The 40,936-nt window shown below is 37.5% G+C and carries 46 protein-coding genes and 1 pseudogene (1 of these 47 running past the window's edge); all 47 read right to left on the bottom strand.

What is annotated here, in order from left to right:
• Nucleotides 1–77 precede the first annotated feature (77 nt).
• Nucleotides 78–1,817 (bottom strand): DUF8193 domain-containing protein, encoded by a 1,740-nt coding sequence (locus LY28_RS14040; RefSeq protein ID WP_110462822.1) that lies wholly within the window; start codon nt 1,815–1,817, stop codon nt 78–80.
• 76 nt (nt 1,818–1,893) lie between these two features.
• Nucleotides 1,894–2,460, bottom strand: coding sequence for a DUF6550 family protein (locus LY28_RS14035; protein ID WP_110462821.1), 567 nt, complete (start codon nt 2,458–2,460; stop codon nt 1,894–1,896).
• Nucleotides 2,461–2,565: 105 nt separating this feature from the next.
• Nucleotides 2,566–3,117: a hypothetical protein gene (locus LY28_RS14030; protein WP_110462820.1), complete on the bottom strand. Its 552-nt coding sequence runs from the start codon at nt 3,115–3,117 to the stop codon at nt 2,566–2,568.
• Complete coding sequence (locus tag LY28_RS14025; protein WP_110462819.1) at nt 3,108–3,503, bottom strand: DUF4320 family protein; 396 nt, start codon at nt 3,501–3,503, stop codon at nt 3,108–3,110. Before LY28_RS14025 ends, LY28_RS14030 begins: the two co-directional genes overlap by 10 nt.
• Nucleotides 3,504–3,514: 11 nt before the next feature.
• Nucleotides 3,515–4,387: a secretion protein F gene (locus LY28_RS14020; protein WP_110462818.1), complete on the bottom strand. Its 873-nt coding sequence runs from the start codon at nt 4,385–4,387 to the stop codon at nt 3,515–3,517.
• Between the two features lie 6 nt (nt 4,388–4,393).
• Nucleotides 4,394–5,323: a type II secretion system F family protein gene (locus tag LY28_RS14015; protein WP_110462817.1), complete on the bottom strand. Its 930-nt coding sequence runs from the start codon at nt 5,321–5,323 to the stop codon at nt 4,394–4,396.
• Nucleotides 5,324–5,327: 4 nt separating this feature from the next.
• On the bottom strand, nt 5,328–6,746 hold the full coding sequence (locus LY28_RS14010; protein ID WP_207658103.1) for an ATPase, T2SS/T4P/T4SS family: 1,419 nt from the start codon (nt 6,744–6,746) through the stop codon (nt 5,328–5,330).
• A gap of 143 nt (nt 6,747–6,889) precedes the next feature.
• Complete coding sequence (locus LY28_RS14005) at nt 6,890–7,723, bottom strand: nucleotide-binding protein (RefSeq protein WP_110462815.1); 834 nt, start codon at nt 7,721–7,723, stop codon at nt 6,890–6,892.
• Nucleotides 7,724–7,725: 2 nt separating this feature from the next.
• Nucleotides 7,726–8,592 (bottom strand): Flp pilus assembly protein CpaB, encoded by an 867-nt coding sequence (gene cpaB / locus LY28_RS14000; protein WP_110462814.1) that lies wholly within the window; start codon nt 8,590–8,592, stop codon nt 7,726–7,728.
• The gene (locus LY28_RS13995) at nt 8,579–9,034 is read right to left on the bottom strand and encodes a prepilin peptidase (protein WP_110462813.1); all 456 of its coding nucleotides are present in this window, start codon (nt 9,032–9,034) and stop codon (nt 8,579–8,581) included. Before LY28_RS13995 ends, cpaB begins: the two co-directional genes overlap by 14 nt.
• Nucleotides 9,024–9,149: pseudogene (locus LY28_RS19565) on the bottom strand (DUF6133 family protein); the annotation flags it as partial. The gene LY28_RS13995 and the pseudogene LY28_RS19565, both read right to left, overlap by 11 nt.
• Nucleotides 9,150–9,255: 106 nt before the next feature.
• A complete protein-coding gene (locus LY28_RS13990) occupies nt 9,256–11,082 on the bottom strand; it encodes a reverse transcriptase/maturase family protein (protein ID WP_110462827.1) in 1,827 nt (608 codons plus the stop codon).
• Between the two features lie 645 nt (nt 11,083–11,727).
• Nucleotides 11,728–11,853, bottom strand: coding sequence for a hypothetical protein (locus LY28_RS19695; RefSeq protein ID WP_278303666.1), 126 nt, complete (start codon nt 11,851–11,853; stop codon nt 11,728–11,730).
• Nucleotides 11,854–11,897: 44 nt separating this feature from the next.
• Nucleotides 11,898–12,269 (bottom strand): SpoVG family protein, encoded by a 372-nt coding sequence (locus LY28_RS13985; RefSeq protein ID WP_110462812.1) that lies wholly within the window; start codon nt 12,267–12,269, stop codon nt 11,898–11,900.
• 22 nt (nt 12,270–12,291) lie between these two features.
• The gene (locus LY28_RS13980) at nt 12,292–12,852 is read right to left on the bottom strand and encodes a YodL domain-containing protein (protein ID WP_422785010.1); all 561 of its coding nucleotides are present in this window, start codon (nt 12,850–12,852) and stop codon (nt 12,292–12,294) included.
• 23 nt (nt 12,853–12,875) lie between these two features.
• A complete protein-coding gene (locus LY28_RS13975; RefSeq protein WP_110462810.1) occupies nt 12,876–13,418 on the bottom strand; it encodes a hypothetical protein in 543 nt (180 codons plus the stop codon).
• Nucleotides 13,415–14,260, bottom strand: coding sequence for a DNA adenine methylase (locus tag LY28_RS13970; protein WP_110462809.1), 846 nt, complete (start codon nt 14,258–14,260; stop codon nt 13,415–13,417). Before LY28_RS13970 ends, LY28_RS13975 begins: the two co-directional genes overlap by 4 nt.
• A 7-nt stretch (nt 14,261–14,267) precedes the next feature.
• Nucleotides 14,268–14,633: a hypothetical protein gene (locus LY28_RS13965; RefSeq protein ID WP_110462808.1), complete on the bottom strand. Its 366-nt coding sequence runs from the start codon at nt 14,631–14,633 to the stop codon at nt 14,268–14,270.
• A 197-nt stretch (nt 14,634–14,830) separates the two neighbouring features.
• Nucleotides 14,831–15,124 (bottom strand): DUF4314 domain-containing protein, encoded by a 294-nt coding sequence (locus tag LY28_RS13960; RefSeq protein WP_110462807.1) that lies wholly within the window; start codon nt 15,122–15,124, stop codon nt 14,831–14,833.
• A 99-nt stretch (nt 15,125–15,223) separates the two neighbouring features.
• The gene (locus LY28_RS13955) at nt 15,224–15,913 is read right to left on the bottom strand and encodes a hypothetical protein (RefSeq protein WP_110462806.1); all 690 of its coding nucleotides are present in this window, start codon (nt 15,911–15,913) and stop codon (nt 15,224–15,226) included.
• 106 nt (nt 15,914–16,019) lie between these two features.
• Nucleotides 16,020–16,796 (bottom strand): endonuclease/exonuclease/phosphatase family protein, encoded by a 777-nt coding sequence (locus LY28_RS13950; protein WP_110462805.1) that lies wholly within the window; start codon nt 16,794–16,796, stop codon nt 16,020–16,022.
• A 213-nt stretch (nt 16,797–17,009) separates the two neighbouring features.
• Nucleotides 17,010–18,707 (bottom strand): recombinase family protein, encoded by a 1,698-nt coding sequence (locus LY28_RS13945; RefSeq protein WP_110462804.1) that lies wholly within the window; start codon nt 18,705–18,707, stop codon nt 17,010–17,012.
• A gap of 146 nt (nt 18,708–18,853) precedes the next feature.
• Nucleotides 18,854–19,012, bottom strand: coding sequence for a hypothetical protein (locus LY28_RS19180; RefSeq protein WP_165835573.1), 159 nt, complete (start codon nt 19,010–19,012; stop codon nt 18,854–18,856).
• Nucleotides 19,013–19,581: 569 nt separating this feature from the next.
• Nucleotides 19,582–19,788 carry a hypothetical protein gene (locus LY28_RS13940; protein WP_110462803.1) on the bottom strand — a complete coding sequence of 69 codons (207 nt, stop codon included), beginning with the start codon at nt 19,786–19,788 and terminating at the stop codon, nt 19,582–19,584.
• Entirely contained in the window at nt 19,781–19,981 is a 201-nt protein-coding gene (locus LY28_RS13935) for a hypothetical protein (RefSeq protein WP_110462802.1), read from the bottom strand. The genes LY28_RS13940 and LY28_RS13935 overlap by 8 nt, the downstream gene beginning before the upstream one ends.
• Nucleotides 19,982–20,227: 246 nt before the next feature.
• Nucleotides 20,228–20,380 (bottom strand): hypothetical protein, encoded by a 153-nt coding sequence (locus LY28_RS19175; RefSeq protein ID WP_165835572.1) that lies wholly within the window; start codon nt 20,378–20,380, stop codon nt 20,228–20,230.
• Nucleotides 20,364–20,837, bottom strand: coding sequence for a hypothetical protein (locus LY28_RS13930; protein ID WP_110462801.1), 474 nt, complete (start codon nt 20,835–20,837; stop codon nt 20,364–20,366). Before LY28_RS13930 ends, LY28_RS19175 begins: the two co-directional genes overlap by 17 nt.
• A gap of 168 nt (nt 20,838–21,005) precedes the next feature.
• Complete coding sequence (locus LY28_RS13925; protein WP_110462800.1) at nt 21,006–21,512, bottom strand: hypothetical protein; 507 nt, start codon at nt 21,510–21,512, stop codon at nt 21,006–21,008.
• A 136-nt stretch (nt 21,513–21,648) separates the two neighbouring features.
• Nucleotides 21,649–22,422 carry a stalk domain-containing protein gene (locus tag LY28_RS13920; RefSeq protein ID WP_110462799.1) on the bottom strand — a complete coding sequence of 258 codons (774 nt, stop codon included), beginning with the start codon at nt 22,420–22,422 and terminating at the stop codon, nt 21,649–21,651.
• Nucleotides 22,423–22,432: 10 nt separating this feature from the next.
• Entirely contained in the window at nt 22,433–23,668 is a 1,236-nt protein-coding gene (locus LY28_RS13915) for a PDZ domain-containing protein (RefSeq protein WP_110462798.1), read from the bottom strand.
• A gap of 542 nt (nt 23,669–24,210) precedes the next feature.
• Entirely contained in the window at nt 24,211–24,597 is a 387-nt protein-coding gene (locus tag LY28_RS13910; protein WP_110462797.1) for a helix-turn-helix domain-containing protein, read from the bottom strand.
• Between the two features lie 361 nt (nt 24,598–24,958).
• Complete coding sequence (locus tag LY28_RS13905) at nt 24,959–25,738, bottom strand: recombinase family protein (protein ID WP_110462796.1); 780 nt, start codon at nt 25,736–25,738, stop codon at nt 24,959–24,961.
• 81 nt (nt 25,739–25,819) lie between these two features.
• Nucleotides 25,820–26,467: a SprT-like domain-containing protein gene (locus LY28_RS13900; RefSeq protein ID WP_110462795.1), complete on the bottom strand. Its 648-nt coding sequence runs from the start codon at nt 26,465–26,467 to the stop codon at nt 25,820–25,822.
• A 147-nt stretch (nt 26,468–26,614) separates the two neighbouring features.
• The gene (locus LY28_RS13895) at nt 26,615–27,910 is read right to left on the bottom strand and encodes a DNA adenine methylase (RefSeq protein ID WP_110462794.1); all 1,296 of its coding nucleotides are present in this window, start codon (nt 27,908–27,910) and stop codon (nt 26,615–26,617) included.
• A complete protein-coding gene (locus LY28_RS13890) occupies nt 27,900–28,604 on the bottom strand; it encodes a hypothetical protein (protein WP_110462793.1) in 705 nt (234 codons plus the stop codon). The genes LY28_RS13895 and LY28_RS13890 overlap by 11 nt, the downstream gene beginning before the upstream one ends.
• Before the next feature lie 250 nt (nt 28,605–28,854).
• Entirely contained in the window at nt 28,855–30,342 is a 1,488-nt protein-coding gene (locus LY28_RS13885; RefSeq protein WP_110462792.1) for an HsdM family class I SAM-dependent methyltransferase, read from the bottom strand.
• 71 nt (nt 30,343–30,413) lie between these two features.
• Complete coding sequence (locus LY28_RS13880; protein ID WP_110462791.1) at nt 30,414–31,292, bottom strand: hypothetical protein; 879 nt, start codon at nt 31,290–31,292, stop codon at nt 30,414–30,416.
• 185 nt (nt 31,293–31,477) lie between these two features.
• Nucleotides 31,478–31,768, bottom strand: coding sequence for a 23S rRNA methyltransferase (locus tag LY28_RS13875; protein WP_340162545.1), 291 nt, complete (start codon nt 31,766–31,768; stop codon nt 31,478–31,480).
• Nucleotides 31,769–32,028: 260 nt separating this feature from the next.
• Complete coding sequence (locus LY28_RS13870) at nt 32,029–32,289, bottom strand: hypothetical protein (protein WP_110462790.1); 261 nt, start codon at nt 32,287–32,289, stop codon at nt 32,029–32,031.
• 62 nt (nt 32,290–32,351) lie between these two features.
• Nucleotides 32,352–33,449: a hypothetical protein gene (locus LY28_RS13865; protein ID WP_110462789.1), complete on the bottom strand. Its 1,098-nt coding sequence runs from the start codon at nt 33,447–33,449 to the stop codon at nt 32,352–32,354.
• 56 nt (nt 33,450–33,505) lie between these two features.
• On the bottom strand, nt 33,506–34,267 hold the full coding sequence (locus tag LY28_RS13860) for a hypothetical protein (RefSeq protein ID WP_110462788.1): 762 nt from the start codon (nt 34,265–34,267) through the stop codon (nt 33,506–33,508).
• 84 nt (nt 34,268–34,351) lie between these two features.
• A complete protein-coding gene (locus LY28_RS13855; protein ID WP_110462787.1) occupies nt 34,352–34,855 on the bottom strand; it encodes a HEPN domain-containing protein in 504 nt (167 codons plus the stop codon).
• 69 nt (nt 34,856–34,924) lie between these two features.
• On the bottom strand, nt 34,925–35,608 hold the full coding sequence (locus tag LY28_RS13850; RefSeq protein ID WP_110462786.1) for a Shedu anti-phage system protein SduA domain-containing protein: 684 nt from the start codon (nt 35,606–35,608) through the stop codon (nt 34,925–34,927).
• Between the two features lie 54 nt (nt 35,609–35,662).
• Nucleotides 35,663–37,297 carry a DUF6119 family protein gene (locus tag LY28_RS13845; RefSeq protein WP_165835571.1) on the bottom strand — a complete coding sequence of 545 codons (1,635 nt, stop codon included), beginning with the start codon at nt 37,295–37,297 and terminating at the stop codon, nt 35,663–35,665.
• 190 nt (nt 37,298–37,487) lie between these two features.
• The gene (locus LY28_RS13840; protein ID WP_110462784.1) at nt 37,488–38,798 is read right to left on the bottom strand and encodes a hypothetical protein; all 1,311 of its coding nucleotides are present in this window, start codon (nt 38,796–38,798) and stop codon (nt 37,488–37,490) included.
• A complete protein-coding gene (locus tag LY28_RS13835; protein WP_110462783.1) occupies nt 38,791–40,446 on the bottom strand; it encodes a hypothetical protein in 1,656 nt (551 codons plus the stop codon). The genes LY28_RS13840 and LY28_RS13835 overlap by 8 nt, the downstream gene beginning before the upstream one ends.
• Nucleotides 40,447–40,670: 224 nt before the next feature.
• Nucleotides 40,671–40,936, bottom strand: partial view of a Wadjet anti-phage system protein JetD domain-containing protein gene (locus tag LY28_RS13830; protein ID WP_110462782.1) — the 3' end only. 1,000 nt of this gene lie beyond the right edge of the window; the window shows 266 of its 1,266 coding nt (coding positions 1,001–1,266); the start codon falls outside the window, past its right edge; the stop codon is at nt 40,671–40,673.

The raw sequence follows: 40,936 nt of genomic DNA, 5'->3' as shown, positions 1-40,936 counted from the left end.
TCATTCCACCCATTGGAATATCAGTTCTCCTAAACTGAACATTTTACGTTCTTTTGTTTAGCGCCTAACCTTTTCAGTTAGGAACGTATCGCACTGTGCCAGTCATCCCACAAACTGCCCCTTATCATCAGTGAGTCTGTTAAGTTCATTGACAGCATTCCAACCGGTGTCCATGAATCAAGAACCCATGTATTGACTATATAACTTCCATCGGGCATCCATATTGGTGTGAAGTGTGTTCGGTTCTTATAGGTGCTGTACGGGTTTTTTTGAAACTCGAATTTCGCTATTGAACCGCCTTGCATCTTTTCAAGCAGTCTCCAGTAAGTTTTATATTGAAACTCAGGGAAGTAGGATACTGCATTTTGTGGGTATGTGACGGCAGTACTTTGATTGCTGCTTACCGATGCAGTAACTGCTTCATTAATCCCATATCCGCTCTTCATTGTTCTGCCATTTGCAGTAGGATTCTTACTATCACAGCTGATACTCATATCCGAAGAAAATGTGGCATAATACCTGTCGAGGTTAAACTCCCACCATCCTCGATCTACCCAATTCTCTATCCATGTACTACCTGTATGTTCTTTACCTTCACTGTCAGTCCAGAAGTAACTGTTCCAAAGTCCTTCATCTACCCAATTCTCCTGCCACCAAGGTCTCCAGATACTCCAGTCTGCTCTTGTTTTTTCTGGTCTTGCAGGGATAGAAGCAGGAGAAAACGAATCATTTGTATCATCTGCGAGAGGGTTTGGAGGGTCATTCCTTGACAAATCTACAATTCTTGCAATAATAACTCCACTATCAGAGTTTCCGTTGCCTGAAACAGATACATTAATTTTCATGGTCTGAGGAACAGAAGGAGTTCTCCACTTTACCCATGCAAGCTGGCTTTCTCCATCTGGATAAAATACATTTCCTACTGAATAGAAAACGCCTCCTATGTTAAATTGTACGGTAACCGGATTATCAGGGTCAGACTTTCCTCCTCTAACTGTTACTGCTGTAATAACCTCTGTGTTTACTCTGTACGTATAGCTACTGTCATTTACCTCCGGCGGCTCTTCTGTCTCCGAAAATCTTACAATTCCAATCCCAAGAGAGGATATTATATCTTCATCAGATGCCGGAGTTGTAGTTGATCCTGACCATGCAGGATAACCGAGGTCAGAAACTTCCAGAAACATTGCAAGCGGAAGGTTCTTATTCGAGAGTGACACCATTCTTCTGCGCAATTCCCCACTGAGCTGCTGGTCATAAAGTGCAGCTTCAGTGGCTGTCATCGCCATATTAATACCCATAAAAGTCATGTAGGCAATTGGTTCCAATAGGATTTTATAGTCACCGTTGGTGAGTATTTCATAGTTAAAGCCAGTGAGATTTGAGATAGTAGTAACCATATATTCTGAACAAAAATACTTTTTAATCTCTTTGATATCCGCTTGTCTACTCTTTGTTCTAATAATTTTAGGCATAGTTTTATCTGGTATTTTATACGTATAAATAGATGTGTTTAGTGTTAATGATCTGCTATCTAAATATGTAGACTTACATACCTTTCCAAAATGAACTCTAATACTACTGGGCTTTTTATTTGTAAAGTCTATCGGAACAGTCACTGGTTTTTTATCATTTACTCTAACAACTGTTACTCGCACTCCATCATCACCAGTCCAATAATTTTCTTTAGAACTGTTTCCCATTCCTCCACCACCATTATCAATATTGCCTTGACCCTCGGCAAATGCAGCATTCGGAAACAATAATGCTGTCATTAATGTAAGAATTAAAAAAATATTACATATTAATTTCTTCATGTACAGCCTCCGTTAAAAATATAAAAAGCACAGCATTTTTCTGCTGTGCTTCAATATTTAATATTCCATTTAGTTATTAGTCCATTGTACCAACCTGCTTGTTGATGTCTCCATCAGAGCCTACTACTTCTCCCTGACTTCCCCCACCATTATCCTTAACCCATCCAAAACCCGGCACATAAATTTCCCCGTCCTTCTTCTCTCCGCCCTTCGGTTCTGTCTTGCTAATCGTATTGTCCTTTACAGTAGTCTTTGGTTTCCCAGTAACCGTAGGCTTTTCGTCTGAAGTCTTATCCGTAGATTTTGGTTTCTCTGTAGGAGCCGTTGGCTTGACAGGGTCTGGCTGGATAGTCTGCTTTGTCCCACTTGAAATAGCAGTATTTGGTGCTTGAGTTTTTGATTTTGTTGTTTCTGCCACCTTGCTATCCTGAACAACTATATCCTTTTGAGTTTTTGAAGCTTCGGCTGGTGTAACTGTAACTGTATCTGTACTTACCAGTGCTGCTGATGGCGACGAGACAGAAACCTCTTTAACCGGTTCTTTCTTAAATTGCGCTGCTATCATTATGATAAGCATTATGCTTACTATAAGTCCGCCTGCTATAATCAGTCGTTTTTTTGTTTTATCATTTATATTATTCATAAGCAATCGCCTCCTTATTTTGTTATCAATTTTCCTTCTTTAAGGCACACCCTACCACAGGAGTTCTGATATGTCTACTACATAATTTTAAAAGCTGTAAGAAAGTTAAAACTTAGGTGTGTAACCTGCACTGCTTTTAACTTTTATCTGCATGCTCGGTAGCAATTTTCCTCCAAACGATACGGGAACCTCAAGCATAATGGAACTGTCAATTATAAATCTTTGTCCTGCTTGGTCACCGCCTGCAAGAGGAGCATTTTGTATATCCACGTCCAAATCCCAAATTTTAAATTGTGTTTTACCGTCACTTGTAACTTTTAAATGGTATTCACTACTTTGATTTAATCCGAGGATTGTCTCCATTTTATCATAAATATTACCATAATCAACAGATTCCTCGAAATCCGCATCTATTGGCTGATATCCTCCTGAATATCCCTCACGCACTCCATGATAAACATCATCATAGTTATCACTGATGGTGGAAATGACAGCACTCTGCATTGCATCACGGACACCTTGCGCCACAATAATAAGTCTGAAATACTCTGATATTCCTGTGAATATCATGACAAGGCAAAGGGTAATAGCTACTGCAAGAGGAAATCCACTTCCTTTGTTATTTGCCAATACCTTTCTTGGTTTACCTACTTCCAATAAACTTCCCCCTTTCCTGCCGCATCAGCTTGCAAAGTAATAGGAAAGGAACCAAATCCTCCAAATAGTCCTATGTTAATATCATAAGTTACTGTTACTGATATTTCTTCATTCAACTGTATCTGGCCTGTCTTTGACCATCTGACGGTTGGAGTAATCCCGGTTTTTTCTCTTAGTAAAATTTCTCGTCTTGTAGTTTCTGTTCCCACTCTGCCTGCAATTTCTGCCTCTCTCACCAGTTCAGTGGCAAAGGTATCTATCTGTTGTTTAGCAATATACGCCGGGAATACTTTAACCGCGATTGCAATTATTAGCATTGCACACAGCACTAGTACAACAACATCAATATAACCTTCTCCGCGATTGCTTTGTAATATCCGTTTCAATTTGCCACCTCCTAAAACATTCCGCCCAGAGAACGAAGAATTTCAGAAACAATGACTGCCATATAAGTCAGGATGAAACACATGAGCATAATAAAGCTGAACACCCTTATCTTTGGAGGTATCTTCATGGCCTGTGCCTTCAATCTTTGAAGTTCCAGCTGTTTCATGTCATGAGCAAGCATTTGAAAATACATTGCCCCGTCATCGCCGCGAAGAACACTAAGCAATCCTCTTGTTATGTCTGAAAGCATAGGAGAATTAATCCTTGCCTCAAATCTTGTAAGAGCTGCCTCATAGCTGCTTGAACGCATATCCGCTGTTAAAACATCCAGTTCATTTGCAAAATCGTCCCCTGCATTTTTCTTAAAGTTTTCTAGAATGGCAAGCACATCTCTGCTTGCCTTCAGTTCCTGTGTTATGGTTGCTACAAATCTCGGCAGTTCTACTTCAATCTTTTCTCTTTTAGTAGATAGCTTTTCATCAGCTTTTTTAATTTGCTTAAAGTATACCAGCACAGCAAGGAATAACAAAATTGGTGCAAGCAGCGGCAAAATCATAAGGCAGGGAATGACTCCAAGCGCCACAAGACTTGATTTTACAAGAGCAAATGCAATAAATTCTTCCGGAGTTTGATTCATTCCGGCTGCATGCAGTGTATTTTTCATACGATTCTTTTTGTACTCATCAACGGGGATATATTTTGCAAGCCTTACTGCCCAACCGTTCATGAAAACATCGATGCTTTTTGCTTTTTTATTACCTTGCTTAGCAGCCGACAGCATTGCCTTGCCAGCGGCAAGGGACGGTAATTTCAAAGCATCTGCAAGAATAAAGAATATCCCAGCGGCAAACAGTGTGCCGAATAAAATGATTAATATTGTCATGTTCGGCTACCTCCTATACTCAATTGGCTGTGTCAGCCTTATTACAAATGCCGCCGAAACAAAGACTGCTGTAAAGCAGATTGCAAGAATGATCTGTCCAAGAGGTGTGTGCATCAGTGTGTGATACCAGTCCTTATTCAAGAAATACAATAGCGGTATATTACCAATTACCAAAATTTGCATTGCAATGAATTCTTTCCTTGGTTCAAAGACCATATTTTCAAGTTCTCCGTTTACCACACGCATATCCGAAAGTTTGGAAACGATGGGTGTCAGTGTGGTTTTTAGGTTTCTATCAAGCTGACAGGCAATCAAGCAATCACACCATTCACGAAACACATCATTTTCTATCTGCCCCCTCATATCCTGCAAACCTGCCGTAATATCTGGATTTATCATTTTAATCCGACAGACAAATGCTTTGAATACAGACAAAACAGGGGGATTCAGATAATTCATATTTTCTTCAACTGCAGTCAGAATGTCTTCATTTCGCAGGTATGCTGTGGTTATGATGGAAAGCGCTGTTTCAAGTTCTGCAGCAATGTCCTTTTTAAAGTGTGTCTGCGTAAGCCTTACATACCAGAATGGCACGAACATAAATCCAACTGCAAGAACAGGAAGCATAAAGAAATTGCCAAGCATGATGGCAATGGCACACCCTATTGCAAACAAAAGCAAAGATACTGCACAGAGCATAGGGAACTTTTGCTCACGACCAGTATTTTTCAAAATTGACTGTACCTCTGTTACTTCACGTCTCAAAAAAGACATTTTCTTACGCTTGGTAGTTTCATTGATTTCATCCTTGAGGCTTCGAGGCTTACTCAGAAGAGTTGTAAAAATATTATCAGTGAACTCCATCGGTGACATGGAAAACAGTATAAAAAAGCCCGTTATCATTCCAACACAGGCAATTAACAAAATAACATTCATTCGATTATCCCTCCCTTCCTTGCATATTTTTTATCATTTCAAGAGGCATTCCGTTTTCAAGCAGTCTTTTTGCTAAGCTATCAGAAATAAAGCTTTTCTGTTCATGATAACCACTGATATGAAACCTGCCTGTATCATCCATTTGGTTCTCTGTAATGACATACTGAAACAGCGTCCTGTAATTTCTGGTCCCATCAGGCAGAATTTCACACTCCATAATCTCCATCATACGTCTCTGCTTGTTTTCAAGCTGTTTGCAGAACACAATAATAGGATAGGCCTCTGTTACATATCCCATCAGCGTTTCATCAGACATATCCACGGCACGTTTACAAAGCGAAACCATTCTTCGGTAGGTTGCCTCACAGGAATTGGCATGAATGGTTGTAAGTACGGCAATACCTGTTCTAGCTGCCTCCTGTGCGGCATTTGCTTCTGCTCCACGCATTTCTCCAACCACTGCAATATCCGGATTAAAACGAAGTGCCATATCAAGGAGCATGATTTGATCTACTCTTTGCTTTTCATTTTCACTGTCACGTGTAATAGTGTGAATAACGGAATTGACCACTTTTCCATCTTCAAGCCTCGTCAAATCGAGCTCACGAGATCCGTTTTCAATGGTATATATTCTTTTATTATTCGGAATAGTTGTCAGCAGCCATCCAAGTACCGTGGTCTTGCCGGAGCTTGTTGCACCTGCCACACAAACTGAGATTCCATACCGGATAAGATTAGATAGAAATTCAAGCATCTGCTGAGTCGCTGTTCCACTGCGTACAAAATCTTCTTTTTTCATACTCTGAGGATTAACAATACGAATGGATGCTGCAATTCCCACATCTTCATCGACAAGAGGTGTCTTGAGTACCGCAATACGGATGTTCTTAGATAAATGTCCGAGTACTGCCGGACTTGCGTTATCAAGAACCATCCCGGAGACATGGAGCATTCTTCTAATTACATTGACTGCATGATCTGGAGAATCAAAATGCTCATCCAGTTTTACATTTCTGCCATCGGAATATTGCACTTCTATATCCCGCCATGAGTTGATATCAATTTCCTCAATTCCTTTTCCGAAGATATATTTTGTAATGAAACCATACTCTGCCATTTCGGTATAAAGGGCATCAATTAGTTCCTGTCCGTCCATCCCATTTACCGCAATTCTCTCATCCATAACATATTTTCCGATATATCGCTTCATCTGCTCTTTGGCATCTTCCATATCTTGATTTGTAATCAAAACGGAATAATTGTTTGAGATATATTCCTGTACATCCTTTAAGACTGTCTGAAAATCCTTTTTTTCTGATTCAGGCATAAAAAATATGGAGTGAGTACGATTGTCAGCACCCAGCTCCTTTAGATTCTTCTGATTTTTTGTGGTGTTCAGTAATTCTTCAATTCTCTTTTCCATTTCAGGAGTTTTAATTTTGCTCGTTGCGCCAGCTTCTCTTGCCAATGGAACATTTCGTTCTGTTCCAGTGTTATTTTCTTCTTCAAACAGAGCTTTTTGTTCCGTGCTCTCCTCTTGAAACACAGAATTGCTTTTCATATTTTTTAACAACCAAATACCTCCTTAGCGATTTTTTCTATTCCCTTGCGTAACTCCCTGCTGTTCTTCAAGGTCAAGTCGGCTAGTAAGTTTCCGGCAAGATACTGTTCCTCCACCTCTTCGGAATAAGGCAGTTTAAAAGAAATAGCACCTAATGCACCTGCCATATGATCAATATCATGATTGGATTTGACATTTGATGCCACCTTGTACTGTTTGTCCATATCCCATTTGCTGCTTTGCAAGAGCTGCAGCTGACTGGAAAGATAGCTGATGGATTTCAAATCACAATTGGCAAGGCGAAGCACACTGTCGCACTCCAAAAGCGAAACAGCAGAAAGAATATCATTTGCTATATAGCTGCCACAGTCAATAATGACATATGGTGCTATCTTTCTAAGGGACTCAATGAGTTCCTGTGCCTGTACTTTGGAATAGGAGGCATAGGTGTATTCATTTTCACCTTTGAGCATTCCAATCATCGTAAGGTATGACATCTTTTTATGGGTTATCATATTGTACTTTACAAGTGGCTCCGTTACATGGGCTGCAGACAGAATACTGCCAAGCGACCCATATGGCCAATTCGAGTTCTTTTCACATTCCAAATCAGATGGAGGGCAGATACAAGGCAGCATTGGTGCTGTCATATCACAAAGCACCAATACAACATTTTTCTTTTTATCTGCAAGATACTTGGCTAACTTAACCGCAGTGGTTGTTTTACCAGAGCCGGGACTTCCCCAAACAGCGAGGACGCCACTATGTAAAATATCTTCCTTTACCGTTTCTTCTTTAGTCCCACGGCAAAAGATTGTATTTTTCTTAAAGTTGAGCATCCTTAGTCCTCCTTGCCACTGATACTATTTTCGCTTGCATTGGGATTTTCAGCAGTGATCTCAGCTCCATGCTTTTCTATGTCTTTCGTTGTCAATGCTTCATCCGTTGAATTTTCAGGAATCCCTTTTTCAGAAGGATATAATTCACCCAAGATTTTTGTCTGCATATCAAGAAATTTCTTTGTATTCTCAGGTGTTTCACGATAAACAAGGGAAAGATGAGATGCACCGTCTGCCTCCAGACTTGCTAATATGTTCCCCTGTTCTGGTGTTACGAGCAGTGTGACTGTTGATGGCAGTTCTCTTTCATATTCTTTTGACTTATCTTTCTGTTCACCTGTGTTTGCATCGTAACCGCTAGAAGTAGTAACCGAGATTACTTCCACATATCTAAGTTCAGGCGGAATCACGGTTGCTCCTTGCTTTTTGTAATCCGGAGCAATAACCGAAACTATATCTCCGCTCTGTAGCTTACCCGACAGACCGTTTGCAAAACTTTTGATAGTTATTGAAATAGCCTGCTTGCTTCCATCCAAATTATATAAATACTCATTTTCAGCGGCAGGAATTTTTGATACTTTTGTGTCTAATATGTAATCTCCAACCGACATGTCAGCAAGTGCATAGCTGCCTACTACAGTATCCTTCTTCCTTATTACATTTTGAGGAAGATTATATCCTCCGACTTCCACTATCTGTACCATGTCCTTTGTTATTTCATCACCTGTGTTAATTTCTTTTGTCACACGAACAATTTCTGTCTTCTGACTGATTCCTTTATTAAATAGTGGAGTGATGCCAAAACAAATAAGGAGTGAGAGCACAATGCAACCCACTCCAACCACTGTTCTGTTTTTAAATAAACCCATGTATAATTCCTCCCAATTTCATTAAATATACTGCACAAAAGCCAAGTGCCAAGCAAGGTGCAAGAGGCATGGAACAATTCTTTACCTCTTTCTCCTTCATTTTCTTTAAAGGTGCATAAGCAATAAATATAAGCACCTGCAGGGTTAGGCCTATTATCACTCCGTAGTTTGTCACCTGCAGTCCGAGCACCAATCCGGCAGCAGCTACAAATTTTACATCACCGCCACCCAATCGGTTCGGTGCTATCCAAGTCGCAATAATAAGTAATGGAAATGCTGCTATGATGCCTAATATATGAACAGGTTTAAAGTCGAGGACTGAAACAAGAGCCACCGAAATCCATATAGGCGGTGGGATTTCTCTTTTTCTGATATCTATGCAGGCTGCACATACCATTAGACAAAAAAACAGCACCGCTTGAACGATACTGTTAACCTGCATAATTGAACATACCCTTTATTTTACTTGTAAGTGTCGGCATTACTACATCCCCGAACAATGCATACAACCCTGCAAGAAGCAATGCTCCAAGCACCACTGCAATCAATATTTTAAGTAGGCTAAGTAGCCAGCGCCTTACCATATTACTATGGCAGGTTTCCGACTACTCGCCTCCGAACCGGACGTACACCTCTCAATGTATCCGGCTCTCCATTTATCTATCAGTCTAATTTTCCAGCGTGTAAACTATCGTGACACTGCACGCACAATGCAAGTGTCTTACGTTTTCGAGCTATCATCAGCCGTTCCCAACGCTTTTTCCCCTTTAAGTCCTTAAGCTTTTTAACATGGTGAATTTCCAGCTTTACATTTGTCGCCCCGCACCATTCGCAGTGCTTGGCTCTCAACCGTGAAATCAAACTGGTGGGGTTGTTGTTGCGATATACCTTGGGAACGTAATCAACCTCTGGACTTGCAGTAGCAGTCTTAACCTTTTTAAAGCCGTCCTCGTAGAAATACAGCGTTTTTTCGCCTTGCTTGGTCTGATATTTCACGCCAAACCGCTTGTAACCGTACTTCCTACGAACACCGCTGATGTGGAGCTTGTATTTTGCTCCAAAGGTCTTGAACATGCTGAATTTCATCACATAATTAAAGTGACCGAGGACGCTCACGTTGTCAGCAATTTTATAATAATTGTAAAGTCCTCTGATTTCAGCGTTATACTGCTGCAAAATTTCAAGGTCGTCATTGCTGATGAGGTAGGTTCGGTGAACAGAAACGAAAATTTCTTTGCCATTTTGATACTTGATTTCGAGAGCTTGGTAATCCATGAGCTTTTTCTGCCACTTTTCACGGGGAACATACAGCTTCACCTTGCCATTGTGAACACGCCTTGTATGACCATTTTTATCTTCACGCAGATTATCATTATCCGCAATGAAAATATCATAGCTCAAAAAACGTGCCGCATCACGGGCATTGGTTATCAGCGTCTTTTCCTCGGACAGCTCCAGCTTCAGCGTTTCTGAAAGGAACCGCTGAATGTCTGCTTTTATTTCCTCTGCGTCCTGCTTACTGCCAATCACTCCGCACAGCCAATCATCCGCATAACGGACATAAAACAAACGGCGGTAGCCGCTGTCCTGTGGGTCAGAGTAATCGCATTTCAGCATTTCATTTCGGATAGCCTGTATGCTGTCATTGGCTGTTTTCCGTTCCTCAACTGTCAAATCTGTCCATTTGCCCTTTGTGTACTTGCTGTACCGCAGGTATTTGAGCTTGTGTTCCCAGCTTGCGTATTCTTCGGATTTTTGACGCTTTTTCCCACTTTGAAATTGCTTCATGTACAATTCCATGAACCTGTCCAGCTCGTTTAAATAGATATTCGATAGAATTGGACTGATGATGGAGCCTTGCGGAGTGCCGGAATAGGTATTGTAATACTTCCACTCCTCCACGTATCCTGCTTTCAGAAATTTCCACAGCAGAGCAATGAAATACTCGTCATGGATTTGTCTGCGCAGAACATTTATCAGTACAGCGTGGTCGATGTTGTCAAAAAATCCGCAGATGTCGCCCTCTATGAACCACTTTACCCCTGTGAATGTGCCTTGAATTTGTTGCAAAGCGGTGTGACAGCTCCGGTTTGGTCGAAAGCCATGTGACAGATTGGAAAATGTCGGCTCATAGATACTCTCTAAAATCATACGCACGACCTCCTGCACCAGTTTGTCGTCAAAAGAGGGAATACCCAGCGGGCGTTTCTTCCCATTCTTTTTTTCGATGTAAGTGCGGCGTGCGGGGTTTGGCTGATAGCTGTGATTTTTAAGGCTCTCTATCAGCGTTTGTATCCTGTCCATGCCCATACCGTCTATGGTTTTTCCGTCTGCTCCTGCAGTCATGTTTCCCTCACCGGCGTAGATATTTTGATAAGCCAGAAGGAAAAATTCCTCATTATACAGATTCCGGTACAGGCGTTCATAATGATAGCCCTCATTACACGCTTTTGTTTTCAGACTGTTTAACACATCAATTGGATTTCTCAATGCCTCACGCACCTTTCCTTTTTTTGTATTAAGAGATAAACTGCCGCCCTTCGCCATGTGCATGGCTTTCCCATGCCCGGACTATTACGGCGGCTCCGTTGCCATGCCGGATATTCAGTGTCATCTTTCTTGAGCTTTCAGGTCTTGAAATTTATCACCGCCACATAAGTGTGTGCGGCATTACGCATAGCCGTAAAATACGGCGTTCCGGTTTAGGCAATCTCCGTTTAGACGGTTAGAAACACAGCTTGTCAGATTGTCGGATAGAACGTTCGTCCTTTTCCATTTATTATGGCTGGCCGGTGCAAATATCACGGACTGCCGTGCCCGCGATTTACACGGCTCCTGCACCGCTTGACACCTAAACTATCGTGTGTCAAGGACTCGACTATGACCCCTTGGACTGTTCATAAAGCAATCAAGCCTTTATCCTCATATCTGACATTTCCCCTTGCCATTCAGTCGCAGCCTTGATAGTTAAACTGACTTATGACGTTACCAACATGCTACACTCCCTGTCCGGTTTCCCTTTCAGATAAGTTGGTTGGAGAGAATTGTGGGCATAAAACCCGGATATTTCTCAATTCCTGCTTTGCTAAAGCAGATTTTCTAACCGTCCGCAGACGTAACAACTTTGTGCAGTTGTTACGCCCTTACGGACGCACCAGCAGTATCTATATATCCGTCTCCTCTGTTGTTGCTTACCGCATTTTTCATTTTAATAACTTGTCCTGCTGCAAAAGTATTTACTCTTCTCATTAATTTTTTCATACTAATTTACCTCATTCTTTCTTCATCATATTTTATTATTCAATTTATATTGTCATTGTTTGAGCATTACCCTGCTCTGTTCCTACAGGCATTTCCTGTTTCTGTACTTGGTTCTGCCCCTGTGTAATTGCCTGCTCATAAGCCCCGATCACTGCACTGTCAAACTCTTTTCTGGCTTCCGCTGTACAAGGAAAACATATATCTTTATATTCACCGTTTCCTGCTTTATAGCTTGGCATTGATACAAATAATCCTTTAGAACCCTCCATCAGTTTTACACCTCGTATGGCAAAAGCACTGTTTATATTAACCGTTGCAGTTGCTCTTAGTGTTCCTTCCGGCCTAATGCTTTGAATTTTTACATCGTAGTGAAGACCTGTATCCTCTTTCTTCTGTTCGTTCGCTGTTTTTTCCATAATATATCGCTCCTTAATTTATTTACATGCCCATCCTCATGCCATGTTCATGCTGATCTGCAAATCCAATTTTCTGAAATCCAACCCTGTCAACATAATGAAATTCACTGCCGCTATCATCGTACAGTTCCACCACATCGGAAATTGAAAGGGAGTGTCCCTTAAATCCATTTGGGTGTTCTATATTGAATTTAGTGTAGATGGATTCCAAGTCATTTGTTTCAAGCTCTCCGTCATAAACCGTTTCATAATTTTTCATACTTGGTTCTCCTGAGAGCTTTAAGACTTCCTCATAGGATTTAAACCTCAGTTCAAAATCCGAATCAGCTTTTAACTGCCAGATACGTACATTTTTAAGAGGTTTTATTTCTTTATGTAGTTCGGAAATTTTTTCCCCTATTGAAAGTTTTTCAAACACTCCGTCTGTCCAATTTGGAATAAGTCTCTTTTCGTTAAGCCATTCTTCAAATTCCTTGCTTTGAAACATTTTGTCCACGGTCGCCTTATCTTCTTTGATATATCCTGCAGGATTACCATAGTAGACAATACAGCCGTTCTTTATTTCAATACCTCTCAATTGCATTACCTCCACTCATCAACGTACTTTCATTTCTTTGTGCTTCTGCAGGTATTAGGGCACACCTGTTTTCCATAGATGATTTCCTCCGACATCAGCCGATTGTTTAGACCTGCCATACAAACTCTCATTGCTTTTAGCATCTGTAGAATATCTTTTGGAACGTCGGATAAGTCATGTTTGTATTCTGCCTCAATGACAGTCACTTCTCCGCTGCCTTCATCTGTATATGCACATAGCTTTGCATCTTTCGGAATACCTGCATCCTCCAAAATGAATTCTGGTAGCCTGATTGATACCGCATCTTCTGTTTCTGCTGAACAGTCACAGCATTCGCAGATTCCAGGTGCATCTGCAAGAGTTATATACAGTTCTTCCACTACCTCTTTCAACCCCTTCAGCGTTTCCACAACTTCCATTGCTGTCATTTCAGATTTCATAAACACTAAACCATTTTTTATCGTTGTTGCCTCCAACTTTCCTACGTCACCAATTTTCTTTTCAGCCTCTTCTGTAATAGGAACACATAGAAAACCCTTTATATTTTGCTTTGTTTGTTTTGTCTGCTTCAATCTGTTTCCTCCTCTGACGAATCATTTTTTGAATCAAATAAGTTCATTTGCTTTGGAGCATTTTGTGCCTTTTCATGCAGGTTATAGTTTGCAATTAATATTTCAGGGAATTGGGCGCCGTTGTCATATCTTTGCTTGATGTTATTGATTCTTGTGTGGCTTTCAATAACAATTCCCGGCTTATCATAGAGGTCTCTAATAAACTCACAGTCGTTATATGACAACAGAAACTTTCCTTCAATAGAAATTAGCGTATCCCTAAGTCGGATGTGATCCTCTTTCCTGAAGCCCTCCTCTCCAACATTTTTGTAGTACTTTTCTGTATCATAGTAAGGCGGATCCAAATAAAAAAAACTGACAGGGCGGTCATATTGCCTTATCAGTTTCTCAAAATCTTTATTCTCAATAACTACCTTTGCAAGTCTGCGATGCGCCTGCTCAATGACAGGAAAATTGCTCCTCATATCATGTGGCTGACTTCCAAAACTAGTCAAACCAGAAGCATAGCTGTACCTTATCAGTTGATAAAAATATGCTGCACGCTTTACATCATCAGCAATAGTTTCTTTGTCCAACATCTCTTTGATTTTTTCAAAATCCTCACGGGAATTTAATACATACATTAATTCATTCTGCAGTTCTTCATAGCAATCTCTAACACAGCGGTACAGGTTGACAAGCAAACTGTTAAAGTCATTATATACTTCAAAATCATTGTTGGGTGGTTTGTGAAACAGTACCCAACCTCCACCGCCGAAAACTTCTATGTATCGCTCATAATATATGGGGAAAAGTGAAACAATTAATTCTCTCATGGACTTTTTCCCACCAATCCAACTCATAAAGCTGTTAATATCTGATCACCTCCTTTTCTCGCAAAATCCAAACTTTTAGCTGTATCTGACAATTTGAATTAGGAAAAAGATGCAAGGCATTGACAAGTCCATTCTTTGCTTCAGAGATTTTTTCAATTCTACTGTTTAGCTGACTAATACTTCTCATAACTTCTTTCTTATTTGCAGCATAATAATATCCGTTTTCATCACTACAGATGGGATAACCATCGCATCGAAGTTCATTAACGATGTCACGAATTTTTCTGCCGCTCATTTGAAATCTAAATTCCAAGCCTTTGCTTTGTACCGCTTTCCCTTCGCCAGTGTGATGTCTTTTCAAATATGTTAAAATTTTTTCTGTAATATCTACATGTTCCACCTCCAATCGCCTCCTTGTTTGGTGAACTTTTTTGGTGAACTTTTAAGTAACAAGAAAAGCCGGTTGTTTATTGCATATTTCAGCAATTCAACCGACCTTACTTGGTTTCAAGTATAAAAACATATGATTCCTTTGTTGTCCTCCAATGCATTGTAATTTTCTACACTAATATTCAAAATGTCCTTGCCATAATTCACCTACATACTCATCCCTCCCATTGATTGATTTTGCTCCTTCTCTTGCTCCGGACTTTCTTCCTGCGGTTTTGAAATAACTTTGAATCTATCTTCACCTGGAACTATACCAAGTGTTCTTCCGTTATCCCATTTCATATGCAGGGTACCGATGCTGTCAATACAAACAACTTCGCCCTGCATGCCACTTTCAATTGGTGCGTGGGGATCTTCCATACTGATTAATTCAATTCTTGTCCCGACTGGGTACTGCTTCTTAATTCTTTCAACTTCACTTCTTGATGGAAAACAATTCATATTCTCACTCCTCCGTTTCTTAATTCATGACATAAAAAAAAGAGCTTATTTTATTCCTGAAGATGAAAACAAACATCTCATTTATAAAATCAGCTCTTATTAGCAATTTACTTGGAACATATCTGCTCCATATTTAGAAATCAAAACAGCATTGATTATGGCTTTGAATGTATCTTCTTCAATTAAATTCTCATCTGCTATTTCATCTATCCTTATGTACTCTCTTCCCAAGATGATAGTTCGTGCTGTTTGGTACAATGCATATTCATCTGTATTGATTCCTTTCAGGTTCATTCTTTTAAAATCAAAACAATCTAAATATGTATGTCCCTTCGCCAAATCCCACAGCCTGTCATCTGCAGTAAGCAGAAACAGCACTGCAAGGTAACTTGGACTTCTATTTTCCATTGATACATTTTGTATCCGGCAGACTTTATAAAATCTGAAACGGTGAATTGGATTTATAAAAATATCCCCATCAAAGTTTCTGACTAACCGGGCAAGCCTTCTCTTGAAACGGTATGATTTGAATTCCTTATAGCAGTTTTTAACAATAGTTTCATAACAAATCATTCCTGCTTTCAATCTTTCTGCAAAACAACTACAAATATTTTTACTGCATTGACTGCCAATAAAATAATTACAATCAGAGCATCTTATATTTTCATTTTTGTTCTGTAGCTTTTTCACTATAATCACCCCACTTCTTCTTGGCATAAAATTTGGTACAAGCATCATCATCTGTTCAAGTTCCTGCAACTCTGTACCATACATAAAATATTTTGACATCGTCTGTTGACCTCGCTTTCTGTTTTTGGGTATAAAAAAAGAGACTAAGTCCAACAATCATTAAATTGCTTAAAAACTTAGGCTCTTTATTTATTTAATTTATTAATTACTTATTGTCTATATATAACAACAACGCACTATGATCTGTAAATTTTAAAGTTGAGTCATCAATAATCATTTTGCTAATTGTAATGTCACTTACGCCTAAAGCATAGTCTATACGAGTTATATTTTTATATGTAAGCTTATCTTTATCATCACATTTTCTTTCGATGCTATCCTCATTAATAATAAATGCTTTGTTATTGATAACACTTTTCCTCCATAAATCCTCTAAACCTTTATCTATTAATTCATAGAATTTTTTCTTTGAATTAGTACCTTTTTCATATACATTCATATCTCCAATAATAATTACCTTATTTGCAATGGTACTATCAAAGTAACTTAGCATATCCTCCCAATAATATTCTGAATCTGTCGGACGCTGATTCCATGATGGGATATGTACACCAACAATTTGGAGATTTGAAATGTCAATTCCAATCCAGCGTGGCCACATTTGGGATTTTGAATTGATTATTGGATTAACTATTTCATAATCTTTCAATTCTTTTGAAATCAAAGCAATTACATGACTTTGAACTTTATAATCCTTCTCACATGTATCTTTTTTAAAAGGATGTTTGGGATATTTCACTACCCATCCCCTTTTATCTAATTCTTCTAAAAACAAATTTCCAACATCTGATTTTCTAAACTCTTGTAAAATTACTATGTCTAGTGATTTATCTGAAATATAGTGTAAAATTCCTTCTGCTTTGTATCTATTCGGTGCCTCATATACTCCAAAGTTGTTGATATTTAATGATAAAATCTTCATATAAGCACCTCCAAAAATTACTATTTATCTTCCTTTCTTTCAATTTTCAGTACTCTCATCAAAAAAGTAAATCCTTTATTTCCTTGAATATCACACTCAAAATTTCTATGTCATCTATATTTTAGCCTATTTTTAAGGGGCAAAAACAAGCATTTTTTCGCTCAATTTTCGCCCCAAAATCACTCCAAAACCACTACATCTTGTGGTCAAACCCTACTTTTTCTCCTCTGAACCACATCTTGTCATCAGAATTATCGCTTCAACTGTACTTTCTGAGTCCCAACTAATTTCATTCACTTCACTACCATTAAAGAAGACTGGAAATCTAAACTTTAGGCTCTTTAGTATACGCCCATCTTCCTGTTCCCCTGGATAGATTTCAACCTTTTCCACAAAGCTATTTACAAACTCTTTCTTCTCCATATCCGTAAATTTATCATACAACTGGTCAAACAACCTTAAAATGTTATAAATACTATCAGCATTAAGTTTATTCAACCTAATATTCTGTATCCTTGCGGCGACCTCGTCCATCTCTATTTCAATTGAATCTATTTTTTCATAGAATTGGTTTAAACGGTCTTGCATATCTTCATACTTTTTATTATACAAAGAGTCCATGATATCCAAGGAATCAATTTGTTGTGCTAATTTGGTTTTTGCACCCTCTGTTTGACGTTGTAATTTTTTAAGATTTTCTAATTCCTTTTCCAATTCAGCAGTGTCAATTTTAGAATTTATTTTGCCTTTTATAGCTTTCTCAAATTTTTCATTCTGCACCAGTTTAGTAATTACCTCTGCAACAGCTTCGTCTATCTTGGCTTGACCCCACTGCTTTTTATAATCGCATTGATGGCCATTTACACGCATTCTATGTTTACAGGCATAGTAAAAGTAATCTCTGTAATAAGTCCCATCCGATTTTTTCTTTCTGTTTACATTACCATACATAGGAGCACCACATAAAGGACAACGTAAAATTCCGGAAAGTATGTTTGCGTGGTCTAAACTGTACTTCTTCTCATACTTAAAACCAGTAAACTTACGTTTTTCTTGTACTGCTTGCCACAATTCCTCTGATACGATTGCTTCATGGATTCCATTGTAAACAGGGAACTCCTTCTGCTTTACAATATGGGATTTGTTCCGTTCCCCTTGTATTTTTTCATTCTTTCTTCTGCCATATGATATCTTCCCCATGTACACAGGGTTATCTAAAACACCTTTAACAAAAGATGCTGAAAAAGCATCTAAAGTACCATTTTGTCTTTTTTTCTTTTGATACTCGGAATTATCGTTTAAATATGAAGCTATTGAATTTATCCCCTTGTTTGTAGTAGCAAATTGATTGTAGATAACTTTAATTACTTCTGATTCTTCCTCTGCTATGACCAGTTTACCATCTATTAAATCATACCCGTATGGTGCAAAGCCACCATTCCATTCTCCAACGCGTGCTTTCTCTTTACGACCAGCCATTGTCTGGACTAAAATATTTTCACGCTCTATTTCTGCAACGGCAGATAAAACAGATATCATAAGCTTACCACTGTCTTTACTGCTGTCAATACCATCCTCGGTGCAAACCAGATTTACTCCATAGTCTTGCATGAGTTGAAGAGAACTCAAAACGTCCGCGGCATTACGTCCAAACCTCGAAAGCTTGAAAACCAAGACAAAATCAATTTTGTCCTTCTGTTGTTCTATATCTGTAAGCATCCTCTGAAAATTGGGGCGTCCTGCTAAATTTTTACCTGAGCCTGCGTCAGTATATTCACCCACAATAGCTAGCGCCTGATATTCTGCATACTTCTTCAGTTTTTCCTTTTGGGCATCTAAGCTATACCCATCAGCCTGCATTTCGGTTGAGACCCTTGTGTATATGTAGCACCTCTTTTTCATCTGCTTCATCTCCCTTTGCAATAGAAATTTATCGGTAATTCAATGTCCCAACCATTATATCAGAGTACATTTGGAAAGTCTATACAAAAAAAGAGAACCCATTTAGAGTTCTCTTTTTTAAGAAATGCCTATAGTAGTTTTTACAATATTCCATATTATGTAAGTTCGCAGCTGTATTTCTCTATCATTTTTGCTATAAAATCTACACAACGCTCAAAACCTGCATCTTCTTTAATCTTGAAGTGATTTTGATGAAAGGTACTAAGAATTTCATTTTCTTCCGTTGCAGTAACGTTAACAGAGGTAGTATTCATAAGGTAAACATCCTTCCGAATTATTTACCTCAACTACAAAACTGTCGTTTTGTACGTATAACTCAATAAACCACTACTGAACCCGTTAACTGTAATTTCAGCCCAATAAAAAACTCCCATCACCGACATCAACTAGTCGATGGAGAGTAGAAGAACCCATTTTCACCAAGACTACACCTTTTATATTTTTTTGGAAAACACTCCGTTTTTATATACAATTCTTTCTAATTCAATCAAAAAATCCCTTATGCTAATCCATGAATGGAATTTCTAAAAAATTATAGAAAGAATAATTGTAACTATAAATAGACAAAAGAGAAGCCAGCAGACTATAAACCACCTATCAACCTTATTGTTGGATTCTCTCTTAAACCCATTAAAAAGGAACAGAAACTGCCCTATATATTTTTTCAACTTGTTAAAGAAAAGTAGCATTTCTTAATCACAATCCCTTCTTGCGCTTTCTGTTCCTGTCCGATCTCCAAACACAACTAGCCCAATTACTGCGGTAAATTCAATGCCCTACAGAAAATGAGGCAGGCCAACCCGGCCTGCCTCATAGATATTTCTTATCTGAAAGACTGTATTCGTCTGTTGACCGCGCGATAATATTTCAAATAAGCGTCAATAATGCTGTTCGCAAGCTCCGTATCCAAAACAAATGATGAATTAGGTGAAACACGGAATAATGCAATTTCGGTCATATGCTTTCTGTTGACAATTTTATAGAACCCATTCCCAAAAGGCACGACCTCCATAAACTCTCTTTCATTCATCCGCTGTACCCCCTTGAACCTCGTCGCTGACAATCTCGCTTATTCTGTCACACGCTTCAATAATGACGTACTTTAAATATTCCATGGAGCGGTTGTCAACGTTGTTCATGTATATATTCGTGTTGGCGTTGCGGATTATATTACTGGATTCATCTTCCAGTTGAAAGGATATATCGAACCTTGCTTTTTTCATAAAGGTGTGCCCCCCCTAAATCGTTTTTATTATTTAGTACAGGGAAAGTACATTTTTAAGCCACCTATGAACTATTCCGTTGCCATTAGGTATTTTAACCCCAGGTCACCTTACCCCCAACAGAATTCTATAATCCTCTAAAACGCTGTATGGCCTTGTGGGTGCCCCCTCTGGTACGCTGTATACCATTAACCCAAGCAAACTATCCCAAGACATAAAAATAAGCCTGAACCACTTGGAACAGGCTTATTTTATATTTACAGATTTTTTAGCTCCTCCAACAGACCTTTTAACAACTCCACCAGCTTGAACAACAGGAACAAAGTCAATATCAATATCACCGAGCAGAAGCCCAACCAGAACGCCAATAATATATTCAAAGCTACTGCACCTCCTCAATGACCTCCACGCCCTCGCAAACAGTAACCTTACCCTTACTGTCCATGTAAACCCCGCCACTGACACAACCAATTTCCAACAAGGCCTTCAGTTTGCCCTCCGTGATACTCGTCCGACCGTACCGGCTATTGACAACCTCATAAACAGTACCGTCCTTGACCTTATGAACACCCACCGCCACAAAGAACACATTGGCAACCGCCCCCGTCATTTCCATGGGCTTCAAGGTTGAAATACCCGTCTCCACCATGATATTACTGGCATGAAAACCGTCCCTGTCCAACTGTAAAGAACCTTCAGCGTCCACTATGAAGCCATAAACCCTTTCACCACTTGAAATCATGTCCTTAATCTGTTTTTCAGTCAGACCGATAAACTCCTTTGTTTCGGACACATAAACCCTGTATCCCGTGACGCGCTTACCCAGCATTACGCAGTTAATAACGAATTTCCCCATGATTGTTTCCACCTTTCAAAATGTTTTACAGATTAATCAACCTGTCAGGGGCAGATGGTAACGCTGATTCAAACGAGTTGCAAGAGATATTTTGAAGTTTTTATAAGTTATTTTTGAGCATGAAAAAGGCTTGGGCAAAACGCCCAAGCCTGGTTGTTATAAAGTGCTTTACACAACGACAGAGTCAGCAGATACCTCCCACATTATTTTTAACCCTTCCAAGTCCAATGATGAATAGTATTTCTTTTTACTAAGTGTATAAGCTGTTATCTTACATTTCATTAAATGATATTCTGTGGTATGCCATTTGAAGTTGTCATATTCCTGCTCATTGAGCTTATATTCATATTTATCATTTGGAGCTATAGGTACAGCTCCAAAATCGCAATTACAAATTACTCCATTTTTGCCCTTGTGAGTGAACTCAACAGTCGTTAACATTAAGGACAAGTTGCCCGTATTATAACAGATTACAGAATAACCAGAAGATGAATATTTATTATGTAGTTTACGGCCCTCATTTAATATGTCATTATATTCATCATTAGCAATTATCTCAAATACAATCTTAGGTTTTTTTCGTCCAAGAGCGTATCCCAATAATGCGCCAATGATTGTACTTGCCAGTGTAATGATTCCAGAAACAATTTCACCTGTATACTTGCTTATATCCATCTTATAATCACCATTCCTGAATGAAATCTTATTTATAATCCGTTTATATACTTAATATACCTGATGTTTCCCTCAAAAGCAAACGGGCAACACCTAAATAAAAGTGTTGCCCGTCCACTATTTGATTACCAGTTATTCACTCCACCAAGTATGCGTTATAAAGCGCCCCGTTAGGCTCTATGTAATAATATCCTGAATTGTTAAACTTATGAGGAGATACCGAATAATAAATCCTCAGCTTATCAATCCCCGTCACATCAATGCTCAACTCAACTGGCTTGTCACCCGACGCCAGCGATACCTTTTTTAGCTCCTTCATCGTGTCGCCATCCTGAAAGATAAAGGTTGTGCTGCCCTGACCGTCAATCGACGCTGCGTTGACTTTGAGCGTCGTGAAGTCCCCATTTAGCAGATATGTAACAGAATAACCCGTTGGAACATCCTTCAGCGTCCAGCCCAGAATGCTTTCACCGGCAAAAGCGTACAGCATGTTATCCGGTGAATACTTTTCCTGACGGTTCATAAAGCTCTGTGCGCTGATAAAATCACCCTCGCCGCTGTAGGCCTCCAGTGTAGACATGTCAACAACTTTTCCTGATGTAGAATCCTCTATTGGCTCCGTTGATAGGTAAACCGTATTGGAATCCCCGTTCCACTGCACATCCAAGCCCAACGCATCACTGATGGCGCGTACAGGCAAATAGGTTGTGCCGTCTATCACAAACGGCTCCACTGTTTTTCCTGTCGCATCCGTAAGTGACAACTGTTTCCCGTCCAGAACAACACTGATTCCACTATAAGTAAGGGTTGCTGTTTTCGTATAACCTGTTGCCGCATACGCTGTAACTGAAATTGTGACTGCCAAAAGGAGCGTGACAGACAATATAGCAAGTCCCGTTTTCTTCATCATGTCACCTCCGCTACTTCGCAAGCGTCACGTCAAAGGTCAGGTATTCCTCCACCGCGTCAGCCCCGTCCCCCTCATAGTCAGCCGGTCTGTACACATAAACTTTGACCACATCACCAGCGTTATGCGTTTTCAAAAGTGTGCTCAATTCGTCCGTTGAAGCCACTTCCGTATCATCCACCTTGTAAATAACGTCGTATAACTGCATTCCCGCTGTTTGCGCCGGCCCGTTTGGAACAAATGCTTCGACATGCACACCAGCCGGCCAGCCCTGCATCATCATTGCCAAGGCAGAAACAGTCGAACCCCCAATACCCAACGTCGCGCCGGTTGCTGTTGTGCTCTCGGAGCTACTTTCAAGCATATATCCGGTTGAGGTATCAATCTTAATGGTATTCGCTGTCCCGTCCCACGTGACCCCAAAGTCAAAAGCCTGTCCAATATCTCTTAACTTGAAGTAGTTATTCCCATTAATCGTATAGGCCGTTAAACTGACCTTGCCCCCATCCTTATAAATGGAAGATGAATTTATAATCGCTTGCTTGGCTTTCCCATCTCCAGTTGCCATTTCACCACCTGTCACTGTATAGGGTGAACCGGACACCAGATTAATGACCTTGCTTGTCCCGTCCCAAGAAACATTAAACTGCTTTCCCGTGCCGCTCAGTACCTTTGCCAAATCGCGCAGTTTAAAATAATTATTCCCGTTTATCGTATAAGCCTCAAACGATACCGATGAACCATTGACCAGCACCTTTGACGCTGTGGGTGTTGCTGTCACAGTTTCCGCTGTCGCCGGTTCATCCCTAACCACGACAACAAAGCTTGCCCCCATAGCCGCCTCTGGAGACGCAATGACTGTATAAACACCTGTGCCCTTCAAGGTGCTGCTGTTTCCTGACAGATAGTACAGCCCCTCCGCGTCCAGCTTCAGGTCGAGAGTCAATTCCTCATACAAATCACCCAACTCAACGCTGTTATCCGTGACAACCGCGTTTGGATGATAATAAATGATTTCCCGCATGAGGTCTGAGCCATAGAAGCTTATCGTTGTTGGCGATGATACAAAATACACCGTACGATATTGAAGCTCCTTGACCGAGGTTACATTACTGACCGTTACATACCCGTCCTTGCTGTCATCAACTGTGATTTTTGTTTCCTCAGTTGCCGCCAGTGCTGTCACTGACAGGGACAGAACCAGCATTGCCGCCGTGAGGAGGGAACCCACTTTTTTAAGTCCTTTCATTGTTACACTTCCTTGTTTGTTATTTCGAGTTCGACAGAGCTTGTCCCAAGAGGCCAGGTCATACACCTGACCTCCCGGGCTTCACTCCATCGAGAAATAACAAAATGCGATGCAGGACGTAACCCCTACACCGCACAAAATATGCGAAACACAACATCATAATGCTCCTTGTCAAAATGGCAAAGAAACACTATAATAGTAATGTGGTACAGTTTTCACTGTTGTGTAGGATGCTAGTACCATCCTATGCAGGTCCTGAGGTGCTACCAACACCTCAGGACTGCCGCACTTATTATTCTCGATACTGCAATTTTACCGTAAGATTTCCAAATTTGCAATAGAGTAATGGATAAATTTTAAGAGCCTATCTCTTGGCAGAGGTAGGCTCTTATTGTTATAGTCTCATATTTATTTTGTCCGAACGCATTTATATATACCCTCATGGCTGAAACAATGGATAGCGAACCCCGTTACCCACGCCAAACCCAATACACAACTAGCAAAGAAGTAACCCTCTATGTCGGTTGTATTTCTTGTGTTGCTCATTTCCCTGCACCAAGTGGAAACAACCTCATATCATGCAAAGCCCTGTAAACCGCCGACTTACTTACGCCAGTTAAACGAACAATTTCAGAAACTCTTGTAATACCGTTATCAACATGCGTTTTAATTTCTTTGTAATACGGATACTTAACGTACAAATCCCCAAGCCAATGTTTTTTATCCAAGACATAAGGTAGTGCTTCTATTTCCGCAAGAAGATTTTGCAAAATACGGGTATCGCCGTTATTGGTCAAAGCCATTTTTGCAATTTCATACTGCGTCCTTGCATGGTTATATTTATCCGTCATTATGTCCAGTTCCTTTTTCAGCTTGTTATACTCTTCTTCCGTATAAGTCCTTTGCGTCTGCAACACCGACACCCCCATTCAAACCTCCTGCGCAAATAATTTATCCGTGAACCCTTTCCCAAATTTTGAAACATCATTTTTTCTCTATAAGATTCCGATCATACGCCCAACACCAACAATTTCATATCCCAACCAACTTTTTATTTTCATTAAAAATAATTACAACCACGCCCACCCTGTAATGACCTATCAAATGTTATGATTTTTCTCAACTAGCCAACTCAAATTTTTCACTTGAATAAGCCAGTTTTTCACCCTAACCACCAATCACCCTTATTCGAACTTAAAATTTCCCTAAACGCTGATTCGCTCTCACTGAATCAACTTTTTTCATCACTGTATATTAAACCGTTATATTTCCATGCCAACTTAACCCCTTTCAAAGTATAGACCCATGCCGACCTTCCGCTTGAATCCCCGAATACCTGTAAACCCCTTTATAAAAGTCCTCTTTGTCCAAAATGCGCTTGACAAGCATTACATTAAAGTTACCGCCGTTCTTCCCTTTGTAGTCCTCCATATTCAGAACGTCGGAGATCTTCCGCAAGGTCAGCCAAGGACACATTGACCGCAATTCAAATACCCTGCGTACAGCTTCGGCCTGCCTGTCGTCAATCTCCATAACCTTGCTACCCCTCTTTGACACATAGCCATAGGGAACGCCCCCGCCGGAATACCCCCCGTCCTTGGCCTTCTGAACACGCCCACGCTTCAGCTTCAAGGCAATTTCCAACCTCTCGTAAGTGTCCAACAATTCAAACATACCGTTGATTAAAATATCATTGGGATTGTTGCTGTAAATGGTATATGTTGGTCTATCGATTGCCCTGATATCCACGTCATGTTTTTTAAGTTCCCTATGTATCAGCACCTTCACCATATCCGACCGCCACAGCCTAGAAGTGCTTAAAACCACAACGTACTTGATGTTATCATTTTTCAGTCCTGCAAGCATATCCATTAAACCGTCCCTATCAATGCTTAACTCGTCCTCGTTTGCTCTCGCTCCGGAAATGCCTTTGTCGTCATAAATTTTGACCAGTTCAAGCCCGTTATCCAAACAGTATTTTATAATTTCCTCTCTCTGCTCCTCCAGAGAATACCCCTGTTTGACCTGACCCTCCGTTGATACTCTGATATATCCACAAGCCCTTTCCATGTCCTAAAACCTCAATTCCTGAATTATTCTTTTAACCGCAATTCAAATTGAAGTTAAAACACATAGAAACCCCTATTGTTTTTACACCTTGACTAAGCTCGTCATGCAATCCCCGCAGATTAAATGAACATCTTTAGTAGCTCTAACACTGATACCACAGCCATCACACCTATATTTTCTTGTGCTTGATTTCCTTTTCCCGACGCCACCAATACCACTACCGCCATCAGTGCCATTGTCACCGCCCGGAGCAGGAGGCAGGTCAACACTAATTACCCCAGTCCTTGAATGACTTATATCCGCACACAGCCCATTTTCCTTGATGACCTCAATAAACCTGTCAGTCGGTGAAGTCTTGCTGTACCCGATATATTGAGCGTATTCAATCTTCAAATCACATTTTTCAGCTTCATCCCTAAACAGCTTATTATGATACCGCCCGCCCTTGCTGGTGTCATTGATACCGCTAACCATGCAGAACAGGTGAACCATCTCATGAAGCAGAGTAGCCAGTACGTTTTCAATGGGGCGTGCCAAATGCTCCGCCCCAATGTTGATTTCATGGTAGCTGTCCGCTGTATCCGTCCAAACCTTATGAACGGTGATATACCCAAAACTTTTTGGACTGGATTGAATTGTTATAACGGCATCAGGCAGACCGCAATCAAAATATACCTCGTTAAACACTTCAAAAGCTCTCTCAAACAGTGCACTATCAGAAGCAAGCATAATAAAACCTCCAATTATTCAGCTTGCAGTAGTAATACAAAACTGCTTCATTGGAGGTATAAGACTTGGCAGTGCACTTTCAAGAAAATGCAGATATAAAACACAACGGCACCCACCCCAAAAGGTGAGTGCCATTATTCTTTTCTGTCAGTAGTTATACCAAATGACCTCCACACGGGTATTGTCCACTTTACCGCCAACCCCAGTCGTTGTAATGAATTCTTCCCGTCTCCAGCCCGCATCCTCATTGAGGTATTTATTATAGAGTGCCAAATCATAATTGCTGACCAGTATTCTACACTTTGCCTTCTGTATACACCTTAGAAACTTTTCCTGCTCGTCATATCCGAATGACCTTGCGTATACCTCACCAAGATTTTTAGGCATTTTCTTACTGTCGTACTTTTTTTGAATGGCCTCCGACAAGCTCTTTTCAGCGTCAATATCAATATCCTTCAATAGTTTTGCTTCATGCTCCACACTGATATAGCTTGGGTCACAGTACATCATGACCCTTGGATTGTTTATCCACTCATTCATCATACGGTATTGAGGAGGCACATTTTCTATTGGCGTGTCAATGTCCACAAACAATCTACGCCTAAAAAAGTCAACAGCGTCAATTTGATGGATATATACGCCCTCCAGCCGTTCCGCACAGTCATATAATTTCATCACTTGCTTCAAATAATGGTCGGTGTCCTGAAACTTTTCTTTGCTGTAGGTTTGACCCATACCGTCACGGCTGCATTGAAAGACATAGTATGTTGCAACTGCCAAATCTATATCCGAGACAGCTTCGCCTATATCCTGCGTCCGTTCAAGATATCCCTGACTGGATTTCAGTAAATAAAGCTGAACCCAGTTTGAGAGCTGTTTTTCAAACTCTACACGGAAGTCATTATCTTTCGTTAAACTATCTTTTAGAGTGCTGATTGACTTTTGAACGGAATTACTTACGTCCCTATGATTCCGCTTGTTTTTGTTAGGTTCTTTACTTTTGACAGGGTGGGTAGCCTCATACATGATTTCATCCAACAGTGCATTGGCTGTAACAGGCTCGACAATCTTTTTTGAAGTCAACAGCTTTTTTAATTTTCCCCTTTCCTGCTCTTCCAAATCAATTTCAGCATTATCGTAAATGGCCTTCTGCTTGTCAAATTCCTCTTGGCTGTATTCCGTTTCCTCATAAAGGCGGTGGATAAACGTCCTTGCCAATTCTGCATCTGACAGCACCCGCATAAGAGCTTGCAAGGCTGAACTATAATCATTGTAGCGCTCAACTTTATGCCTAGGTTTGTTCAAAAGCACCCTGCACATACCGCCAAAGGGAGTTATAAAAATGTCGCTGTCATCATAATTCAAACGGTCGGCAATAAAATGGGCCATGCGCCCCTTGCCGCCATAATAGGGAGCAATGGAAAGGGTTGGCTTACGCTTCATTGGTATCACTCGTTTCCGTTTTCTTGCTGTCCTTTTTTGTAGGAAGTTCAATCCCTAATTTCTTCCTGTCGAATGCAATTACTCTTTCAGGCTTGCCGTTGATTCTGGCAAGTATGGCATATCTGTCCCCGACTGTATGAAGATACCCCTGCTTATCTAAGCTGGCTCGCAAGGTTTTCATTTCATAACTGCTGTACCCGCAATCATAGGCAAGGTCGTTGAACATGTTGACAGGGACATAACACAAATCATCTTTTATAAGGGTTTTATCCCCCTCAACGTACAATTTAACCTGTCCAATTAAATCCGTTATCCTGTTGTCATCTGCGCCCAAAGTGACCGATGTTTCAGATATATCCAAATAATTCTGTTCAATCGTTTTGTAGAGGTCACGATAATATGTATTCTCCAGCACAACGCCATATTTTCTAAGTTGCTTAATGTCACTATCCAAGTCCAAAATAGAGGTGACAATTGAGCCATTTTCCTTACCACGCAGATAACTGGTTATCTTCAAGCTTTCCTCAAAGGTGTCGCTGTCCTTATATCTCTCTAACTTAAAAGAAAAACGCTTTTCATTTTCCGCCCTGACGCTTTCCTCTGAAACTATAATCGTGTTACCTTCATTGAATTTCCAAATGACTTTTTTCTTAGGCTCGGATTTCTTTGTTGTTTGAGCAGACTTATTTTCCATTTTCACAACCTCCAATTGTCAAATTATTGGTTTTAGTGTAGCACACACAAATCAAAAAAGCCATTCTAAATAGAAAAGGTGTTTATCTCAACAAAGATAAACACCTTAAAAATTATTATTTAATGTTCTTGCGTTTGGTTACAGAGGTTATTCCGGTTTCACTGGTTACAAGTCGCTTAAAGCTATCTTACATAACCATATTAGCCCACTTGACAGGCCTTGTCAATGCTATAGTTGTTTTTATTTTTTATCATTCAATATTAAACAAATGATTAAAATATTCATTTATTTTATCATGTCCTTTATCAATATTGCCCGTTTCAACTATAGTTTTAACCAATGATGTTATATACTCTAAATCACTATCTACAGTAAGAATGACAGGTAATTTCTTTAAGTAATTAGACGAATTATTAGCAGTAGGGTTTATTAAGTGAATCAATTTATTAGCAATATCTGAATTCAAAAATCCTAAAAGAAAGTATAAATGCTTTTCATCCTTAGGGAAAATCCCTACAATACTTTGGTCAAAAACCCTATTGACCATAAGAGTAGCATTTATTTTAGAACTCTTAACCATAGGCAACCCTATACCCGTTCTAAAATAATACGATGAATTCTGGAATCTTGCCTTCTTATCAGTATTATAATGCTTTATTGCATCCTTACTCCAATCTATCAGCCAATCATTGCCAATACGAACATATTTTGTTGATGAGGAGCTTTTTATAATAGGTATATACTTATATGCTTCATCTGTTCCCTGTAGGCTATTACAATTAAAATCAATTAAATCAACAGGAACTACGGGATAATCCTTCGAGTTTTTTACAGAAGCATCTACAACACCCATATAACCAAGATTGTTTCCTGTATATATCCCTGTGACACATTCTGCAATATCTCCTAATTTAGTTTCACAATTAGAAATAATATCACTTAAAATATCATTACTTAAAATAAATGCATGATGTTCATTATTATAAACATCTCTCTGTGTAAGGGTTATGGTTTCTAAATCATCAATATTACTTCTTAAACCTATGCGTTCTATATCTCTATCTACTTTTAAACCCTTTATTACATTAAAGGTGTTATTTAAAGCATCATGAGTGCTGTGCGTCTTTTCTACTGTGATAATGCTTAAATTGCTATACCCAAAAGAAACACCAGGGAAGAACTTACTTGGAAAAATCAAAATTTCTTTAATTTTTGTGTTTTCTAACAGATATTTTCTAAGGGCAGTATGATTATGTAAAAATAAAAAGGTGTCAGGTATAATAAAAGATAGAACCCCTTTGTTTCTAAGTATCGAAACACACCGCAACAAAAACAATGAATATGTTTCCTTTACATAGAACCCATTATATTTCTTTTTCAACTCATCGCGTCTATCATATTCTTGCCAACCACCGTAGGGGGGATTACCCACAATTTTATCATAATGCCCATTCTCTGCATATCTGTCAAAAACTTCATCCATTAGAGTATCTGTAAGTCTTATTTTAATTTTTTCGTTGTATGAATATTTACGCTTTAAGGTTTCTACTGCTTCTATATTCAAATCGCAAGTATCAATATTTAGACTTTGACCCAACTCTAACATGGTATCTATAAAGACACCATCACCACCACAAGGCTCCAGTATCTTATCAGAGGGAGTAGGGGCAATCATACTTACCATGTATTTTGTAATGTAATTATTTTTTGTATAAAAAGAACGATAAACATTATCCATAATTTTCTCCAAATTAACAATAGGATTACTTAAGTAAAATCTTAAGTAATCCTATTGTATCGCAGAACCAATTACCATGTCAAATATTTTAATAGAGCATTACGATTTAAAAACTCTCTAAACTGTGGACTTATATCATTTACCCAATCCATATTCTCAATCATCCATTTCTTCAAGTCAAACCCTGTAAAGTGTGCTATCGCATTATACGCTTCATCAGCACAAAATACTTGCCAATATGGAGACTTTTTTAATGTCTTCAAATAATGGTTATTTTCTTCTTCCGGCTGTCGTACAAATATTAAATTTTTATGTATGTCGGGTAATGATTCATAAATACTACCCACTAATAACAATCTATTAGTATTTCCTTTTTCATTGCTACTGAAACCACTTTTATAATCTACGTCATAGAATATACCATCTTGTTCAAAATGAAGGTCTAAACCTAAATTTACATTGCCACTATCTATTAACATCCAAACTTCATTATAGTATTGCAATAACTCCTTTTTTGCTTTTTCAGGTATATCTATACTGCTTACCAAATTATTTATTTTATCTTGTAAGGCTTTCTGTATTTCTCCAAAACTTGGAGGATTATATAACCTCAACTCTTTGACAGGATAATAGAATGGGGTTTTACAAAATGGTTCCCATATCTCACCTATTCGACGAGCAAAGGCCATGTACTCATAAGGCCAAAACATATTACGATATTCTAACATGACTACATAGCAAACATAATTTATAAGTAAAATAGAATCTAACTGTTCTGCATATGGTAGACCCTTTTCTAATACTTTTTCAATGCGCTTAGAAGCATAACCCATTATTTCCTTATTTATTGCTCCAGCTTTTCCTTTATAATCTTTGCCCGTATTATTTATTACAGTAGCATATTCATCTGCCTTTTCCCTGAATTTTTCTAATAACTTTACTTTATCCACAAAAGACGCCTCCAATTGTACTATACTAAATCATTTCAGTTTAGCACAATTGTGGTGTTTTTGTCAAAATTGATTTTAGTGACTTTCTACAATATTGCTTCTATTTTGGGATATATATCTGAGTTCACACCTATTTTAGAAAATCCTATTATTATTTTTATGATTTAAAAAATAACTTAAACCCTTTATATCATCATAAAATGCTTTAATGCGTCTGTTATAGCTTGCTCCTTTTCAACTGGACAATTAGGCACTCGTGCGTCTTCTGATTTTGGCAGGTTGTAGCTTTGACCAACCTCTAAACCCAGTTTTCTTTTAACCTGCGAAATATATAGGCTTGATACTTTCAAACCGTGATTATTCTCAACATGGTCTTTGATTTCCTCATAGGTAGCCTTACTCTCAGAAGCAGTAATATCAAGCTCGTCAAGGTTTAAGTCGATTTCTATTCTGTCATCCGGATTTTTTCTGGACAAACAAACAACCGTCTCTACGTGCCTTGAGTAGACAAAAATGATGTAGGCAGAGCCTAATAGGGCCTTGGCGGAGGGATATTTTTCTCTAAAAACGGGTTACAATGCTCCGCTTTTTTGAAACCTACCCTCCGAATTTTACATCGGAAACCATCATTTGTGTCAGGCACCATGAAGTGCTGCTACAACTTTACCAGTAAGTAAAAATTGTGCGCAATAAAACTATCAAACAAGTTGTGGTTTGAGAGCTTTATTCTGAACAATTATTCAATTGTCTTGATAAAGTCTTTTTCCATAATTAATCCGGATTTAAAGTACACCGTTGCAGTTCTTTCATCCTTGATGACTATACGTTCAATCGTCTCATTCAGTACAGATTTGGTTATATCAATTTTACCAAACTCTGATTTATCATCGAATAGGCAATTCTTTAATGTAGCTTTTGTTTTCATCAAATATGCTGTTGCCTCACTAACTGTTGTTTCTAAAATTGATGTAAACAATTCCACCAGCAATTCTACCATTATTGCTTCTTTTATCGTTGGCGACTTTTTGCATTTTTTAGTTCCATTCTTTCTCTTTGCTGTTAATAATGATTATAAAATGCAATAGTGCCATCTGCAAACAACTCTACATCATCATTTGATATAGGTTCAAAAAATATAGGCGAAGTATCTTCATTTAAACTATTCTGACTGTGGGGACTTTGAATAAGTTTCAACACTCTTTCCGCTAATCCGAATATAACATTTTTCTCAAGAAAATTACTCTTTGCCACACCATCAGGCTTAAAAACCGGATAAAATAGGGAATTCGACTCAAATAGGATATAAGTATTCCCCTCATAAATTTCACTTTTGTAAGGTTCAACAATCTCTATTGTACTATCTGATAGTAATTCATTTGCTAATTTTATATATCCAAGCATCGTAAACCATGTTGAATAATGAATTCTTAACATTTTATGATAGTCTAGAGTATCTATTTCATTGTCATTACTTGGATCAGAAAAGTGAATTGCTGATTCCCACGACTTAGAACTTGATGAGAACCAAACTCCTGAAGCGTAAGAGTTTTGTACAGACACAGGAAATGTGTGCTTTTTTATAAAATTTTCAGCAGATTTACATTGTTCAAGACCATATTTAATAGTAGATTTCAATTTGAAATTAATTTTACTTGGACATGAGCCTTTTGACTCTAAAATAGCTATCTTGTTACTCTCCTTTCCACAAATTATAAAATCAGGACTTTCACCACAATAAGACACACTTGGTTTGAATGTCTTTATGTAGTTTTGAAAATCTAATACAATTGGATACTTTAAAATCTCTTGCGCAAACAAATAATTAATACCTTGAGCAAGTTCACCAATTCTACTACTCAAAGAAAAGTCTCTGTATTTTTCAATTGACTCATTTTTGATTCTTAAATTTTTTTTACTGGAATCAATTAGTATTTGAATATTGAAATAAGCACTAATCCCTTGAAACAAGTATTCAATATCATTTGGTTTTGCTGAAAGGATTGTTCGAGCCATAGCTACTGCTAATCTCAATGGTGTTAATTCTATTTTCTTAGAAACCGTGCTACTTGTATCTATTTTTAGTCTTGCTCTTGTTTTTCTAGCTGATGTACAAGTATATTCAATGATATTAATTTCCTTTTTGCCAGTTAAAAACACAATCTTACCCCCGTTTAGTTCACTTTTAATTATTCTTGAGCGCAATTTTCTTATATTTAAAATTTATTTTGCGGCAAAATCATATTTAAAGGTTCACCTATATTTATTTCATACTGTTCTACAATCTTTAGTAAACTCACACCTAATCTATTCCTCAATATTTGCAGATGATTTATAAAATCTTCACAATTCGAATTAACTGAAGTTGTATTCATAAATGTTCTACAGTCATTAATCATTAATGAAACTAAAACCTCTAAACTTGTACCACTTTCTTTAATATTACCTTTGATTTGTGTTAAAAATGTCCGTATTTCTCTTATTGATAAAATTACACATTCTTTATTTTCAGCTAATAATTCTACAAATAGTGCTCCCCTATCCTCTAAAAAAGCTACTACATGCTTAACTAAAGTAAGTTCTTCTTGATTGAGATTTCCTTTAAGTCGTAGTTTTTCTGCGCCTTCAAGATACTTTTTTATTATACCTTCATGTTTCTTCTTCCATTCCTTTAAAACTTCTTTAGGATAATCCAAACCATTATTTTTATCAACCAAAATAGAACAAGATCCGCATAACCAAATAGCATTTTTAATACTTTTTCTCTCATCCTCAGTTTGATTTATATCATATCTAGGTCCTTTAGGGCTTGCAGCACAAATATGTGATGCTACGCCATGTTTAGACGACTTCTCATCAATTTCCTCACATGGGCCTATAGTTAATCTATTGCACAAAGGATTTGAACATATGTATCCTGCGCGTTCGGCAATCGTCTCTCTTACATTTTGTGGAAATTCGTCTCTGTTACTATTCAAATATAGTCCCCCTTAGATATAAGTATTTTTGTTCTGTTGTAGAAAGCTTTTAACTCCCTACAATAGCTATGTTAAAATCATATCCTATACTCTACTTAAATCTTTTAAGTATTTATTTAGATTATTAGCCATATTCTGAATCTCTCGACAGTCTGTTTCAGAAATTATTAGCATAGAATAATGTTTATTTTTTTCATAGTAATTCGGATATCTCAAATCATTATTCAAATACTCAAAGCGAAAATTCTTGAGTATCCCATTGCATATCTGATTTTTCATTTGTTCCTGTAAAATCAAATCACCTCTGCAATAAATGCTAATTAGGAAATCTATTGATTTTTCAACTGAGTGGCCAATATTCTTAAGTTCTTTTCCAAAATACGGATTAGTAGAATCTATTATATTACATATCTTCTCTTTCACTGATTTTTCCATGGATTGAATATATAAGTAACTCGCTTCATTATACATTCTATTATTAAAAAGAATTGAAGCTGCTTGATAGTTTTTTAATGCGATTTCATTATAACAAGTTGCTACATCAATGCTTCTTTCCATATTCCTTTTGCTTCCTATATTCTTTTGCATTTTACCTCCTTTAAATCAATGACCTTTTCTTAGTAAAAATTACATTTGTATTAACAAATGACATAATATTTATTTGTTAAAATAGTGCCCATGAACTTTATCAACCCTTCTTAAAAATGACTCCCATGAATAAACATGTAGCCAATATTTATCCCGCTCAAACTGAGTCCTCTCACTGCTATCAGTATATTCATCTTTAGATTTCCCCCCAATTACAACAGTTTCAATTTTAATGTCTTTATTAGGGTCAACTTCTAAATACCCTTTAGGCCCTAAAAGGGTATTCGGCTTATACTTCTCATCAATTACTTGTTGTCTAATTTTGTGTATATAATTTCTAAACGTTTCATAATTACTATCTATGTATCTTAGATGATTACTAATTTGCTTCACTGCATCATGAATATGTGCATTCATTCCTTTATAATGGCTTGCTTTAACTGTAAAAAAATCTGCTCCCTTTACCTCAATTAAATACACTAACATTCTTGAACGAGAAGTTAATACAACAAAATCTACAATATCATCTCCAATAGGTAATTCAGTCAAGCAAATATACTCATCTTGTGGGGATTGAAAGTAATCAGATAAAAACGACAAATCTTGTTTTATAACTTTTTGGATTTCCCTTTCGTTAGCTCCATTCTCAACTAATTCTTGAAGGTTTTCAATGGGAATTTGATCTTGCCTAATTTTATCTCTTCTTTTAGTCCATTCTTCTGGCTCTTTATAAACATAATCTTTGTTAAGCATACACAGTTTCCTTTTTTTCTGGTAGTTTTTATAATTCAATCAATTTGATTAACATCAACTATAGCAAAAATCTACACTTAGCTTTATGTCAGTAATATTTAACCTTTGCTTAAGCTCTGATAAATGTATTAAAAAGTTTATTGAAAAAATGTCATCCCATTTTCCTACCACAGTTTTCCTGCTTTCAAAAATCAAGACCAATTTAAATTCCTTTGGTTCAACTGATACTCCTGTTGGTAATTCAATAAACCCGTAATTATTTTCTACCTTATCCAATGTCAGCATGGCTTGATCAACTGCATATGCAAAATCAGCAGGTGCACCAATTTTGACAAAATACATTGCGCCATCTAAAAACAAATCACATATCTCATATTTATATCTTCCATCAGCGTTTATATCTGCACTAACTGTTTGTGGGTGAACACAAATAGCTTTTAGTTTGTGCGCTAAAAATTCATTATAATATGTCTCATATGGTTGTATATCACCATCTTTATAAATTCCCTTTGCTTTCGCAAAAGATATTAAATCTTTTTTGTCAAATTTCAAATCATCATCAGTATGATTTGAAAATGAAATCCTATTAGCGTCCTGTAATATTCGTTCCACGTATGCCGAGTTAAATGAGCACCATTTGCCATTTTGTAGACAGAAATTATCTGTTGTAATAAATTCCAGATAATCTATTAAGGGTTTACTATTAGTCCATTGGTTATTACTGTATTCCACAGCTATATTTATGTCTTTAATTACATCATAAACATTCAGTTTCTTTTCATCTAAAAAGTTTTTTATAGAAATGATATTTAATTCGCCACTATATTGAGCTCGCTTGTAATTACAAGATATTTTAAATTGTATAGAATCGTTCTGTACAATTTTTGTACCTACCATATAGAAGGAGGGAACATTTACCAAGCTGGTCTTTAGCTTTGACTCGTCATATTCATCTATTGCTTTTGCCAATTGTTGAAAAAGATCTTCTATTTTATCACAGTCCTGTTCATCATCAAGTTGTGTTAACCTTGGCAAAGACACTGAAGATAAGGCTTTAATAGCAGTTTCTAAACTCTTCAGCTTTTTACCAATTTCAAGTGGCTTTTCTCCCCACTTAAATTGTGCTGATGTTCCGCAATTTATATATTCTCCCCAGTCATTTTTATTAATACTCTTACCACGAATGTATGTTGGTATTTCGCCGCTCCTGTAAGATAAAAATGCACCACCAAAATAATCTATATGCATCTTGTTTAATTTGCTACCGTGTGAAACATTTTGTTGAGCGCGAACACTTTCTAAATTAATTAAACGTTCAGCAACTGATATGCCAAAATTGTAATCACAATAGTTACTTACATAGAAATGAGCATTCCCATACGACACAACAAAACAAGTTGTAGCATCTTTACAAATTAGTGCTGCTCCATAAATTTTTAGCTGTTGTGTTAAATCACATTCTGAACAAGACGAAAGTAACTTCACCCATGGCGAGCCTTTTTGATTATCCTTATCACAAAACATAAGAGTAAAAGCAAATCCTTCTGGATTCTCTATTAATTCTTGTCTTAATGGAATCTCCTCAAATTTACGTTCTTCAAGGAAGGAGATAAATTCATCTGCCTTATCAATAGGTATTTGATAAATATTGTAATCATATGTAGGCTGTTCATCCTTTTTTCGCGGCATTTTACTCGTCCTTCCTAGATGCATTATTTATACATTGTCTTAAAATCTCTGCAATAAATTCTTCGACATTTAATACCTTTTATCCTTTAATTTGCCACATTGTTACCTAAACCGATTTTTTTCATTTCATTTAATACCTATACGTTTATTACATAAAGGGGTATCATTACCTAAAAAAATGCTTTAGCATTTAACTCTCATCATCTTTAAGTAATCTTATTTCTTTAATAACATTATTAATCGGATTCGCTTTCTCCGCTTTATCTCGTAATAACAGAAGATAATCAGCTAATATTTCCTTTTCTTCTAAATCAGTTATTGTTGGCAAATGCTCATTTAGGTCATTTATATATTTCTTAATATTCTGGTACTTAAACCATTCATCAATATGGCGGTCTATATTCTGATTAAATTTAATCCTTCGTTGATTTCTTGCTTCTGTTCTCTGTTTTTCCCTTAAGTTCTCCGCTTCAATCTCACGCAGCCTCTGTTCTTCCTTTATTCTTTTTTCGTATTCTCGCTCTGCAATATATCTAGCAATTGCAGCTTCATTTGCAATTTTAAACAAAGATATAAAAACTTCACCAAATTGTTTTTCAAGAGGCTCCTCTAAAGAATCTTGGAAATGCAAACTTTGGGATGATTTTTCTCTAGCCCTGTTGTCAGAGAGCTCAGTAAAATCAATTTTCAGTAGCCCACTGTACTGCTTTTCATACATTGGCTTGAACTCTGTATATGAAATGCCTTCATTAGATTTCAGCAGTTTTTCTCTACGCTTTATCATGATTTCATTCATATAGAAAGAAAAGTCATGATTAAAAACCGTGAATGTAGCATTATCCTTGTCACCACGATTAACATATACCTTTCCGCCTAATTCACTGACCGAACTAATTAATGTGTCCATTATTCTCAATGCTCGACTGCTTTGTTTTTCCGAGACTGTTATCGGCAGAATAGCTACGTTAACACGATATGGTGTTTTATAATGAGTAGTCCAATAGAATTCGGTATATCTAAAATTCTCATGAAATACATGCTCTTTATCTCTTGCTTTTCTATATTCAATTTCTTTTTGATATTCATTTATTAATTGGCTATAGTTATCTATTTTCTTCGGAACCTGTATCTTTTGGCACCATTGTATAAACTTCTCTTTTGATTCTGGAGTTAACAGTCCCATCACATCAGCACTCTCAAGCTCGCTATCTGTTTTTTCACAGATATCTTCGAATTCTATAACATGCTTTTTATCTTCATCAATTATTGTTTGCTTTATTATTTTCATAGGTGGTAATTTAGGCTTTGGAACCGACTCCTTACCTGCTTGGAGCTTTGCCCAATGGCCTACAGGCGGAAGAGGTATATCCAGCTTAATGCATCTTTTTCGCAATCCATTATCAGATAAGCCATAACGCTTTGCGACTGTTGTCATTGGCTCATTCCACACCTCATTAAAAAGCTTTTCTCTTTCCTTAAGAAAATCATCTTCATTATACATATTTTTGCTCCTCTGCGCAGAATGAAAATCCTCCTCTTAATAGAACATCTATAAGCTCCTCAAGGTCTTCACTGCCAGCTACACTTTCCGGAACAAAGTAACGTTGCAAATTATCATTGAAAAGTGCAGAAATACCACCAAGAAAATCCGAAAATTGATGATAGCCATGCGTATTTAAATAGACATCATCTTCTTTTCGTATTTCTCTAAAAATACTATAAACGTCATGAATATTTGACAAGTGAATTCCCAATATACTATTTCTTATTTCACTTAACTTGTCCAATTTCTCTTCAAGTTCATTTCCATAGCATTTCTTTTTAAAAAGCGAAGAGATATCAATTGCAAGTTTCATATGATATTTTCTCTCTTTTATGGTCTTTCTTATATTTAATATGTCCTCAACTGTCTGCATCAGGTATTTAGGTTTTGAATAGTACCTCTCGGGACCGTTAACCATAACAATCTTCACATTAGAATATTTTTTCATAGCTTTTTCTAATATGTTATACTTTTGAAAAAAATCTTCTTCGCCATAGTTATTTGATCGTATAGGTGGGAATATCTCTATTACATCAGGAGGACAATATTTTGAAAAAGCTTCATATAAATTACTGATAACGCATTTTAGTTCTTTTTCATCTTTCCAGATAAGGTCATTTTCCTTATTATATGTTAACCTGAGGATATATGATTTACCTGGATCATTACTAATAAAACCATTGAATGTTTCGATAAAGGTTTTACCGCATTGAACATCTGGAGGGTATGCAATATCTTTAACTTTTACCGGAATCAGAGTATTAATTTTTTTTACTATTTTGACTCTCTGAGTTGATATACAAAGATTAACATACTCAGACCAGTAATCTGGATCTTCTACATGATCAAAAATCCAATCATGCATCATGATCATTTCAAGCTCACCCTTTTTCCCTTCTATAAATGGACGGTGGCAATTCTCCCGGTACACTTCCTCAATCGAAAATGGATTATTGTTATATCTGTGATTATACCGGTTAATATGGTAATGTGTATCGGATTCCCTTGCATACTTTCTTTCAATATATCGTTCATTATATTTCCATATATAATCTTCTGTATATTGTAGTATATTTACTTTATATTCTCTGTATGTACTCTTAACCCAGCCTATTAACAAATCATCAAGATACCTGTAGTCTGAGAAAGAAGGCTTCTCAGTCTCATTATCTTTAATCTCTTGTGCTAATACTGCCAATTCCTCTTTATAATTTTCAACACCAGTTCCTTTTACTTTTGAGCTATTACAAAATGCATCAACTGCATTTTCGTAGTCTTCTTTACAGTAAAATAAATTATAATATTTTAAATCAGATATGTAATTTTTTAATGTCCGATCTATGCGGCTTTTGGATTCTTTATAATATCGAAATATAAAATCTTTGCTTTTGGGATATGAGTTACCAATCTCTTGATCTATTTTTAAAAGAGTTTGTTCAACCTTTATATTTTCATAGTCATAAGCTTCAGGATTAAGATAGGTATTAAAATAATCCATGACATACTTTATTATTGCTGTCATGTTTTCAGCATGATTCTGAAAATTGAATTCATCCAGTTTGTCCTTTTTCTTCATCTGTGAAATATACTGCTCAACAGTAAGCATATTTCTACCTCCCAATAGGCACAACAGTATCAACAACATTGATACTTCAATTTTACCCCTATGGGAAGTTTTTCACAAGAAAAAACAACCAAATATTCAGTCTTTTTACATATTACAACATCCTAGATTACGTCTGAATAGCTGCCTTTTCTTCTGAGTGCTATTATACTTCCATTTCTTCATATAACTTTCTAAATAACAGTTGCAACTTGAAGAAGGTATTTCTATAAATATACGTAAACTTTATCAGCTGTCTGCTTATCGTATAATTCTTTTGGAACACTCATGTAATAACTTACGATTTCTTGTTCTAACTTAACCTTATACCGTAACATATAGCTTACAACCTCTTTATAATCCTCTTTTTCACTTAGTAATTTTAACCTTTTAATATCATTGTAAGTTAACTTTTGTAAACAGCTAAGGTATCTCTCATCTTTTAGCTGCTCAATTGACATATACTTCAGCCGAAATGGGATTCCTGTCATAC

This window comes from Ruminiclostridium sufflavum DSM 19573, from assembly GCF_003208175.1.
GTDB classification, from domain to species: Bacteria; Bacillota; Clostridia; order Acetivibrionales; family DSM-1351; genus Ruminiclostridium; species Ruminiclostridium sufflavum.
This window is presented reverse-complemented; position numbering and strand designations above follow the sequence as displayed.

Excerpts from the sequence above, each read along its gene's own strand:
- LY28_RS14040 (WP_110462822.1), bottom strand. The coding sequence starts at position 1,817 with ATGAAGAAATTAATATGTAATATTTTTTTAATTCTTACATTAATGACA.
- LY28_RS14035 (WP_110462821.1), bottom strand. The coding sequence starts at position 2,460 with ATGAATAATATAAATGATAAAACAAAAAAACGACTGATTATAGCAGGC.
- LY28_RS14020 (WP_110462818.1), bottom strand. The coding sequence starts at position 4,387 with ATGACAATATTAATCATTTTATTCGGCACACTGTTTGCCGCTGGGATA.
- LY28_RS14015 (WP_110462817.1), bottom strand. The coding sequence starts at position 5,323 with ATGAATGTTATTTTGTTAATTGCCTGTGTTGGAATGATAACGGGCTTT.
- LY28_RS14010 (WP_207658103.1), bottom strand. The coding sequence starts at position 6,746 with ATGGAAAAGAGAATTGAAGAATTACTGAACACCACAAAAAATCAGAAG.
- LY28_RS14005 (WP_110462815.1), bottom strand. The coding sequence starts at position 7,723 with ATGCTCAACTTTAAGAAAAATACAATCTTTTGCCGTGGGACTAAAGAA.
- cpaB (WP_110462814.1), bottom strand. The coding sequence starts at position 8,592 with ATGGGTTTATTTAAAAACAGAACAGTGGTTGGAGTGGGTTGCATTGTG.
- LY28_RS13995 (WP_110462813.1), bottom strand. The coding sequence starts at position 9,034 with ATGCAGGTTAACAGTATCGTTCAAGCGGTGCTGTTTTTTTGTCTAATG.
- LY28_RS19695 (WP_278303666.1), bottom strand. The coding sequence starts at position 11,853 with ATGAAAAAATTAATGAGAAGAGTAAATACTTTTGCAGCAGGACAAGTT.
- LY28_RS13985 (WP_110462812.1), bottom strand. The coding sequence starts at position 12,269 with ATGGAAAAAACAGCGAACGAACAGAAGAAAGAGGATACAGGTCTTCAC.
- LY28_RS13980 (WP_422785010.1), bottom strand. The coding sequence starts at position 12,852 with ATGCAATTGAGAGGTATTGAAATAAAGAACGGCTGTATTGTCTACTAT.
- LY28_RS13970 (WP_110462809.1), bottom strand. The coding sequence starts at position 14,260 with ATGAGTTGGATTGGTGGGAAAAAGTCCATGAGAGAATTAATTGTTTCA.
- LY28_RS13960 (WP_110462807.1), bottom strand. The coding sequence starts at position 15,124 with ATGAATTGTTTTCCATCAAGAAGTGAAGTTGAAAGAATTAAGAAGCAG.
- LY28_RS13955 (WP_110462806.1), bottom strand. The coding sequence starts at position 15,913 with ATGTCAAAATATTTTATGTATGGTACAGAGTTGCAGGAACTTGAACAG.
- LY28_RS13950 (WP_110462805.1), bottom strand. The coding sequence starts at position 16,796 with ATGAAGATTTTATCATTAAATATCAACAACTTTGGAGTATATGAGGCA.
- LY28_RS13945 (WP_110462804.1), bottom strand. The coding sequence starts at position 18,707 with ATGAAGCAGATGAAAAAGAGGTGCTACATATACACAAGGGTCTCAACC.
- LY28_RS19180 (WP_165835573.1), bottom strand. The coding sequence starts at position 19,012 with ATGAATACTACCTCTGTTAACGTTACTGCAACGGAAGAAAATGAAATT.
- LY28_RS13940 (WP_110462803.1), bottom strand. The coding sequence starts at position 19,788 with ATGAATGAAAGAGAGTTTATGGAGGTCGTGCCTTTTGGGAATGGGTTC.
- LY28_RS13935 (WP_110462802.1), bottom strand. The coding sequence starts at position 19,981 with ATGAAAAAAGCAAGGTTCGATATATCCTTTCAACTGGAAGATGAATCC.
- LY28_RS13930 (WP_110462801.1), bottom strand. The coding sequence starts at position 20,837 with ATGGGGAAATTCGTTATTAACTGCGTAATGCTGGGTAAGCGCGTCACG.
- LY28_RS13925 (WP_110462800.1), bottom strand. The coding sequence starts at position 21,512 with ATGGATATAAGCAAGTATACAGGTGAAATTGTTTCTGGAATCATTACA.
- LY28_RS13920 (WP_110462799.1), bottom strand. The coding sequence starts at position 22,422 with ATGATGAAGAAAACGGGACTTGCTATATTGTCTGTCACGCTCCTTTTG.
- LY28_RS13915 (WP_110462798.1), bottom strand. The coding sequence starts at position 23,668 with ATGAAAGGACTTAAAAAAGTGGGTTCCCTCCTCACGGCGGCAATGCTG.
- LY28_RS13910 (WP_110462797.1), bottom strand. The coding sequence starts at position 24,597 with ATGGGGGTGTCGGTGTTGCAGACGCAAAGGACTTATACGGAAGAAGAG.
- LY28_RS13905 (WP_110462796.1), bottom strand. The coding sequence starts at position 25,738 with ATGGAAAGGGCTTGTGGATATATCAGAGTATCAACGGAGGGTCAGGTC.
- LY28_RS13900 (WP_110462795.1), bottom strand. The coding sequence starts at position 26,467 with ATGCTTGCTTCTGATAGTGCACTGTTTGAGAGAGCTTTTGAAGTGTTT.
- LY28_RS13895 (WP_110462794.1), bottom strand. The coding sequence starts at position 27,910 with ATGAAGCGTAAGCCAACCCTTTCCATTGCTCCCTATTATGGCGGCAAG.
- LY28_RS13890 (WP_110462793.1), bottom strand. The coding sequence starts at position 28,604 with ATGGAAAATAAGTCTGCTCAAACAACAAAGAAATCCGAGCCTAAGAAA.
- LY28_RS13885 (WP_110462792.1), bottom strand. The coding sequence starts at position 30,342 with ATGGATAATGTTTATCGTTCTTTTTATACAAAAAATAATTACATTACA.
- LY28_RS13870 (WP_110462790.1), bottom strand. The coding sequence starts at position 32,289 with ATGGTAGAATTGCTGGTGGAATTGTTTACATCAATTTTAGAAACAACA.
- LY28_RS13855 (WP_110462787.1), bottom strand. The coding sequence starts at position 34,855 with ATGCAAAAGAATATAGGAAGCAAAAGGAATATGGAAAGAAGCATTGAT.
- LY28_RS13850 (WP_110462786.1), bottom strand. The coding sequence starts at position 35,608 with ATGCTTAACAAAGATTATGTTTATAAAGAGCCAGAAGAATGGACTAAA.
- LY28_RS13845 (WP_165835571.1), bottom strand. The coding sequence starts at position 37,297 with ATGCCGCGAAAAAAGGATGAACAGCCTACATATGATTACAATATTTAT.
- LY28_RS13840 (WP_110462784.1), bottom strand. The coding sequence starts at position 38,798 with ATGTATAATGAAGATGATTTTCTTAAGGAAAGAGAAAAGCTTTTTAAT.
- LY28_RS13835 (WP_110462783.1), bottom strand. The coding sequence starts at position 40,446 with ATGCTTACTGTTGAGCAGTATATTTCACAGATGAAGAAAAAGGACAAA.